Source organism: Enterococcus sp. LJL128 (assembly GCF_056924295.1).
The window spans coordinates 56801-114098 of record NZ_JBXPBP010000012.1; the positions used below are offsets into that span (position 1 = coordinate 56801).

A 57298-nucleotide genomic window follows, 5' to 3' on the forward strand; every position below is an offset into this window, starting at 1 on the left:
AATTAACTAAAAATCTGGATATGGATAAGCCGACAATTTCAGGAATTATTAACCGGCTAATCAAAAAAGGTATTATTCTTAGACAAGCCAATCCATCCGACAGTAGATCCTATTTATTGCTATTAACTAAAGATGGACGTGGGTATTTAGAAAAAGGAGAAGAAATAAGCAATCGACTGCTAACTGACTATCTGAGCAAGTTGTCTTTAGTAGAGCAGGATCAGCTAAATAAGATTCTCACAAAGCTTAATAAGGCGGACACTATATCCTCAGAAAAAGGAGTACAATGATGGAACATATATTAGTAGTAGGCGGCACAGGCAACATAGGATTTCCGCTAGTAGAGACATTGTCCATGCATGAAAATATTGCTGTAACAGCAGGTGTTCACAATGTTGAAAAAGCAAAAAAAATGCTGGGGGTCTTTGAAAATGTAACGATTTGTCCCTTTGACTTTTTAGATTCAGCTACTTTTCCAAAAGCATTCGAGCAGGTAAGTAAGGTATTTTTTGTCCGCCCGCCTCAACTATCAAAGCCCAAGGAAGACATGCTGCCGTTTCTTCAGTTTGCCAAGCAGCAAAACATCAGCCAAATTGTTTTTGTATCATTAATAGGAGTTGAAAAAAATCCAGTCACACCTCATCATAAAATCGAAAAAATGATTCGTGAACTAGAGCTGCCATTTACTTTTATTCGACCAAGCTTTTTCATGCAGAATTTGAACACGACTCATAGAGAAGATATTCAAAAGCATCACGATTTGTTTATCCCAGCAGGACATGCTAAAACAAGTTTCATTGATACTCGAGATATAGGTGAAATTGCTGCTATTAGTCTAATGGATCATAGCTATATAAATCAGACATTAGATATTACTGGTCCGGAAGCATTGACCTATGATGAGATTTCTCAGAAAATGACTCGCATTCTGGAGATGCCTATCACGTATAGTAAACCCGGGCTTTTAAAGTTTCGACGCACAATGCTCAAACGGGGCATTCCTAAAGATTATGCAAATGTGATGGTGATGCTTTATCTCATTACACAGCTTGGAAATGCTAAAGCTGTAACAACGACAGCAGAGAAAGTCTTGAACAAACCTCCAAGGACAATAGAGAGATACATTGAAGACTACAAGAAATATTTTATTCGATAGGTTATCAACAAATTATCTAGTATTCCATTTTTTGAAGTTTAAGATACAGCTGTAAAAGAATAATCAATGTCAATGCAGTCAATAAAGAGGAGATGTAGGGAAGCTCATTGATTGGTGAATTCCAAATAAAATGCAAAATTATTGGAAAGAAAAAATAGAAGTAGCTAGAACGGCTGCGCAATTGCTTAGAAAGAACGCCGGCCGCTCCCAAAGTAAAAAGTCCGGTATAAGACCAATGAGAACTGATAGAGCCTGTGATTCGATTCACTGCCTCTGGAATAATCTGAGAAAAATCAGCTGCAGCTTTTTCAGTGATGTAGGAAACATCCTCCATAATCTGAAATCCTAGACCAACAGCAATTCCAATGAGCAACGCGCTTTTAATATCTTTCTTGCCTACCAATAACCATAACATAACTGCACAAAAACCTTTTATTCCTTCTTCAATGATTGGAGCAGTCAATGCGTCTAGCCAGGAGCTAAGTGTTTCAGATGAGCTGAATAGCTGCTTTAATCCATTTCCCAAAAACTCATTACCATACGCAGCTGGCTGTCCGGTAACAAAAGCACCTATCAACAGGCAAATCAGAAAATAGAAAACTGACAGATTCCACCTGACTGAAAGAAATAGTGCAGAGACAGTAATCGGGATGACGTAGGATAACAATAAACAAAATGACAAGAATAACACTAAATATTGATTATTTGATATACTTAATTCCGAAATACCTGTAAGCTCATAGTCTACTCCTTGAGCAAACAAAAAAAATAAAAGAAACCAGCTAATCCATACTGCTTTTTGATATTTTTCCATGATTTATTCCTCCTAGCCAGTCTTGTTATCCCTAGTATAGCACGAGCGATTGCTTTCTATCTAAATGGACAATCTTAAATTGAAAATACCCCAAAAGGAAGGAAAATCACTCTTTTTAAGGCATTTCTATGAGTTAAGAAAGGTTCAATATATTAAGCTAGCAGGGCATTGGAAAGCTGATTATAAGTGAAAACTAAATTAAAACACTATAAATCAACTGCTGTATAATCAAAACCTGTTTCTTTTACAAATGTTAAAACAGCACAGGTATCTAAAAATATAGTTTTTGTATTCATATTTGGATGAAAGCTCATTCTTTTTTCAGAAAGAATTGCCTGATCAAAGAAGACTTGAATGTTTTTTTGTTTATTATTGAGTAAACCAAATATGGAAACCGAGCCGGGAGACAGCTGCATTTGCTCCATTAAGCTTTCTGAAGAAGCCATTTTAATACGAGTTTCTCCAACCATTTCTTTGAATTTATTCATATCTACACGCTTTGAATCATCCATAATCAGTAAATAATACGCGGTTTTTTTCTTATTTGTTAAAAACATGGATTTTGTTCGAACACCTGGAATCCCAACAATGTAGCTATCTGCTTCCTCTGTTGTAAAAACAGGCGGGTGTTCAACAATTTCAAAGGCAATATTCATATCCTTTAATACTGATGCAACTTTTCGATATTGATCCATAAGCTGGCGCCTCCTAATATAATCGATAATTAATTATATCAGAAATAGGCTTTCCGCCAACATTGGAAGACAAAACAATGTTTATCTTTTCTTTGTAAACCTTAACTGTTTCAAATAACAAAAAAGCTATTTCTATACTTGATTATAAATCAAAATAGAGTGCTCCACTTAATATCTTTTCGCGAGTTTTTTTGTCGTCTATTGCAATAAGATTGTCGTTATTTGTCATTCTTTTTCAAATGTGTTTTCTTTATACTTTAGTCAATCAAGTTGGATTGGAGAGAAGAAGAATGAAAAGAAAAGTAGTATTGATTACTGGAGCCAGTAGTGGGATTGGCTATAAAACAGCTGAATTATTAGCTCAAAAAGGCTACAAAGTATATGGGGCAGCTAGAAGGATAGAAAAGATAGAGCCTTTACGTTCTTTAGGGGTGGAAGCAGTTTTTTTAGATATCACAAATGAAGAGTCAATGACTAATGCAATTTTCCAGATTATAAGTAAGGAAAACAGAATTGATATCTTAATCAATAATGCTGGATATGGTTCCTATGGTGCAATTGAAGATGTTTCTATTCAAGAAGCTAAAAATCAGTTTGAAGTAAATCTATTTGGTTTAGCTCGGCTTACTCAACTAGTGCTGCCGCACATGAGAAAACAGCACTTTGGCAGAATTATCAATGTTTCTTCAATGGGCGGTCGATTGACCACATACTTTGGTGCATGGTATCACGCTACAAAATATGCTCTTGAAGCTTTTAGTGATGCTTTAAGGCTAGAAGTGAAACCATTTGGTATTGATGTATCGATTATCGAACCTGGGGGAATTAAAACGGACTGGGGGATAATCGCAGCAAACAAGCTGAAGGAGTCTTCCCGAGGAGGAGTCTATGAAGAAGTTGCTTTTAAAGTTGCTGAAGGGATGAAAAAACAGTATTCTTCCAACTTATTTTCTGACCCAATGATTATCGCAAAAACTGTTGGCAAGGCGATAAGTAAGCGCAAGCCCAAAACACGATATCTGATAGGCTTTGGAGCTAAACCTTTGGTTTTTTTCAAAACAATTCTACCTGATCGATTATTTGATATAATTGTTAAAAATGTAAGTTAACGTTTTAAGAAAGGATTCCTGATTATGAAATTGATAATTTCCAAACAATTTCAAGAATTTATCCGCGGACTGGATTTACCTTTGGATGATTTATTGAAGCGTGCAAGTATTCCCAATTTACTTTGGAAAGAGCAGCTAGAGTTGTCTTCAACTGATTATTACAAGCTGCTCCAAGAATTTGATCGAATAGTAACAGATTCCCAGCTTTTGGCTTTTAGCCAAATCGAATCGATTCATACTTTTTTACCTCCTTTTTATGCAGCATTATCTTCTAAAAATGGGAGAGAAGCAATTCAGCGTTTTGCTGCGTATAAAAGACTAGTTGGTCCTGTTAAGGTAGAAATACAGCAATCTGTTCAACAACAAGTAATTCGTTTTTCTTATCTCGAGGAAAACAACGTATTGCCTAGGTTCGCATTACTAAATGAGCAGCTGCTGTTAATTAGCTTATTAAGGACTGGAACAAAAGATCCAACGATTATGCCAACTGAGATAAAAGGACCTTACAGGTATGGCGAATCACTCAATTTTATGACTGGTTCAAATGTTCGATTGAGTAAAAAAAATGAATTGTGTTTTTCTCAAAAAGATTTGGAAAAACCATTTTACACTCAAAATAACACTATGCTTGATTTTTTAGAACCTGAACTTAAGAGAAGGATGGAAGAGCTTTCGACAGTTGATTCCTTTTCAGATTACGTTCAAAAAGAGTTGTTCTCGGCAATACCCAGCGGACAGTTTACCTTGGAAAATATCAGCAATACTTTAGGGCTGAGTCCACGCAGCCTCCAAAGAAAATTAAAGGCTGAGCAAACCACATTCAATACCCAATTGAAAATAGCTCAAGAGCATTTAGCAACTCATTATTTGAAAAAAACTTCTTTGCCAACGATAGATATTGCTTATTTAGTAGGCTACACAGAAATCAGCTCCTTTGCTAGAGCTTTTAAAAATTGGACAGGAAAAACAATTGCTGAAGTAAAGAATAGCTCTGACAGTTAATTATGTGGAATTAGCTGTTTTAGAAGCTTCGAAAATCAATTAGAGAAAAAACTGGTTATCAAGTAGAATTTTGGAAAAGTTGTTAGGGATGATCTTTATAATCGTTGTATTCCACAACTCCTACATGTCAGAATAAAATGCAACACTCAGCATACTCTTGTTGGGTGTTTTTGTTATATTTTATAGAATAATATATACAAGCATGAGATAATTAAAATTGGCAAAGGGAGGGAAACATTCATGATTTCATTTTCAAATTGGTTAGATAAACAAGACGTCTCTGTTCAATACACCTATGACAAATTACTATGTGGGATAATCGATCAGGAGAAACAGTCTCGAATACCTTTAGAAGGATATGGCAAATATTTACTAAGTAAACAAAATGAAAATGGACACTGGGGAACTTATTACTATCAACCAAAATGGACATCGACTCATTACACATTACTTCAGCTAAAGGAAATTGGTCTTCCATTCGATTACCCAGCATGTCAAGAAATGGTGGTAAAAATGTTTAAAGATTGTCAACTTCCTGAAGGTGGATTAAATCTAGCAAAATCCAATATTCCAAGTGATATTTGTGTAGACGGAATGATTCTAAATTACTCTAGCTATTTTCTGCCACAACTAAACAACCTAAAAAAATTAGTTCTTTCAATTTTATCCAAACAAAAAAAAGACGGAGGATTTACTTGGTACGATCAAAGTAATGGTGATCCCCACTCAACTATTTGTGTTTTAGAAGGCTTAATTTCTTTCCGAGAGAACACTGCTTCTTCAGATTTAATTAAAGAAACTGATAATGCGATTGACAAGATTCTCGACTTTTTTTTTAAAAACAGTTTATTTTTATCAGAGAATCAGTATCAAAAGTTTGCTTATCCCTTTAGATACTTTTACAGTATTTTTCGATTTCTTTTAGTCGCTACAAAACTTAAACTCCCAAAAAATAATTCATTAAATATGGCTCTTAAGTGGCTATCAGAAAAGGAACCCACACAATTTATAAAGTTAGAAAAAGAATATAAAGGGCAACATTTTCTCACTTTTTCAGCTATTGGTGAGGTCAATCCATTTTTAAGTGTTTACGGAGAATACATTCGAAATTTCTATATGTAGAAAATGTAGAAGTTCACAATTAGGAGTGAAAAATGTCATACAATCATCTTACAGCCGAAGAACGTGGAAAAATTGAAGCATATTTAGACGAAGGCTTATCACAAGCTGAAATAGCTCGACGTTTAGATCAGCATCGCTCAACAATTTCCCGAGAAATCCGGAGAAACAGTGAAGAGAGAAAAGCAAACAGCCTGGCAGCATTGCGCTACCAGGCTTCAAGTGCCGGTAATTTGGCCGGCATGAGAAAAAGAAACTGCGGAACCACTACTAAAGCAACAGTACATAATACAAAAACCATTTTGAAATACCTGAAGAAAAAATACTCTCCGGAGCAAATCGCTCATGGCGTGCGCAGTATCAATGTGTCTACAAATACCATCTATAACTGGATTTACTCCGGTTTGATCAAGTTTCCAATAAAGAAGCTGCGACTGAAAGGGAAGAGGTATCGGAGAAAATATAGCGGTAGATTACTGAAGAAAACCCCATCACCGCAATTCTACGAGAATCGTCTGGTCACTGACCGGCCTGAAGCAACTATTTTAAGAACTGATTTTGGTCACTGGGAAGCTGATACAGTGCTTTCTAAGCGTGGTGTAGAGACTTGTCTAGCTACATTCGTAGAACGCAAATCACGCCACTATGTGGCAATTAAAATGACTCGAAAAGACAGTACTTGTATGTTGGCTGCTATGGAACGTTTGGTTGAAATGTATCCAACTGGAGTGAAATCAATCACTTGTGATCGTGGAACTGAATTTGTGAACTTCAGTAATGTGAAACACATGGAGAATACCTATGGTATTAAAACGTATTATGCGCATCCATATGCGCCACACGAACGTGGGTCAAATGAATATCACAACGGACTGCTCAGAGAGTATTTTCCAAAGCCTACAGACTTCAACAAGGTATCTCAGATAAAGATCGATCAATCCACAAATGAAATCAATGATCGGCCGAGAAAGCTATTCAAATGGAAGTCAGCGAATCATAAATTCCATTTGGAATACGCTAAAACATGAAAACAATGTTATTCAATAAAAAGCATTTCCAAACAAACCGTTGAAAAAAGAGGAACAAAATTGTATAATGAAAACTATTAAGAATTTTATTAAGATTTACTTAAGATGTTGTATTTAATCTTGACAAACGCCTTCATTCCACAACTTTGTATAATGTATATTATGTAAACTAGTAAATTAATGAAATACTGACACTATAGGCTTTATGTGTCACCTACGGTGTCAGCAATCAAAGTTAACCGAAGCTTTCTAGATAATCACGTTCATTAAATGCTTCACGTATCCTGTTTTTTTGATCTAGCTTGTCATTTTCAATAAAATCAAGTTTTCCCTGTTCATTTACTCTAAAGCTCTTTATCATTTGTTTGTGCTGTTTAGTCATTCTTTTTCGCCCGTCCTCAGCAATATTAGTTACGAACTGACTACCAAAACAATCCTCTAAAATTGCCATTGATACCGAGACTTGACTTTCAACCCAGCTTCTAGTGCGATAGACTGATTTTTCCAGCGGTTGCATTGTCAAACGTACGCCTTTAACTTCGCCTAAGAAGTTAGACCAAAAATCACACACTTTCCAGCGACTTTTATTTGAATCACTTTTATTTGGAATTAAGAACGCTAAGTATTCCGCCATAATCGATTTAGCTAGCTCACCTATTTCTAAGTTACCAGCAGCAACCATATTCATGACCACTTGCGCCCGTTCTTGTCTTAACTGGATTTCATAACGATTCCAGAAATCAATACTTTTGTCTAAATCAACACCCTGAGAATTTACGAGTTGTGCGAGTTTATCATAAAAACGAAATTCAACGTCACCTTTACCGATATACAAAGTTTGTCCTGAAATTTCAGATTTATGTTGCATATCTCCGTTTTCAATGTATCTCCATGAACGAGTGCCAGCACTGCTTCTGAAATGTTTTTGTCGCATTTTACGATGTAATGTGTTAATATTTAAACAATTCACATAATCGTCAATGGCTACGTCTAAACGTGTTATGTGATGAATTGTGAAAGCTGATTTGATTAGATTAAAGAAATCAATCCAAGTTAGACCTTTCCAATTATTCTCTAAAAACCGACAGCCCTGTCCTTTCACGTCCAAGTGTGTCAGGGCTTTTTTTGTGCCTTGCGGATTGTCATTTCTAATCATAACCGTTATAAAGTTCTCGAATTTATACATATATTCATATTCGTTAGAATCAGCAAGTTTTTTACATTCGAAATCGTCAACAGACAGGTGAAGCATATCGCATAAACCATTCGAAAAAATATTTCCCTTAAAAGTCACAGAAAACCAGTCAACGCAAGCCTCAAGAGGGTTCCTAGATGTAGAGTGTAGGGGGGTGTTACTAGACCCCCCACTTGCGAAAATTTCCTCGTAATTTTTCATTTTGTCCGCCCTTCCTATCTCCGTTTTAGTCGTCAAGCGCAACCGCTTTGACGAGGCAACAGCCCGACAAATTCGGAAGTCCCTTCCCAATTCGCCTGACCGTTGATTATTCATATAAATCGACAGCAATTATTTTCGTTTCTGCTCGTTTGTTTTTTCCCCGGTGAAAAAGGTCAACAGTCAAAACTAACTTTGCATTTTTCTTCAGTTCGGGCAGTTCGATTTTATGATTAAGAATGAAGCTCAATTTCATACTTGTTTTAGGTAGCCTAACGTGCAATATGCGGGCTTGTCTACCTTCCGAGTATCCACGTTCATTTCTCAACGCCTCATAGCTGTAAAGCCGTTCAAAATACACGAAATCATAAGGCGTAATCATGAATCTATCAACAACAAGACTTCATTATCGTCAATGAGTTTGCGTACTTTCACAGCTTCCTCAAAACGTTCCTCAATCGGCTGTTCCTGATGCCGAGATAAGTTGTCAATCACCGCATAGGAATCATACAACTCTCTCATATCGTCCGTTTGAATATAGTTATATTTTGACTTGACAGGTAGCTTCGAATCTTTATTCGCATTCGCTATATAATACTCATATTCCACAGGGTCATACCATTTCTGAAAGACCCAGCGCCCCAGTAATGTACGACATTGAACGACCTCAAAAGTCTGTTCCCTGATAGGCTTAGCAACTCTAGTGAATACCTGACTTGTCGCCAATATTTTAATTGCTTGTTTTCGCTGTTGAGTAATTGTTCGCAATATCGTTACTGGAAAAGTACGCACTGTATTGTCAAAATCATTTTGAATCTCGTCCCAGCCGATTACCAACCCGTTGTAGCCCTGTTCCCTGACCAGCTTCGGCAAGTCAACTAAATCGTCCAGCGTGCTTAAACTCATATCTTCGTATCGATAACCGAAATTCGTCGCTATGAAGATATCTTTATATTGCGCTCTATAACGTTCCAGCTGCTCGACCATACTAGACGTTTTCCCGCTCCCTTGACAGCCTGAGTACAAACGCAAGCCGTATTCCTGAAACGGTTTAATGCCTGCACGCATTAACTTGATTCGTTTAGCAGAATCGACAGCTTTATATTTTATGAATTGAAATATTTTCAAGGTCAATTTCTCCTTTCCTAAATTTTCTTATTCGTTAAAAATTCATTGTGAGTAAAGGGATTCGCAAGCGAATCTCTTTACTTCACAAATGGAATTTTTCTAACGACAGCAAAGAAAATATTTTTGATTAACGTGAAGTTGTCTCTTAGAATATATAAGCCCAATATCGATAAAATTAATGAAACACTGACCGCATTATCTAAGAAAGCGAACAGGTCACGAAGCGGGTTCAACATGCCCATATCTATGCCAAAATCAAACGCAGGAATTAAAGAGATAACAATATCAACTAAACCAAAAATCAGCTTAAAAACTAATTCTAAAAGCATTATTCAACCACCGCGTTTCTTTCATGTATCCAGCGATACATGTCAATTAAAAACCATAATAATATCCCACCGTTGGCGAATGGCTTCACAACTGCAAGGAATTTATTCAAGTGGCTCATTGGCAATTTAACTGTCCCTATCGCAATCGTGTTACCAGCAAGCTGACTAGAGCCGAAATCGACGTCTAAGTCTTCAAATGACTTTTGAGAGCCTGAGAAAAGATTTTTAATACTTGAAACTGAATCAAAAATGAAACTGAATTTCAGTTGAATCTTATCAGAAACACCCGTCCACTCATGGTCAAGGAAATCAAGATTTTCGGGAACTATTAGAGCTATGATTTTATCTAATAAATTGTTTAGAAAATCAAGAATATCCTTAAGCGAAGAGCCTAATGTCCCTATCAATTCTTTAAGAAAATCCCAGATATTCGAACCAGCTTCATTAACGATATTTCCAAAACTCAATTTTGATAACAATACTTCTAATCTGTCAAAATCAAACGTTTTATTCATGAGCTTTACGAGATACTGAAGAATTAGATCCAGACGACCTTTTAGCAAATCGACCAGCTTAGTTAGTGTTTCAGCGTAATCGATTAAAACATTTATTCCCCGCATAGTTGAAATTAACGCTTGAAAAATATCCAACAACATATCTAAACTTTCGCCGAATCCTTCAACAATTGAGTACCTAATGCCGTACAACAACGTATCAAGAAATTCTGAAAAAATTCCAGTTCCCTTTCCGTCCTCAGCAGAAAAGTAATCATTAATAATAGCTCTTATGTCATTGACTGTGTAAATCCTCAGCGACTTCAACAAATCTTTTAAGCCTTCAAACTGTCCTTTAAGGAGTTTCATAAATACCCCGTCCTCCTCAAAATACATTTTGAACTTGTCGATAGAATCCTTAACAGCGAGCAAAGCAGCAATTATACCAACGTCCGACCAGCTCGTGCCACCTCCGTTTGTCTTAATCGCGTCTATTTGACTTTGAAGGTCACTATCTTTAGCGGATGAGATAACACTCAACGCATTAATATTGTTCTGCAAATTCGTTACAGAGCTGTGAATAAAAGAATCAATATTATCCATTCGTTGACTATTCGCACTAATGTTCTTTTGTAAATTCGTTACGGAGCTATGCATATAACTATCCATATTTTCGATTCTTTCACTGTTTGCGCTAATATTTTTCTGCAAGTTCGTTACAGAGCTATGCATGAAACTGTCCATATTATCCATTCGCTCGGAGGTCTTCGTATTTAAGGCATTAATATTATTCTGCAAGCTCGTTACGGAGCTATGCATAAATTTATCCATATTATCCATTCGCTCGGAGGTCTTCGTATTCAATGCATTAATGTTATTCTGTAAACTAGTTACAGAGCTATGCATGAATGTATCCATGTTTCCAATCCGTGTACTATTTGCGTTAATATTGTTCTGCAAGTTCTTAACTGCTGTTTGCCAGCCCGAATCGATATTATCCATGCGGTCAGAGGTCTTCTTATTTAACGCATTGATATTATTCTGTAAGCTCGTTACGGAACTATGCAAGTAACTATCAATATTATCCATTCGGCTAGTCGCTTTTGAATTCACGTTATTAATATTTGTCTGTAAATTTTTTACTGCATTATTCCAGCCCGCGTCTATATTATTCATTCGACTAGTCGTCGAGTTTTTCACGTCGTCAATCCTAGCATTAGTAGCCCAAACACTATTCCTAGTCGCACGCAATATCAAATCAAAGTTTATACTCAACGCATTTGGCAAATGCCAAGCGTAGATATTCCAGCCGTCAAAAGCGCCGTTAATCGTAGCAACATTGGCGGGACCGCCTCGAGCAGTGGCGAAAAATGTATTAGTCCAAGTCGCACGTGCTAAACGTTGTCTAACAGATGGAACATTTATGATACTTCCGTCCTCCACTTTCGCTAAATCGTCAGCGCCTTGAAAGAGGGCAGAATCCGCTAACCATGGCGGACTTATCGGGACGATTTCGGGAGCATATTCTTGATACTCTTCATACTCTTCGGCAGTGGGTTCTTGCCCTTGAATACCCACATCAGAAGTATCCAGCACACTTTCAGAGCCACCGCTATCAGCGTTATATAAATCACTACCCACATCATTTCCAGACCGTACATTGTCAGCAAGGACAACAGGGGAAGAAATGAAAACGCAATGACAGACAGTAACAAGAATAAAAAAACTATACCTATCCACTTACCTATTTTTTTTAAATCAATCATGTTTTTTCTCCTTTCATAAAATAGAAAAGGGCTAGGCTTTCGCCTAGCCTCAAATGAGTACATTAACCTTTAATCGCAGATTTACCGAAGCGCTTAGCGATTTTAGGAGCCGCAAAAAGGGCTGCAATAACCAAACCAGCAGTAATGATAACAATTGCATTATCCGTAAAGATTGAAGAAGCAAAATCAACAACCCACTGAACAGGCTCAGACAAATCGACCTTGGGAGCTGTCGGCATAGTAATAGCACCAATTAAACCAAACATACGATTAACCTCCTTTTAATATAAAATTATTGAAATTACTTTACTGGCAATATAAGAACCGAGCTTATAAAGGGCGTAACCTGAAACGGCAATTAGCCCAATTACCAGTAAAGAAGATAGCAACCAATCTTGATTGACATTTGTTTGTGCTTGTTCTTCCTGATACGCTATTAAGGTCTCGAGATTTTCATTGAGTTTATTCAATGATTCGTCAGAAGCTGAACTGTCCGCGCTTTCTATTTTGCTTAGAGCTTCTAACACAGAAGCACGAAACGACTGTTCTTGTTCTTTCTCCGTTACCTTCTCCGTATTAGATATTTCAGACTGTTTAGAATCCTCAGTAGCTTGTGTAGTACGTTCAGAACTTTCACGTTGAAGCTCCTTTTCGTATAATTCTTTGAGTGCCTTCAAATCGTTTTCGAGTGCCTGGAGGTCTTCTTTTTTCAGTTCGCTCATAATTAAGCACTCATAGCACTAAGGCAAGTAAACGACATATTATAACCACGTTTTTCGCACTTAAGTTCGACCGTGCAAGGGTCTTCTACTTTCACAGTAGCAACAAATGAGTCGTCACAGAAAAATTCTAAAATCTGATAAGAAACTGGGTCAGCAAATCTTGCGATTTTATACGGATTCCCTGTTTTACTTGTTTTTTCCTCGACGCCTCGATAAATTAATTTTGATGTATTTTTAAACATAAGCATTCCCCTTTCTTAATTGATATATATATTAAACACTTAAAAGTGTGTAATAGACTGTCAAAAAACTCCCAGAAAACTTTTATGAGAAAGGAACAATATAAAAGCCGATACAATGCTCTTTATTCTGATGAAGCGATACAAGTTTTTTTCTAAATTCAATACATTTTTCAAATGAAAGCCCCTCAATACCAGTCCAGCAATTATCACGCATGCAGAAAACAACATTATACTTTTTCATTTTGTCATATCCTTTCTATAAAACTCTTAAGAGTTGACGATATATCGTGTTACAAATAAATTTTACACTATATATAAACAAATGTCAACGATTAATCGTATACTCTCTGTTTGATATATCGTTAATAAAATACTAAAATATCGTTAAAGAGGTGAAAGAAATGTCTGAATATAAACACAATGAATTAATCGCCGAACGAATCCAATTGATAGCTACTGAAAAAAACTTGACTATAAATAGAATAGCCACACTTGCAGGACTAACGACCAGTACAGTAAATTCTGTATTTACAGGTAAAAGTAAGAATCCAACTATCAGCACTATAAAAAACGTTTGTGAAGCCCTTGATATTTCTGTTAGTGATTTTTTTGACTTTGAACCATACAACACGACAATGAGTAAAGAAGAAACACCCGAAGAAATTTTGAATCAGCTGAAATCCTTATCTTCCGAAGTTGAACGACTAGAGGAAAAATTCAAAGAACAGTTAGGTACACAATAAAAAAAGACAGCCTGAGCTGTCTAAAATTTAATCACTGCATATTGAACTATATTAAACCAAACAAAAATTATAAGGAATATCAGTATAACCAGAACTATAACTATAAGGGGCTTTGAAGCTCCTTTTCTTTTTTCCCAGCTATAAGTACCCTTTTTTCCTCCGACACCTAACAGAGCAGATAATAAAAGTACGATTGATAAAACCAGCAGGCAAACAACAACAAAGCCAGTCTGTTGTAGTGTATTGTTCGTAAATGTAAATCCTAACATAGTACACCTCCGTTTTTAGTTCATTATATCATACATAACGAGTGTGCAATGTATATTATGTAAACTAGATAAAATATAATTAACGAATAATTCAAAACACAACCTCTCACTCTCTCCAAATTTTTAATTCAATCAAAATAAGCAGCACATATAAAGGAAGCTTCTTGTATGTGCTGCTCTACTTATGAATAAAAAACGATATTTTGTTTAAAGGTTGCTAATCAAGAAAAGAAAAATTTAAATCAATAATCATTCTTTCTAATAGCGTCTCTATTTCCACATGAATTTTATTTGTATATGTCTCTAACTCATCAAATGGATTATAGTTAAACCTATGGTTTTCTAAATAGAGCCATATTTCATCTTAATTCTTTTTGAGAACTAACTTTTTTGACAGTTTAATGTTGAACGGGTTTATTCAATGTTTGACATAGGCATCAAAAGATAACTTCTTTTTGTAAATTTTTGATATATCAGATATCTTTAACTCTCTTAGGTTATTTATACTAATTTTCTCATTTATATCTCCCAAAATATTATATGGTTTTACTTTTTCTATGTCATCATTTTTTGCTAGTAATTCAAAAAGCTTATCTCCAAAATCATTTTGAATGTTAACCACTTCTAAATTAGTACGAGCACCGTTCCGCACTTTATCATGTAAACTATTCAATTCTTCTTCCAACCCTTGATTCTTAAACGTTAATAAGTCAACCAATTTATTATTAATCTGAGGTTGAAAGCTAGATTCTTTGGCAATCAAGGTATTCCTAACAATACGTTTATTATGTTGCTCTTTGCCTAATTTATAGTGAAAATAATTCAAACAAGGATCATCTAATACTTGTGGAAGATTGTTTTTATCGAATTCTTGTCTTTCATCTACTATAAATACTAAATCACAGTAAAAATAATTTCCAACATAGGTTCCTTTTATGTTCTTGGGTCTTGGTTCAGGAATCACATAAAAAATAATGTCATTTGTATTTGCTTTCATCAAATGACTTTCTTTACAATTTGTAGCCCTGAATCGTTTGCTCCAAATATAAGGACACCAATTGCTTTTTTCATCTAGTTTATCTGAAACAATTGTTTTTTCATCAAAAACGTAAGCCTCTCTTTGACTTGCTTTATGAAAAAAAATCCAATAATTCATCATATTTCCTCCATATATTTATCAATATTATCCTTTTGAGAAATTCCAAATTTAAATTTTTTAGACCAAACCTTTACTTTTATAATAGTTGTACTTCATAACTCCTTGTTCCACTGTTATGATTGGCGATAAATCGACTGTAATCGTATCAAAATTAATCAATTTTGCTAAAAATGCTTTATGACTCCCTCCTGAAGTTATGTAATATTTATCTGAGTTTATATCATAACTAGCAATAGGAGTTTCTGTAGCTGGGTTTTTAAGTAGTTTAACGAAACCTTCGGAATCGTTTATATATAGATTAACTAACTTATCGAGTTTCTCTTCCACTTTCAGTGTCGGAGTAGTCTTTCCATCAAGGAAATCCAGAAAAATATCCCCCCAATTATTGTAGCCTTTAAACCTATTGATCCCCACTATTCTCTTTACAGGTATTTCCTTTCTCTCTACATCAAAAACATCAGTTGTATATTTTCTGACCTCCATAACTTCAACAGGTATTGTCATTAATTCATCCACTGAAAGCGAATTGAAATCCCCAAGCATTTGTTTCAAACGAATAACACGCTGTTCATTTTCTATAATTAGAGCTTCCCATGCTTTAAAAGAGGTTTGTTTCTGTTTTCCGTCTAAAAAAGGAGCTCTCTTTAGTTTAATATCATTTTCCAGATTTCTTTTAAACCTTTTTTTATTCAGTAGCCTAACAATATAATTGCGATATTCATAACTAATAATATCGTCGATTACCTTACTTTTATCCCCCAAAAATAGTCATCCTGGTATTTCCAAGCTTTCAATTTTCCCCCTCATTTCTTATAATGTTAATCTTCTTACCTAATACTTTGATTTCTGAACATGCAATCAATTTCTTTGAAACTCATTCCTCCACAGGTTCATTGTGCATTTCTAATCTAATTCATCAGCAGCTTCTTCCAACACTATCTGAGTTTCACTTAAACGGTTCCAGCTACTAATCGTTTTTGAGAACTAAATACCGGCTTTCTATAAATTATCAGCCAAGTCAGTTTTATTATATAAAACATCTTCTCGAAGAATACGACACATTTTTTCTGGTTCTTCAAAACAGGGGCTATGTGCCGAATTTTCAAAAGTATAAAATCCAACAACTGGAGCTTTAATGTTCTTTGCAAACTGCTTCGACAGACTGTAAGAAACTTGATAATCAAACTGACCATGTAGCACATAAATTGGAACTTCTAATCTAGGTACTTCCTTTTCAATATTCTTTTGTAGTATTATATCCCACAGGCAGTTCAATGCGAAAGAATTTCCCTTCATGAAACGAACTTTGTCCATTAATTTATAGCCTTTAAAACGAATAAGTATCCCTCCGATAGACATCACAGATCTACATTGTCGCATCAGTCCTATACCTAGTTTCATCATTGCAGCATTTCTAACAGATAAATAAGCAATCTCCACTTTAGCCCCTTGATTGATTGGTACTTTCTCAAGCTTCTTTATCATTTTTTTATCACCTCTAGTACGGAATTCATTTAACATATAATTATAGGCCAACCTTTCTGACTCTATTTGTTGATTCATTTGGCCTATCCCAATGTATGCCTGAAAAAGTTCAGGACTTTTTTGAACAGTTAATATTCCAAGTAAGGTTCCCCAAGAATGTCCCATAATGAAGATTTTCTCTTTAGAAAATCTTTCACGCAAGTAGCTGACCACAAAAAGTGTATCAGCTATCATTTGATTAATCGTCATTGTCTCTCTACTAACATTCTTTCGGTACGAAATACCACTACCTCGCTGTTCCCACCAACAGACCGTAAACAAATCTTCTAAGCCGGTAGGATATTCTTGAGTAAACATTATTTCAGGGGAACCAGGGCCACCATGTAAAAACAGTAATACTGGATTTCCAATATTTTTACTCTGTATAAACATCCCTTGTTTATTCCCATTTACTTCTATGAATATTTTTTCATTCAATTGTTTCACTCTTTTTGTCCTCATTTCTAACTTTTTTTTGACTCTCTTACCTGAATCATCAATTTCTATCGTTTTTGAGAATCCCAATTATTTTCTAAAGCCACTTTTATTGCTTCATTTTCTTACCTAAAATTTTAGATATATTGTTTGAGTGTTTCATAATCAACAGGCTCATTTGTAAAGTCAACATCCAAATGTTCTACATGTTCTTTTCCAGCCAGCGAGAGTAGCGGAACAAATCCATAGTCAGTTGAATTTGAAGACAGCTTTACTTCAACATCGCCAAGTTGAGGAACAAAAGGTGTATATTCTTCTTCTAATATCTATATCCCGCCGTTACGCTTTTACTTTAGCGTTGTTTTGGGCGGGGGGGTTCTGGTACAATGTTAATAATTTATTGGTTCGACTATTGCCGATAAGGTGAAGCGATTACATAGGATTATTTCGGAGGATAAAACATGAATTCAACAGTTACTTTCTATATTACTCGACATGGGGAAACATTACTTAACTATTTACATAAAGCACAAGGTTGGGCAGATTCCCCATTAACTGAAAGAGGAATCCAAACAGCCTCACAACTAGGACTGCAACTGAAAAATGTCCAATTTTCGGCTGCATTTTCCAGTGATACATCCAGAGCTTTACAGACTGGAAAAAACATATTAACTGCACAGGGGCAAAATGAACTGCAAGTTATTACTGATGAAAGGCTCCGTGAGTGGTGTTTGGGCTGCTGGGAAGCAGAAAATAATGATAAATTTATTTCCAGTATGATGAATGAATTACAGATACAAAATGATTTTGCAGAACTTAATTTCCGTCTGCCGGAAGTTCATGAGATTATTTATAAATCCGACACAACAGGTATGGTTGAACCGTTTCATATGATTACGGATAGATTGGAAAGTTTTCTCAAAGATACAGCTGATAATTTTATTCACTTGAATAATCCAAACGTCCTGATTGTTACTCATGCTTTTACTATTAAAACATTGATGTATTTGTTTTCAAAAGAAATGTTGCGAAAAAAACCTAAAATTAAAAATGTCGATATTATTACTATTAAGTGGGATGGCAAAAATTTTTCTATCCTTACATAATAAACATGATACACCTACTGCTAAGGAACACTATATACAAAAAATCTTTTCTAAATACTCATCTGGATATTTATTTATATACTCGCAGTGTCCATAACCATTAAAAAACTGGATATCTACATTTCCAGTTTTTTAATGGTACGGTTACTAAATCATGCGTTTTTTTACTTCCAAATAGAAAAGGTAATTTCCTACTTCCCTCTAACAATCGTTTTGTGAAAGACGGACTTTGCTTAAATTCGAAAAATCCAAATGATACCATCACAAGTCTTTAGCTTTCATCAAGTCAATTCTCTTTTGATTTTCTTTTTTAGAATTCAGATATCCTTTATACCACACACCAATAAATGCTATCGGAGCAACTAATACTGCTAACGAAAAATTAGTTGAATCAGCAAGATACATCCAACCAGATACTACTAGGAAAAGAATAGGTAAAAAAGAACCCACTATCTTTTTCTGATGTAAACCTAGTTGATATTGAACGGCAATCAATAAAAAAATAATAACAAAAACAACTAAAGTTCTCACACATTTTCCTCCTTGCTTTGCTTCTCATATTTTTCAATAATTATTTTTGCGATATTAAGGTCAATCTTTTCATCTACAGCTAATTCCTTAATAAAAGATCTGAATGGTTGCTCATCTCTCTTATCATTGATTTGAATTTTTTGGATCAGCCTATCTAACCTTAAACGAACGGTAGGGTATGATACATCATAGAATTTTGCTACCTCTTTGATATTGCCCGATTTTAAAATAAAGTTTTTCACAAATTCTGCATCTTCACTTTCTAAAGACGAGAACCAATTAGGTATATCTTCAATATTTATAATAATCACCTCAACAATGTATTTAATAATATTAATTATATCTTTAATATTATTAAAGTCAACAATAAAAAAGCCTTCTTAATTAGAGACAACCTTCCTACTTTTATTTAAAAAATAGACAACACCTCCGATTATTGTCATTTACCGTAGAAGCTATACTAAAATCAGATTCTTCATCAATACCAATGATAATGTATGCATCTCTGTCCTCTAGATTATTTGCCATGCACATAATATCATGTAGTAATGCCCCTTTATCATCATGCCATTTTTTTGAAATCCCAGTATGGCCCCTCTACTTTGGAATCTATTAAGTTCAAGATCTCGTGTTCAAACTTTTTAATAGTTTCCCCCTCCTCTTTTTAGTAACAACGATTTAGCTGGTTTACCTACTTTCTATTTTCAAAATCATGGCACTAAATCAGCTAATTACTGTCTATAATTCAAATAACTTCATTTTGATTGGTTCCAACTACTGATCCTTTTTGAGAATTTATTTCACTACTCAAAATCGTATAAACAAATTATGTAACACTAGTTATTATTTGTTATAATTGAAATGGGAGGTGATTTCATGACTAAGATTAGCCAAACAAAATTAGTTGAAGCTAGCAATGCAAAAGAGTATCAAGAGCAGCTTAAAATCGCTATTGACGAATTGCAGTCTTCCAATCTTGAAGTCGATATTCAGCATTCTATGAGTCGTGCTCAAAAAGGTGTTGGATATATGTATTCGGCAATTGTTATAGGAAGATTGGTTTAAAAATTTTATTTTGAACATGTGGTTTATCTGTTTCAATTTTATAGACAGATTGAGAGGACTTATTAGCATCTAAAATATTCTTTTCTCTTCATTTGATAATTATTTTTCATATTCAACTATTATTTACCCCTTTTTTAATAGAATAATGTTATACTATTTTTATCAAAAGAAAGAGGTGTATAGTGTGAAATTTAAAAAAATTTTGGGTATTGGTTTAGTTGCTGTTGGACTATTAGGATTGGCAAATTTGTCTAATGCAGATGAAAAGAAAGTGTATATTCCTAATTCATATGTAAGAGAATATCTACTGCAAGGTGCAGGTCTTCACCCTGAAGATGTTGAAAACCAACTACCAACAGTGTCTCAGCTTGAATCTATTCCAGATGAAATGCTACTCCTCATGATAGGATCTGAAGAAGGTGCAGTCAGTGAATCACTTGAAGGACTAGATTATGTGAAAAATGTAAATAAAATTCACTTAAATGGTGGCGGCGGGGTCATTGATTTTAGACCATTGCGTGGCGCAAAAAATAGTGTGGAAGAAATTGACCATTATAGTTCTGGTTCAGATGGGGTGGCACACAATAATGCTGTGGATTTGAGCTTTTTAGATGGCTTTACCAAGCTGAAGAAATTCCACATGGTTATGAATGTGACGGACCTATCGGTATTTGACTCTATTCCGACAATTGAGCGAATCATTCTAGATAATGAATCGGAGGACCGCACAGTAACCAGTGGTGTGCTTGGTGTTTCAAGAAATAATAGGGCACTGGTCATGGCAAACCCAATCATTTATTCTACTCACTTTGCAAATCAACCGAATGCCCAGTTGACAATCAAAACAGATACAGGTGCGGCAGTGACTACAGTTGTTAGAAATGACATGTTCTACATCACGAATATTCCGGCAGATGCGAAGACATTACTAATGACAATCGAGAAAGATACAGAATTCGAAATCGATTCAGAGGATATGGGGTATGCTCATCATAAAGTCACTTGTGAATACGAAATCAAGTGGTATTGATAAAACTAGTAGATGCTACCATAGCAAAAAGTATGGAGCCTTAACAGTAATAAACAGTAGTAAATAGAAACACAGACGAAGAATAACCGGCTTTATTAGTTGCTTTTCGTCTGTGTTTTATAATCGGTTGATAGTCAAATTTTTTTCAGTTAAGGTTTTTTCAAAATATTATTGTTTCCAACGGATAGAAATTTGGCCCTTTCCATCAAAATTATAGTTACCATTTCTCACACTAAATGAAAATGACAGAAATTATTCAGAGCCGTTAAGAGCTTCCCATTTCAACAAATCATTGCTTTAAAAACAATAAGAAGAATCCTCTAATTCTGAGTAATAAGATTCGAGCTTCCTTTGACTCTCACTATACGCTACAAACAGAAAATAGTGGGTAAGATATTCTACCCACTAATCTTAGTATGTTTCATATTAGAGTTAAGTAATCAACGGCTATATTTTTTGATTTTTGAAATAGTTACTTTTTCTTTTTACCGCTGAAATTTTTTCAGGATACTTCTTTTCGAGATACTTATATCCTCTTTTGGCAACCAAATAAGTTAAGCCAATAGCTCCTACAGTCCAAGACGCTTCTTGTCGTCCCTTCATTTTTCTTGTGTGATAGCCATGCCCCCATTGTTTTCCCATAAAGCACTCCCTTATTCGTATTATCTAAATAGATTTTTAAATTCAGTATATCACCATGTTATCTACTGTTAAATATGATATCCTCTTTCGTCAGGCTCAAAAATCTCCTTGTTTCTCTAAATCTTTCAAATGCTGCTCGAATCGTTCAATAGGATTATCCTTCATTGTTCCTCCTCCCATAAACACTCGTTTTTGAGACAAGATATTTTAAACTTAAAATTGACTTCCGGATCTCCTTCAGATCAGATATGAAGCAGCGGGAATAGAATTGCCTTAGATTCTGATTTTATACAAAACATCATAGCCCTGGCTTTTCACAAATAAGACGGAATCAAAGTACCCTAGTATCTATGTTTTAGCCAAAAAAACACACAGAGAAAAATTTCTGTGTGACTTGCGACTATTGAAACTAGCTATTTTAATATCCGAAACTAAACATATCTAAGGTTTAGATTTCCAGTTATTATCATTTTATCAGCATATAAATTACTAATCTGTCTTTACAGTGTAACCGTATCATTCCAACAACTTCCTTTGTTTTGAATACTCAGCATACTTATAAACCTTATTGATTTTTTTACTCTTTATTTCCATAATTTCTACTTCAGTAAGAGACTTTAAGATATTTTTATGCTGCAGTTCTTCAATCATTGCAGTTAATTGATAATACTCAGTTAAAATTTGGTCTTCATTTGTCTCGTCAGGTGTACTAGGCCGATAATCATCAAATCCAAACCGTAGAGCCTTTGATAGTGCCTGCTGTATCTCAGCACATTCCTCCATAGCGACCAAAACTAAATGTTCATTGATATTCACAAGTGCTCTCCCCTTTTTGCTTATCATATAGTCTGTTAAGTATACACTTCTCTTCTTTGCTGTTCAATTTTCTTTAAAAGAAAACAAAAACCTCACTGTTTATGAAGTGGAGCTTTGGCAATTCTTATTCAGCTATTTCAAGTAAATATCACTTACTTTTTTTATGCTTTTTTAACATGAAGGATCAGTAAACATCTGTAATCATAGGGTTTTCTTCTTCTAAAAAAATATTTTTCATCACAAATACTTTGACAATCAAAGTATTTTATTTAATAATAGATATACAGTCTTCAAATGATTGAAGAGACTTAGTTTAACTTTAGCAATTACATGATTGCTGATTAAGGAGCGTACAATTGAATGGGATTTTTAAATGGTAAAAAAATTGTAGTTATGGGTGTTGCGAATAAGCGCAGCATCGCTATGGGCTGTGCCTCAGCAATGATTGATCAAGGAGCAGAAATCATCTATACCTATCAAAATGAGCGGATGAAAAAATCACTAGAGCGCTTAGTTGACGGCTCCGCTCTACTAGTGGAATGCGATGTTTCAAATGACGATAGTCTAGCTGCTGCATTTCAGCTTATTGAAAAAGAAGCTGGAAAAATTGATGGCATTGTCCACTCAGTAGCTTACGCAAATAAAGAAGAGTTATCTGGAAACGTAACAGATATTAGCCGAGACGGTTATGCATTGGCACAGGACATAAGCAGTTACTCGCTGCTTGCAGTTGCTAAGTATGCCTTGCCTGTACTGAATGAAGGCAGCAGCATTGTCAGCTTGTCCTATCTAGGTGCGGTTCGCGCTATTCCTAATTACAATATGATGGGGATCGCTAAAGCAGCCCTGGAATCAGCTATCCGCTATTTAGCTGCTGAACTAGCAACTAAAGGCGTTCGTGTGAACGGGATTTCTGCTGGTGCTATTAAAACTTTGGCAGTGACTGGTGTCAAAGATTACCAAAAACTGATCCAGCTTTCTGATGATCGAACACCTGATAAGGTTGGCGTGACAATTGAAGAGGTGGGAAATACCTGTGCATTTTTAATTAGTCCTCTCTCCAGTGGTATTATTGGAGATATTGTTTATGTCGATAAAGGGGTTCATTTGACTTAAAACAAATTTTTAAATCCCTCTCAGTTGGCAGAAGTTCACTACTCTGCCAACTGAGAGGGATAATTTTTTCTAGTCAATCTTATTCGTTAGACTGGCCGATAGGATTCCAACAACCGGAAAGACTCGTCTTCTGTTTCATACTCATATTTCAAAATCAGGCAGTTTGGAACCCCCTTGTTCATTTCTTCAGTAATATCCTGCCAGACATCGAGAAAATAAACACAAGCGCCCGCATGAGAAACTGCAAGTACCGTTTGATGATCTTCATTTCTCATGATTTCTCGGCAAGTTCTAACCAGACGCTCCTGAACCATTGCCTTGGATTCCCCACCAAATTGAACAAAGAAATTCGCCTTCTCCTTATCCTCTGGGTTAAGCTCCTCACTTTCTCCTTCAAAAACGCCGAAATTCATTTCTTTTAGACCTTTTAATCGTTTATAAGGCATTTGATTTTTTGTAACAATTTCCAGAGTATCACTTGCTCTCTCAGCTGTTGAACTATATGCATGATCAAGTTCAATCGTTTCAAAGAATTTTCCTGCAATTTCAGCTTGTTGAATGCCGAGCTCAGTCAGCGGTGAATCACAAACCCCTTGTATTTTTCTTTTTAAATTAAATAGTGTCTGACCATGACGCATCATGTAAAAGGTCTTTTTCACTATATCCCCTCCCCTATTATTGTTCTTCTCCTATTAATTTTATACTGTCAAGTAAGGTACAGGTCAATGCTTTTTGAGAGATAATCAATATTTATCTGCAGAAAAAAGAGCTGCTTAACAACTTAATAGAGGAAAAGCAATATTTATCTTTTCCATAGTCTATTAAACCGCTGCAGTCTCTTAATAATTTTATATCATTTACCTAATTCATTTTCATTCCGGCGCTCTTTCATTTCTTTATTTAGTTTTTTATGCGCCTTTTTCGATCCTCTAACTAAATCTCGTTTATATTTTCGTTCTGCAAAGGCTTCAAACAAACTATCCAGATCATAATCCTGAGGATAAAGCTCTGCTGCCGTACTAATTAATGTCAGACGCTTAAGCAGGACATCTTCCATTTCCTTTTCTACATAAACCTTTCCGTAATAGTCATCCACTGGTTCATAGAACAAGCCGATTTTTCCAGTATCGTTATTTCGTACTCGGTCTCCTTTGGAAAAGTTTTGAATTGGAGCAGCTGTTGTCTGTTTCACTGGTTTAGCAGCAAGTTCAAATGTTGTTCTGCCAAAATCATAAGAACGATGGTTTAGATAAGCCTCAGCATTTTTCAATACCAGAGGACTAATACGCATTTTCTCAGCAATCCAGAAGGCGTGGCTTTCTCCCGTTTCCCCTAACAATAATTTATATTTCGGTGTTAATGTTTCAGCATCAAAGGCCATACCCGCAGTCATAAAGTCTTCATGCTGTAAGGCAAATTCTTTTATCTCTCCAAAGTGCGTTGTAGCAATCAGCAAACTGCCTTTTTTATACATCTCTTCCATAAGAGCAATCGCTAATGCCGCACCCTCATTTGGCTCTGTGCCGCTTCCAATCTCATCCAGCAGCACTAAGGTATGCCGATTTGCTTTTCTTAGAATCTCGGATAAATTCTGCATGTGTCCAGAGAACGTACTAAGGGAATTTTCAAGGCTTTGTTGATCTCCGATATCAATAAAAACGTTGTCAAAGACGGCAATGTCTGTACCAGGACCATTTGAGATTAAAAGACCAAACATCGTCATTAGCGACATCAATGCAACTGTTTTTAGCACAATCGTTTTACCGCCAGCGTTTGCTCCTGTAATTACAAGTGCCCGGTTATCAATTCCTAAATCCAGTGATAACGGAACAGGATCTTTCAGGAGTGGATGCTGAACCTTATTTAAAACAATCCGTTCTTCTTTATTTACTGAAGGCTTAGTACCCTTAATGGACCGGCTATATTTTCCTCTAGCAAAGATAACTTCGAGTTCAGTGATGACATCAATACAGTATGTGAGTTCAGTCATTTTTTCCCCAATTAGTCCAGTCAGATAGGCCAGAATTTGATAAACCTCTCCTGTTTCTGCTGCTTTTTCCATAATTAGTAAATCATTGTACTTTCTCACTGTATCCGGCTCAATGAAAACAGTCGTTCCTTTAGAAGACTGATCAATAATCGTTCCTGCAACCTTTTGCTTGAACTCAGTCTTAATAGGAACTGTGTAACGTTCATCTTTTATAAGGACGAGACGATCCTGAAGCTTTTGCTGATTTTGACTGTTTGACATAAATTTGCGTAAACGCTGATCGATTTCTTTTTCCAGCTTACTGATTTGATTTCTGATTCGTTTTAGTTCCTTAGAGCTTTCACTTTTTACCCTGCCCCCTTGAACAGAGTCATAAATTGCTTCTGAGATCTCGGAGAAGTCTGCCAAATCATTAGTATAAGAATAAAGAATCGGTGTTTGGTACTGATTTTTCTCAAATAGCTTAGCGATTAATCGAAAGCTTCTCAAGAAGTCCGCGTATTCAATCAATTCACCAGGTTCTAAAACAAGACCTTTAGTAATTTGATTGGTTAGCTGTTCAATTCGAGTCAGCCCCATAAATGGAACGTGCTGACCACTGGCAAGAATAATCGTTGCTTCTTCTGTTTCATCCAGCCATCTTTGAACAGTTGCCAATGAAGAAGAAGGTTCTCGTTTTTCTATATTTTGCTTAGCAAAGCTGCTAAAGGCATATTTTTTAATTTCATCTTTAATTAAGTTAAATTGTAATGCGTTATATATTTTTTTATCCATGATATCCATCCCTTTCAGAAAAGATACCTGACGAATGACGAATAAAATTGCTCAAAAAAAGACGGCAAAAATCCCACCGTCTGAATAATCTACGTATATATTTCGACAGGCATCTCATAAGCATAACAAATAAGCGTACTTACTTGTTTATTAAATTGCTAGATTAGATACCTAAAACACTCATCAATAGTCCTCATTTCATTTTTGAACAATTTCATTTACAGACACTATTATACCGAACTGATTCAAAAAAGCAATACATTTATTTTACATACGCCACCATCTTAGCGATATCCTCTGCTGTCATTGCTGCTTTGGATTTTTCAATCAAGATTTTTTTCCGGTCATAATATAGGCAGGAAACAGTCTAATCTTATCGTAGTAAAGCTCACTGTTTCGTAAGCGATATGTGGATGTTGCAGGAACTGCATTCTTCCCTGTTTGCTGCTTTGTAATCATGTTAAATGCTTTTTTAGCTATATCCCCTTGAAGGTTTGGAAACAAAGCAATTTCCTTCTCTAATAATGGGACAATTTCTTTAATCCGTGCTGTGCTAATCGTTGTTTCTTTTTTCGGAAGCTTTACAGCATTTGTGATATATATTCCTAAATCAAGAATATCATCGATGGTCTCCACCTCAATTCCCGCTTTTTTAAATAAAGGAATAGTCGTTGTCATGTAAAATGGCGTATCACTGCTTTTGCTGTAAAAATCATTCTCCGGAATATCTGCAGTCACCTCATTAATCATCAGAACCTTAATCTTATCTGCCTGAATAGACGAATCAGGATAATAAGATAGAATTTGTGCCTGTTCTTTTGGAAAAATTTCAGCTGCTGCTGCTTGTAATTCCTGTCTTATCTGTATTTATTACCTCCATTTTGCTATCATTATGCCTGAGAAATGCCATATATAAAAAACTAATCGCTGTTATGAAAGCTAACGGCGTCATTACCTGTCTTTCTTTGGAACTCTTTGAAGCCAGATTCATCAATACATTAAGTCCAAAATAAAAGCCGAACCCATAAGCCAAATATTTGGCTGCAATTTGGGGAAATCCAACAGAAAAAATCCCTCCTAATTGAAGCAAAACAAAAATACCAAGTAGCTGTATCAAAACAGAGACAGCACAGGTGATTCTCATTTTCTTTGGCATAATCTTATGGGCACCCCCCATTGCAAATTCTCCTAAAGGAGCACCTAATGCCAATAAAACATATAGAACGGCAACTCCTCCAAGCAAAATACTTCCAACAATTGCTAACATCTCATTCCCTCTTTCATCAATAACAGTATTTTATTATTTAAAGTAGTGTCCTCGATCGCTAAGTTTACACGAAATTGCTCAAATAGTAACTTTTGTAAAAACGAGCACATATGTTCCTTTTCTATTTTTTAACAACAAGAACAGATTGAAAAACTTTTCCCATTTTTCTTTAAATACGCCCATCTTTGTACTATAATGGCTAGATATGATGAATTGATTTGAAAGAAGGATAGCTATGATTGACTTAAAAATGTTGTTAATGATTTTTGTAATCAACTTTGCCTATATCACGCTGAATACGATTCGGTTCATGCTGACAATGAAGGGCTATCGTCTACTTGCTCCAATTGTCAGTATGGCTGAAATTACAATTTATGTTTTAGGACTGAGCATGGTGCTGAATCGACTTGATGATCCTTTAAATCTGCTTGTCTATGCTCTTGGCTATGCAGTTGGGATTAGTGTCGGCATAAAAATTGAGGATTATTTAGCTTTAGGCTATATCATGGTGACTGTAATCCTGCCTTCCACAACTAAACAGTTGAATCTTCCCGAACGGTTAAGAGAAAACGGTTATGGTGTTACGGAAAGTGTAGCAATGGGTAGAGATGGCGAACGAATCGTTTTGGAAATTCTTTCACCCAGAAAAAATGAACGCAAACTTTATCATTTGATTAATGAAATTGAACCAAGAGCTTTTATTATTTCCTATGAGCCAAAATACATTTCCGGCGGCTTTTGGACTAAAAAAATTAGAAAAAGAAATTAGAAGAAGAGTGGGACATTAATCAGAAAAAATCTGATCAATGCCCTACTTTTTTGTTTTAAGCAACCGAAATAGATAAATGCAAGTAAATAATAATTGGCGCTAAACTTAAGAAAATTGGTAAACTATATGTAGAGAAAGGTGTGCGGCATAGAAAAAATTAGACTAGTTTTCTGTTTAAGAATCCAGCATCTTTTCAAATCATCAATTATCTGTTAAACTAAATATGTAACGAGTTGGTGACAAGGATGGTGATTTTTATGTTTATATATGTAGGATGTGCAGGCGGAATGACCTCTAGTATGTTTTGCCAGCGAATTGTTCGAGCGATTGAGACTCTAAAATCCCCTTTGACAGCTGTTTTTGAGGATGTAGGGACAATCATTCGTAGAAAAAAAGAGTTTGAGGGGAATTATGACTTAGTCTTTGCTTATGGGGGAATCGACTTCATAAGTCCAGTGAATGCGTATGATTTTGGGACAACCTTTGACGTAGTCTTTGTTTCTCCTCAAGTAAGACATATGACTAAATACAAACGGGAAATTCTGGAGGATTATCCAACCATCGTTGAAGATATTGGAATGAAAACCTTTGGCACAATGAATGGTGAGGTTGCCTATGAAAATCTGTTGGAAGAGCTGATTGCTTTGGACTACCAGCGTTCTTCTACCTCAGGCAAACATCCTGAAACAAAAAATGGTGACAAAAATATCGAGCTGCTGGTTTTAGGTGCAGATAGAAATGATGCTTTTTTTAAGTCTTTCTTTTCAGTTTGGGAAGCTGCTGGTCTGCGTGTTTTAACAGGAAGTTATTCTTTAGAAGCACTCTTTGACTTTAAACCAGAAAAAGATTTTGATATCCGCGTTCTTTTTGGTAATACCAGTCAGCTTTCCAGCGATGAGTTTCCTAAGCTTTCTCGAAGAATTGATGGCGTCTTAGCCGTTCCTTTCGCTAACTCTTCTTTTGAGAAAATAAGACATTGGTTTGAAGACTATGCTATACCAGTCTATGTTTTTGACAGTAGCAATTTAGCAATAAAAAAAGGTGAGCCGGAAGCTCACCAGTATGCATCAATTTTTGATGAGATTGTCGCTAACTCAGAGTATACAAGAGAAATTAGTCCGCCGCAATGGGAAACCCCTCCGCCAAAAAAACAGCGGAAATCTACTTTGTTTGGTCTGGTGTCCTGGGAATAAATGATCGCTCTGCCAGTAATAGCCATTGCGACCACTCTTTTTTCGAGGAAAAGAGAAACAGTGTTATTTCTTTTCCAAAAAATCGTTCGAAAATTTGAAGCTGTCGTCCTTCTTTGAAGGCCGTTTCAGCTTCTTTTTCTATTTCAGAAAACTCAATCGAATCAGTTCCCTTGTGAAGGATAATGCTGTAAAGAATAGATTGCTCAAATTTAAGAGGAGGATTATCTTTTTGCTCCGGCAAAGGACCAAACACTCTGCTCATTGCCTCGTAAGTTGTCAGCCAAACCGTCCCGCTTTTTCGAATCTCATTTTCCTGAAAACGACCTCTGGAAACAGCTTGGCGCAGTGTATTACCGCTGGCTAACCCCCATCTTTCAGCAGCCTCGGTAAATGTCAGCACTTGATTCAAATCAATCATCCTACTTGCCCCCTCTCTCATTTATGTGTGAACAACAAACTAGTTTACATAATATAAATATCGTTAACTATATATAGAATATCTTAATTGTTGGCCAGTTTTTAAAAACCTAAGCAGACATTGCTGATAAAATACATGCTTCATAAATACACGTTCCTGCGCATCAGCCGCCTCTTGATAAACAGACAACTCCTCATAATGTACTGCTGGTTTTAGATTCTCCTTATTTAAAACTGGATAGCTCAGCTCCCATTGATTATCCTCCTGAGATAAATCTCCTGTTAAAAGCAGTGCTTCTAAAAAGATGTTGCGTTTATCTGCTATTCTTCTTTTTTTAATAACAGAACGAAAGACACGAAAGGCCTGGCTAGCAAAATAATGGCTATCTACATCACCGATAAGCTGTTGAAGCGGCTGATAGCTGTTCGGTATACCACCTGTACCTAATGCTGCAATTGCTGTAAAATAGCTTGGCAAATCAAAAGGATAGCTGTTTTTAGGATGAATGGAAACAAAGGATAACTGCTCATTTCCAGCAGTGTTTTTCTCAAAAAAAACTGGAGCTGCTGAAGAAGCCACACCAAAGAAATAATCCTGTTCTTCTGTGAAAAGGCTATCCCAAAGCATTTCACCATAAAAGTTTACTTTCTCTATTTCAGTATAGCCATTAATGCGTTTCTCTACTTCATTTATTTTTTCCTCTGAAACTTTTGAAAAATCTTCCGCTGAAAAAAAAGAAATAGTTAAAAAATATCTACGTTCTTGACGAGAAATTAATCTAAAATCAATCATTTCCTCTAAAAACTGCTCAAAGCTTTTATCAGAAAAAACCTTTTTTAAATCCCGCAGAATAATCTCCTCTTGTTGATGCTTCTGAAAATAAGCAACGACTTCATTGAATAATGAATTATTAACTAATTTATTTAGCTTTGCTTGTTTTTTATGCTGAAAATAATAAGTTATTTCTGTCAATCACTTCACACTCATTTCTACTACCATTTAGATACATTTTGAATCATTAGAATCAAACATGTTCATGACAGCTGGAGAAGCTTTCCTAGCCAACTCTCATTACCTATGTAATTTTTATGGAAGACAATAAAAAATTATCCTCTCTCTTAAATACGTACAGTAAACATTTTAACGGCTGAAGCAATCCGCTTCAGCCGTATATGTTGATTAACTAAATGCTTCTGTTAATTGAGGTACAATTTGCTTCTTACGGGAAACAACGCCCTTCAAGAATGCTCGGTTATTCTTCAGCTTAATATCAAAAGCTTTTTCAACTTCATTCATTGAATCGCCAACGATTAGAAGCTCTGAATCACTTGCAAGAATATCTGTAATAATCAATACAAAAAGATCGTAGTGATTTGCAGCGCGTTCAGCATTCATTGCCGCTTCCAACTCCACTTGACGATTTAGCACTTCGTTCAAATCAACAGTATTTACCTGAGCAATACGGACGCTTTTCGCTCCCATTGGAAAGCTCTTCGCATCAAGATCCAGCAATACTTCAGCAGGCTTACCACTAAGGTTTGTTCCTGCTTTCAGCATATCTAGTCCATAGCCTTCTAAACTGATTTCAGCGATGTCTGCTAAAGCATTAGCCGCCTGAATATCTTCCTCTGTACACGTAGGCGATTTAAACAGCAATGTATCAGAAATAACTGCAGAGACCATCATCCCAGCAATCTGCTTTGGAATGGTAACATTATTTTCCTTAAACATTTTATAGATAATTGTACTTGTACAACCAACGGGCTCCGCACGGTAGTACAATGGATCAGCCGTTTCAAAGTTAGCAATTCTGTGGTGGTCTACAACTGAAAGAATAGTTAAATCCTTAATATCAGCAACACTTTGCTGGAATTCATTATGATCGACCAGCATTACCTCTTGTGTTTCGTCACCAGCTTTTTCAATAATTCTCGGTGCATCTACATTAAAATAGTCCAGTGCGTATTGCGTTTCTTCGCTAGGTGTACCTAAAGCAACCGGCACTGTATTTTTACCTAATTCCTTTTGTAAGTATGCAAAGCTGATCGCAGCTCCAATTGCATCTGTATCGGGGTTTTGATGGCCAAAAACAAAAATTTCTGACATGGGTTTACTCACTCCTTCTATAATCATTCATTATTAATAATAACAAAAAATTGAAAAGAAACAACCGTTTTATCTATTCTTTATCATAAACTCCAGTTGCCTTCTCAAGACACGGAAAAATAACCAGCTGCATCCATATCAGCTGCAGCTGGTTAAGCTAGGCTATCAACGAGTGAGATAACCTTTGTAGTTAGTGACATGAAGAAGATTTTTAGCATTTGCTACCCGTTCCTCTGTTGGCGGGTTAATCCCATCCAATGGATAATCAAGCCCTAAATCATCCCACTTATATTTCCCCATAGTATGATAAGGTAAGATTTCGACCTTATCAACGTTGTTTAACTTCTGTATGTATTCGTCCAAGCGAATCAAATACTCATCGTAATCACTACGTTCTGGTACTAGAACATGGCGAATCCAAACTGGCTGATTAATCTCAGAAAGGTATTCTGCCATTTCCAAAATATTTTCATTTCCTAAGGAAGTCAGTTTTTTATGCTGTTCATTATCAATATGTTTGATATCGAACAAAATCAAGTCCGTATATTTCATTAATTCCTGGAATTGGCTGAAAAATGGTTCTTCCCTAGTAAATGGTTTACCGCAAGTATCTAATGTCGTATTGATTCCTTGTTCCTTGGCTTTTCTAAATAAATCAATTAGAAAATCCATTTGCAGCAAAGGTTCTCCTCCACTTACAGTAATTCCGCCCTTATCACCCCAGTACGAACGATATTTCAGTGCTTCCTGCAATACTTCATCTGTAGTAACAACTTTACCGCCGGAACCAATTTTCCATGTGTCCGGATTATGACAAAATTGGCATCTCATACGGCATCCTTGAGTAAAAACAATAAAACGGACACCAGGCCCGTCAACGGTACCAAAATTTTCTGTAGAATGGATTCTTCCTGTAACTGCTTCAGTCATATTTCTTCTCTCATTTCTTTAAAAAGTCGAAACCACACAAGCATTCTTAATAATGCCGGTCGATCCGCCAGTTCATTTTAAAAACCCGGAACAAAATTAATTATAAAATTGTCCCGGGCGATATCAATTAATTGTTTAAATTATAGTTTGTCATGTGAAGTTCTTGAAATAACATCTGCTTGTTGTTCAGGTGTCAAATCACGGAATTTCACGGCATATCCAGATACACGGATTGTAAGGTTAGGATATTTTTCTGGATTCTTTTGAGCATCCAATAATAGTTCGTTTGTGAATACGTTAACGTTCAAATGATATCCACCGTTGTCGAAGTATCCGTCCATTACGTTACGCAGGTTGTCAATTCTTGTAGAATCATCTTTACCTAGTCCGTTTGGATTGATTGTTTGTGTATTAGAGATTCCATCTAATGCACTTGTGTAGTCTAATCTTGCAGTTGAATTAAGAGAAGCTAACAAGCCATTTTTCTCACCTAGGAATTTACCGTCACGGTAGCTTGGGTTTGCTCCTGGAGCTAATGGTTTACCTGCACGGCGTCCATCAGGAGTATTACCAGTTGCTTTACCATAAACAACATTTGAAGTAATTGTTAACAATGAAGTTGTAGGTTTAGCATTGCGGTAAGTATGCTGACGCTTGATTTGAGTCATGAAGTACTCAAGAATCCAGTTTGCCATTGCATCTGCTTCTTCGTTGTCGTTACCGTAAGTTGGGAACTCATTTTGTGGAACATAATCCACAGCTAATCCATCTTCATCACGGATAACTTGAACATTACCATGTTTGATAGCCATTACTGAATCGGCAGCATGTGAGATTCCTGCGATACCTGTAGCAAAGGTACGTTGTAAATCACTTTCCATAAATGCCAATTGAGGTGCTTCATACGCATGTTTATCGTGCATGTAATGAATAACGTTCAATGTATTTACATATAATTCAGCTAACCAGTCCATGATATCTTTGAATTTATCCATGAAGTCATCAAATTCCAAAGTATCGCCAGTCATTGGACGGAATTTAGGAGCAACCTGCATTTTAGTCTTTTCATCTACCCCGCCGTTGATTGCGTAAAGAACTGCTTTTGCAAGGTTGGCACGTGCGCCAAAGAACTGCATATCTTTACCCATTACAGTTGCAGATACACAACATGCAATTGCGCAGTCATCAGAACCCCAGTTAGCACGTAGTAAATCATCATTTTCAAATTGGATTGAAGAACTTTGTTTTGCAATCTTAGATGCAAAGGTTCTGAATCCTTCTGGTAAATGAGAAGAATACAATACTGTTAAGTTTGGTTCTGGAGATGGTCCCATGTTTGTTAATGTATGCAGGATACGGAAATCACTCTTGGTAACTAATGAACGTCCGTCTAAGCCCATACCAGCAATCGATAATGTTGCCCAGATTGGGTATCCTGAGAATAATTGGTTGTATTCAGGTGTGCGAGCGAATTTAACCATACGCAATTTCATAATCAAATGATCAATCAATTCTTGTGCATCAAATTCAGTAATGACACCATTGTCTAAATCACGTTGAATATAAACATCAAGGAATGCAGAAACACGTCCGATAGACATAGCTGCACCATTTTGAGATTTAATAGCACCAAGATAACCAAAGTATAACCATTGGATTGCTTCTTGTGCATTTGCAGCTGGTTTAGAAATATCACAGCCGTAAGTAGCAGCCATTGTTTTCAAGTCAGCCATTGCTCTGATTTGTTCTGAAATTTCTTCTCTCAAACGGATAACATCGTCAGTCATAACTTTGTTACCAGTGTTGTTTAAGTCTTTTTTCTTTTCAGCAATCAGAAAATCCATACCATAAAGAGCGATACGACGGTAGTCGCCGATGATACGTCCGCGTCCATAAGCATCTGGAAGTCCAGTAATAATTTTATTTTTACGAGCAGCTCTCATTTCAGGAGTGTAAGCATCAAATACACCTTGGTTATGTGTTTTTCTCCACTCAGTAAAGATTTTTGTCATTTCATCATCAACTTCATAACCATTAGAAGTTAATGAATGATTAGCCATGTTGATCCCGCCGAAAGGCATGAATGCTTGTTTTAAAGGTACATCAGTTTGAAGACCAACGATTTTTTCTTCTTCTTCAATCAAGTAGCCTGGTGCATGTGACGTAATAGTTGCAGGAATATTGTTATCCATATCGTAAACGCCATTTTTCTCATGCTGTACTTCAAATAATTCCTGTAGTTTTGTCCACAATTTGTCAGTGCTCGGTGCGATTGGTTCTAAGAAACTGTCATCACCTGTATATTCTGTATAGTTTCTTTGGATAAAATCACGAGTGTCAACCGATGTTTTCCATTTTTCGCCTTTAAAGCCTTTCCATTGCTCCATGTTGTGCCTCCTTAGAATATGCTGTTAACAACTATAACAGCTTTATGTGACAAGTATAACACATCTCCTGATTTATGCAAGCCTTTACTTGTTATTATTTTATCTATTTATGGTATATTATAAAATAATTATGGATAACCCTTGATATATAAGGATTTTAATTTTGTGAACATTTTCACTTAATAGTTTTTTAATCATTTCTCATCTGTTTCTTTTGTTCTAAAAAACAGGCTCAACTGTACTAACACAGTCGAGCCTGTTTCTATTTTTTATAGAACAGTTTCATCTGGTATTTCCAGACTAACTAATTCATGAACTTCTATGATGCCTGTTTCCTCTTTTTCATTTATGAAAAATGAACCATTTGAAACACGGTCATTAATTGGAGCATCTGCAGAGTTAATCGTCAGACGGTTGCCTTTTTGAGTGAGAATCAACAGCTGCTGATTGGTCTCGGTTGTGCTTTCTCCCATATAAACTACTCTATGAGGATTGCTCTTCAACTCTCTAAGTACCATTAATCCACGTTTCGCACGACCTAGCTGATTTAATTCCTGTGCAAGCATCCGTTTCATACTGCCTCGCTGAGTTAAAATGGTGATAGGCGTATCTCCATTTTTATAAACAAGCAGGCCATTTACTACAAAATCATTTTCTTTCAGATTAATTGATTTCACTCCAGCAGCTTTTGCACCAACAACTGGTACTTCGGACAACGAGTAACGCAAACCAAAGCCGCGATGACTAACCAGGAAAACATCCCAGCCAGAGGGTTCAGCTACTTTGCAGACATTCACCAGCTCATCATCTTCTGACTTCAGTTTCATACAGGAAACCGGACGGCTGCGATACGTGCGCCAAGGTTCAAACTCAGTCATTTTAGTCTGCTTAATCATGCCTTCTTTAGTAATGAAAACAAATGCGGCGTTTTCATCTAGTGTTTTATACGGATAAACAGCAATGATGGATTCATCGATTGCCATTCCCCCAATCGTTTGAGAAATATGTTCGCCGATGTCTTTCCAGCGCAAATCAGATAACTCGTGAATCGGACGGTAAATGACGTTAGCCTTATTCGTAATCAGCAGAATATGATCCAGCGTGTTGACCTCGCCGACGAAGATTGGAAAATCGCCTTCCTTCATCCCCAGCTCTTCTGGTTTAGAAGCAGCATACGAGCGTAAACTACTGCGTTTGATATACCCTTCTTGAGTTACTGAAACAACGACATCTTCTTGTGCAATCAGAACTTCTGTCTCAATCTTAATTTCTTCGATTTCATCTTCAATCTTAGTCAGGCGGTTGGAAGTATATTGTTTTTTCACTTCTCTCAGCTCTTTTTTCATGACAGATAACAAGGTTTTTTCATTATTCAGAATTTCATTTAAGCTCTGAATTTCCTCGTTTAATTCCTTTGCTTCTGCTTCCAGCTGTGTAATATCTGTGTTTGTTAAGCGATACAGCTGTAAGGTGACAATTGCTTCAGCCTGAGCTTCAGAAAATGCATAGGTCTCTACTAGATTATCTTTTGCATTTTTCTTATCTTTACTTCCTCTAATTGTAGCAATTACCTTATCCAGAATAGAAAGGGCTTTTATTAGACCGTCAACAATATGCTGGCGTTTCTTAGCCTTCTCAAGCTCAAAACGGCTGCGATTGGTAATCACTTGCTTTCTATGTGTGATGTAGCTTTCTAAAATGCGCAGCAGACCTACCTGATGCGGCGTCATCTTATCGATTGCAACCATATTGAAGTTATAGTTAATCTGTAGCTCAGTATTTTTGAAAAGGTAGTTAAGAATTCCTTCTGCATTTGCATCTTTTTTTAATTCAACTACCATTTGCAGCCCTGTCCGGTCAGTCTCATCTCTCACTTCAGCAATTCCATCGATTTTTTTACTTAAACGGATTTCATCGATTTTTTTCACCAAAACAGCCTTATTTACCTCATAAGGAATCTCAGAGATGATAATTTGCTGTTTACCACCCTTTATATCTTCAATTCTGGTTTGTGAACGGAGAATTACTTTGCCCTTGCCCGTTTCGTAAGCCTTTTTAATTTCTTCTTTTCCCTGCAAAATTCCCCCAGTAGGAAAATCTGGACCAGGGATATATTCCATAATTTTTGCCAGTGAAGCATTGGGATGGTCAATAAGGTATATTGTTCCATCGATGACTTCCATTAAATTGTGAGGTGGAATCTCAGTTGCATATCCTGCAGAAATCCCAGTTGAACCATTCACAAGCAGATTGGGAAACTTCGCCGGTAAAACAGTTGGTTCCTTTTCTGTATCATCAAAATTCCAAACGAAATCTACGGTTTCTTTCTCAATATCCCGCAGCATTTCTCCACTAAGCTTCGATAAGCGGGCTTCTGTATAACGCATTGCAGCAGGTGGATCGCCATCCATGCTCCCGTTATTCCCATGCATTTCGATAAGAACTTCTCTTAACTTCCAATCCTGGCTCAGGCGCACCATGGCTTCATAAATACTGCTGTCGCCATGAGGATGATAGTTCCCCATAATATTTCCTACTGACTTCGCTGATTTTCTAAAGCCTTTATCAAACGTATTGCCGTCCTTATTCATCGAATACAGGATTCTTCTTTGTACGGGCTTTAGCCCATCTCGAATATCCGGCAATGCACGTTCCTGAATAATATATTTGGAATAGCGGCCAAATCGGTCGCCCATTACTTCTTCAAGAGTCAGTTCCTGAATTTCCTGACGTTCTTCCAAAACCGTCACTCCTTTGCAAGGTTTGAGACTTGGGCATCATTCCTGTCTCTTTCTTTGTTCTATTTTCAACTAAACCAAATGTCAAACTGGTTTTTTTGATGCTAAACATTTTTGGTTCAATTCATTTAATCTGCTGTTAGTTCTTCTTTTACTTCACAGAAGCCATTAAGACAACAGCTCTTCTATCGTCGCTGTAAGTACCCGTTTATCCTTATCTTTAAACAGAAAACCCATCGATTATAAATCTAGTGAAATTTCTTCAAAAACCGGTTCTTCTGATTTCGCTGCTGGCTCAGGCTGTGCTGCAATAGCTGTTTCATCCTCTTGCTTATCAAGGATGCTGCCTTCCTCCTCTAAGGTAAACTGAACATGTTTCTCAATCCACTCACGTCTTGGCGCTACTTTATCCCCCATCAGGGTAGTAACCCGACGTTCCGCTTTGTCATCTTCATCGATTTTCACTCGAATCAAGGTTCTTGTTTCAGGGTTCATCGTTGTTTCCCACAACTGGTCTGCATTCATTTCACCCAGCCCTTTATAACGCTGAAGCATATAACCTTTTCCGATTTTCTTTGTTGCCAATTCTAATTCTTCATCTGTCCAGGCATATTCCATTATTTCTTTTTTTCCAGAACCTTTTGATACTTTATACAATGGCGGTAATGCAATATATACTTTACCAGCTTTAATCAACTGCTTCATATAACGGTAGAAAAATGTTAACAGCAGCACTTGAATATGGGCTCCGTCCGTATCCGCATCGGTCATTATGATTACCTTATCATAGTTGCAGTCTTCAACTGAAAATTCTGCCCCCACACCTGCACCGATGGTGTAAATCATTGTATTAATTTCTTCATTTTTTAGAATATCCTGCATCTTGGCTTTTTCAGTATTTAATACTTTTCCGCGTAGCGGCAGGATCGCCTGAAACTTCCGGTCACGTCCCTGTTTAGCGGAGCCTCCAGCAGAATCTCCCTCCACTAGATACAATTCATTTCTTTTAGGATTGCGGGATTGAGCAGGCGTTAGCTTACCAGAAAGTAGTGATTCTTTTTTCTTTTTCTTACCGTTCCGGCTTTCTTCTCTGGCTTTCCGGGCAGCTTCACGAGCCTCCCGAGCTTTAATTGCCTTACGAATCAACATCTGACTTAGATCGTTGTTCTCCTGAAGATAGAAGACCATCTGCTCGCCTACTGCTGTATCTACGGCATTTCTTGCTAATGGTGTTCCCAGCTTTTCTTTTGTCTGACCTTCAAACTGAAGCAGATTTTCAGGAACTCTGATAGATAAAACAGCTGCTAGGCCTTCACGGAAATCACTACCTTCAAGATTTTTGTCCTTTTCTTTCAAAAGCCCCACCTTGCGGGCGTACTCGTTATACGCTTTCGTCATAGACGTCTTCATTCCCACCTCATGGGTTCCGCCGTCTTTTGTTCGAACATTATTTACAAAGGACAATACGTTCTCTGAAAAACCATCATTATATTGATATGCCAGCTCTACCTCAATACCATCTTTCTCTCCGGAAAAATAGACCACTGGAGTAAGGACATCCTTTTCTTCATTTAGATAGTCAACAAATTCCTTGATTCCTTCTTCATAATGAAAGACTTCTTCCTTTGTTTCCTCTTCTCTTAAATCCTTTAGAACGATTTTAACACCCTTCAAAAGAAACGCTGATTCCCGTAAGCGTCCAGCCAATGTTTCATAAGAGAACTTAATAGTCGAAAAAATCTTTTCATCTGGTAAAAATGTTACAGTCGTTCCATTCTTTTTTCGTGTTTTTCCAATTTTTTTCAAGGTGCCAACTGGCTTTCCGCCATTTTCAAAGCGTTCCATGTACTCGACACCGTCTCGAACAATACGAACCTCCAGCCATTTAGAAAGTGCATTAACCACACTTGCCCCTACGCCGTGAAGTCCGCCAGATGTTTTGTATCCTCCCTGGCCGAATTTTCCGCCGGCATGGAGCACTGTAAATATCACTTGAACAGTCGGGATACCAGATGCATGCATACCAACCGGCATACCACGTCCAGAATCTTCTACTGTCAAGCTATTATCTTTATTAATCGTTACTCTAATTTCATCACCATATCCGGATAATGCTTCATCTACCGCATTATCAACAATTTCATAGACTAAATGGTGTAGTCCTCTACTGTCAGTAGACCCGATGTACATTCCCGGGCGCTTACGAACAGCTTCCAGTCCTTCTAATACTTGGATGGAAGAATCGTTATATTCATTGTTTACTTTTTTCACCAAAGAAAAAACTCCTTATACTTGGATTTCTCGCAGCTTCAGCCACATCATTACAATGATACTCTAAAAGCTCTCAAAAAAAAAGAGCTTTCCTAGGTTGTGCTTAAAAATACCAGTGACGAATTTTTTTAGAAATTTTTCTGTCCCTCTGCTTCAGAAATACTCGCTTATTCCATTATAAGCTATGCTTTCTTTTTGGTTTTCACAAAAAATCTCAAAAATTCGGATTTCACTGTCTTTTTCAGCTACACCTAAATAGGCAGCTCTTTCTTAATAATATACGTAAAGTCATTAAGAAGACATTTTTGCTAGCTCTATTTTAATGCATCGATTCATGATAATATCATTTCGTCCAGCATTTTTCAATAGTTCAGCTGCTTCTTCACTTTCCAAGCCCAATTGTGCCCAGAAAACACCTGCATCTGTTTGCAGAAATTCTTCGGCGACCTCTGGCAGGAATTCACTTCTTCTGAAAACGTCTACGATATCAATTTTTCCCGGAACAGACTGTAAATCCTTATAAACCTTTTCGCCGAGAATCTCCTGCCCCTCAAGAACAGGATTAACTGGAACTACTGTGTACCCTTTATCCTGAAGCAGTTTTGCGATTTGATAACTGGTCCGCTCTTCTTTATTGCTCAAGCCGACAACGGCAATTCGCTTAGTTTCTCTTAAATAAGAGAAAATTTGTTCATCTGACGGATTCTGAAATGTCATGATTGATCCACCTTTCCATTACTTCATCTTTCTCTATTCTATCATTAAATATCAAAAAAATCTGTTTTATACGTTAGATTGACTATGCCGCTACAATCGTCAGTCCTTCCAGTTTTCTGAAAGCCATTAAGAATTCATGATTGTTTGGAAAAATCTTTCATGATAAAATGAAGTCTAGTTTGAATAAAAGAAAGGGGCGTACACATGAAGCTGGTACTATTACTGTTCATCGCCTATTTATTAGGATCTATTCCTTCCGGGGTATGGATCGGGAAATTATTTTTTAATAAAGACATTCGTGAATATGGTAGTGGAGGAACAGGAACAACCAATACCTTTAGGATTTTAGGAAAAAAAGCAGGAATCGTTGTTTTACTAATGGATATTTTAAAAGGAACACTAGCTACTAGTCTGCCAATGATATTTTCGATAGCTGTCAATCCATTAATATTTGGGGTAGCCGCTGTATTAGGACATACCTTTCCGATTTTTGCTAAATTTAAAGGAGGAAAAGCTGTTGCAACCAGTGCAGGGATGATACTAGCCTATAATCCTTTGTTTTTCCTTTATTCTGCAGCAATTTTCGTTATTTCTCTCTTCATTTCCAGTATGGTTAGCGTCACTAGTATGGTCAGTGCGGTATTGATTACCTTATCAACTATCTTTTTACCTTATATTTTTCCACAAATATTACCACAATTTGATTGGCTGCTGACAGCCATTGCTGCTGGCTTGACTATCTTCATTTTCATCCGCCATAAAGACAACATTGGCCGAATCAAGAATGGAACAGAAAACAGAGTGCCTTTCGGGCTTAACGCAAAAAAAGAAAAATAATTATAAAAAAAACCAGAGACAAGCTGCTAAAATAGCTTGTTTCTGGTTTTTTGATACATTCAGCTGCTTATGTCTTATTTTACTGGTTCTAGAATATTTTGTGTTGGTGGAAATTCCTAAAGGAAAACCCACCAGCACTTTTTTGAGTATTCAAACACAAAAACGGATAAAATGAAAGCGGCCAGAACCACAAATTGATGGTTTTACAGAAGGATTGAACAACAAAATGAAAGACATCCAGCGAGCAGCTTATGGGTATCGCAACTGCTATCATTTTCGTTCACGTATTTACCTTGTTCAAGGTCTTTTTTTCTCAAAATTAAAAGGAGATACGCAACCAATAGCTCTGCAGCTATAGAAGCAAAGCATAATGAACTTATAGGCTTAGCTGCACAAATCATTGGCAGCGGTCCTCCTAGTTCTAAAAAGGAACTTGAAACAAAACCAGAATACCTCTGATTTTGTTTCAAGCTCTACAAGTTTATTCGGTTTTTGTCCTACCAACACAATTGTCATGAAACCATTGTCATTGTACTCAGCTGCAAAGTTGCTTATTCAACGATTATTTTACACCAATCGTATAATCTGTTTTAAATAACTTGTTTGCTGCTAAACGATTGATGCCGAATTTATCAATTAGCTGTCCATTGCTTTCCACAGTATCTGCAATTCCGCACCATGGTTCAATACAGACAAACGGTGCTTCAGTAGCATACGGTGACCAAATCCCGACAAAAGGCATATTCGTATAGCTTAAAGAAATTCCTCGCTCGCCTTTGTCGCTTTGGATAATCACCTTGTTTGCTCCAGGTGTTTCAAAAATAAGCGCGTCGTTCACAAACAGTTCCCGACTTAAATCAAAAGCCGCACTTGTCTGTCCCAATGTTTTATTTTCTAAATCAAGATAAGGTCCAGAAAGCGGAATTTGAATACGGTCCTCATTTGGTTCCAAAGAAAAATAGTAGTCGGTTAAATCCAAATCCTTTTCTAAAGGCACATTAAATGCGGGATGTCCCCCGACAGAGAACAGCATTTCTTCTTTCCCCGTGTTCTCTACCTGATAAGAAACCTTGATGCCCTTATCTTCAAGCTCGTAAGTGATAACTAGTTCGAAATCAAATGGATAGACCTTTCTTGTCTCGTCATTGCTTTTTAACGAAAGAGAAACCAGACCATCGCCTTGTTCAAGGACTTCAAAGTCTTTATCTCTTGCAAAACCATGCTGGCCCATCGGATAGACCTTATTCTGATAGGTATACCGATCATCCTTAAGTCGCCCGACAAATGGGAAAAGAACTGGTGCGTGTCTACCCCAGAAGGCAGGATCAGCCTGCCAGATATATTCTGTATTGGTTTCTTTGCTTTGTAAACTCACTAGCTCAGCACCCGCTTCAGCAATTGTCGCTTTCAATTTCTCATTTTCAATGACGATTGTCATATCTCATCCCTACTTCCGCTTTTTATCTAATTCTTTAATGAATTGCTTATTCAAAATCTTTAGGTATGTTCCTTTCATTCCCAGGGAACGTGATTCAATAATACCTGCTGATTCCAGTTTTCTCAGCGCGTTCACAATCACAGAACGAGTAATACCGATTTCATCGGCAATGCTGGATGCCGTCAAGCGGCCTTCTTCTCCATCAAGAGCTTTAAATATTGCCTGGACAGCCTTCAATTCGCTGTAAGACAACGTATTCACTGCCATTTGAACCGCAGTTGCACTGCGAACCTCAGCCTCAATACTACGGGACTGCTGATACAAAATCTGCATACCAACAACCGTTCCGCTGTATTCTGCTAATACTAGATCCTCATCTGTAAAAGAACCTTCCATCTTCGCCAGGATGATTGTTCCCAGCCGCTCGCCGGCACCAAAAATAGGGATGATTGTTGTTAGGCCATTGGGATATTCTGCCCGCAACTCAATAGGAAAGGCCGTCAGATCACTATTGATTTGAATATTTGATTCTGTTTTCTGCAAGACACCTACAGCATCTGTATAGCTTTGAGGAAATTGTTTTTCTTCAAACATATGCTTCACTCGGGCATTGTTCACATCTAGTTTTTCATTGTAGCCCAGCAATTCACCATTGCTGCTGATAATATAGGCGTTACTCACTAAGATATCTCCGAGAATTGTTGCCATTTTACCATAAGGTAAATCAGCCTCCAAATCAAACGTATTCTTCTGTTGAAGCAAGCGGTTAATCTGACGTGTCCGTTCCAATAAAGTTTCCATAATTCTACCCCTTTTCCTGCTTATACTTATAAGATGTAACGACTTAAATCTTCATTTTGCGCAATGTCATTTAGTTTTTCGTTTACGTATGCTTCTGTAATGGTTATTTCCCCCATCTGCATATCAGGAGCTTCAAACAACAGCTCTTCCAGTAAACGTTCTAAAATCGTGTGGAGTCTTCTGGCACCGATATTATCTGTTTCCCGATTTACTGTAAACGCAATATGAGCAATTCGCTCAATCGCCTCCTTAGTAAAGGTTACAGTAACATTCTCTGTGCCAATCAATGCAATATACTGCTTGATTAAAGCGTTGTTCGGTTCCGTTAGGATACGTACAAAATCCTCTGCTGTTAAGTCTTCCAGCTCTACTCTAATAGGAAAACGCCCTTGAAGCTCTGGAATCAAGTCACTCGGCTTCGCCAAATGGAAAGCGCCAGAAGCGATGAATAAAATATGGTCGGTTTGAATGACTCCGTATTTTGTATTCACCTGAGAACCTTCAACTATTGGTAAAATATCTCTTTGAACGCCTTCTCGTGATACTTCACCAGAATTTTGCTGATTCTTTGTTGTGATTTTATCAAACTCATCGATAAAAATAATCCCGCTGGATTCTGCCAGCTTAATCGCTGCACTATGAATATCAGCATCGTTAACAATTTTGGCAGACTCTTCCTTAACTAGAAGCTCCTGTGCTTCCTTAACTGTAACAGTGCGGTCCACTTTTTTCCTCGGAGACAGTGCACCTAAAGTTTCACCCAAATCAATCCCCATCTGTTCCATTCCAGAATTCATCATCGGCATTGTTTTCTTTGGTTCATCAATTTCAATCGTTACTTCACGCTGATCCAGAAGTCCGCGTTCCAACTGATCCAAAACGGTTTTTCGATTGACCTTGATTTCTTCAGTAACCTCTTCCTGTGTTTCTTCAGGCTGTTGTCCCGCGCTAAACATTTTCATCATTTGATCAAACTGATTGCCGCTTGCCTGCTTTTGTTCTTTTTTGATTCCAGGAACCAGCGCTTTAACCAAACGCTCATTGGCTTTTCGCAAAGCTTGTGCGTATACGTTACTATACTGTTGTTTTTCAACAATTTTAATTGCATTTTCGACTAAATCACGAACCATTGATTCCACATCGCGGCCCACATAACCAACCTCAGTGAATTTCGTTGCCTCAACCTTAATAAACGGCGCATTGACAATCGTCGCCAGTCGTCTGGCTATCTCCGTCTTACCTACACCAGTCGGTCCAATCATCAGCAGATTTTTGGGTGTGACATCCTGCTGCATTTTTTCATCCAGCTGCAGCCGACGATAACGGTTTCTAAGAGCTACTGCCACTGATTTTTTAGCATTTGTCTGCCCAACGATATACTCATCCAGCTCTTTCACGATTTCTCTTGGTGTTTTATTTAATTCTTTCATACTATTTATCCCTCATTTATATTTCTTCTACAATAATATTGTGGTTCGTAAATACGCAGATATCCGCAGCAATATTCAGTGCATTTTCTGCAATTTCCTTAGCTGACATCTCTTTGTCTCCATAATGCTTCATTGCTCGAGCAGCAGACAGCGCAAAATTTCCGCCCGAACCGATAGCCAAAATCCCATCATCTGGAGTAATAACTTCTCCTGTTCCGGAAACCAGCAGCATCTCTTTTTTGTTCATTACAATCAGCATTGCCTCCAGCTTTTGCATAGACTGCTGCGTCCGCCATTCCTGAGCCAGCTCAACTGCGGCTCTAGTTAGATTGCCGTTGTATTCATTTAGTTTTCCTTCAAATTTTTCTTCTAAAGTAAAGGCATCCGCCACACTACCGGCAAAACCAACAACAACTTCATCGTTGTAGATTCTACGCACTTTCTTTGCCGTACCTTTCATAACGACAGATTCGCCCATCGTTACCTGACCATCTCCGGCCATCGCAAATTTTCCATCTTTTTCAACAGCACATATGGTTGTTGAATGAAATTGTGATTCTACCATGCTACATCCTCCTGGTTATCGTTACTCATTCATAGTTTTTGATGATTTTATAATTTAATGAATGCAAGATTCTATTTATTCTAATGTTGAAATTATCTGTCGCTCCAAGCTTTTCAAAGACAAATTATTCAGCTTGCTTATACTACAAAAATCAAGTATAACAACGTACATGTTATTTTTATGACAACAAACCTTACGAACGCTTCCTTAGTTACTCTCCGCCTAGTGAACGGCAAAGTATATTTTCATACAAAGAACATATACTATTAAGATTTGCTCTACGCCCGCGGATGAAAATTTCGGTAGTTTTTTTGAAGACTTTCTCTGGTGACATGAGCATAAATTTGTGTAGTCGATAAATTAACATGCCCTAAAAGCTCTTGAACCGTCCGCATGTCCGCTCCATTATTTAACAGATGAGTAGCAAAGGTATGCCGCAGCATATGCGGGTGAATATCCATATTCAGACTACTCTTTTTTATCAGCTGGTTTAAAACATACTCAATCCCTGTTGGTGTAATAGGGTCTCCCCGATGATTCACAAAGATATAGGCGTGCTCCTTACCATATTTCTCCATCAAAGGTTTTCGGCCATTCTCCAGATAAACAGTCAGAGCATCTGCAGCAAAAGAACCAAAAGGAACATATCTGTCCTTATCTCCTTTTCCGGTGATAAATAACGTGCTCATAGGAAAATCCACTCTTTCCAACGTGAGTGACGCACATTCACTAAGTCGAAGCCCAGTGCCATATAAAACTTCCAGCAATGCCAGATTTCTCAATTCCAGCGGTTTGTCTCCCTGTGCTGCTTCAAAAAGCTTGTCCATTTCCTTTTCATAAAAAAAACGAGGCAGCTTCTGCTGTTTTCTTTTCAAATGAACATAGGAAAACGGATTTTCAGTTATTTGTTCATTTTTCAGTAAAAATTGATAAAAGGTTCGTAGGCTGGCAACTTTACGCCCGACAGAATTTCTACTGTACTCTTCATCGTACAAAACACCTAAATAAGTACGTACATCCAAATGATCTATTGAAAGATAATCCTCATTTCCGGATTCCTTTAGAAATGCCAGAAAATGAGTTAAATCATTCTCATAAGCAATTTTTGTCTTATCAGAATATCCTTTCTCAACTAGTAAATAATTGAAAAATAATTCAATCCACTTCTTATCCATGAAACCCCCTCCAGCAATTACACTGTAACTTTAGCATAACCAAAATTAAAAAACAAATGAATTGTCAGAATTTAATCAATATTTCTAAATTTGTTCACAATTCATAATTTTTTCTAACGTTAGCAGGTTCTTCTTGCCAAAATAAAGAACCCCGAAACATTGTTCAGGGCTCTAAGGAAAGCTGTTTATTCATGATATTATAACAGCTATTCCTGATAGCTAATTTTTATTTGCCGTTTTTTTATGTCTTCAAGAAATTGCTCTCGATTAACGGTTAGACGATCAATAGTAACCATCTTTTTTCCATTAGATAAGAGACTAAGCTCATGTTTTAGTCCCATAGAAGCATAGTCAATATCTGCAAATGTCAGTCGGCGTTCCTTCTTTACAGAGTATCTTATCGTGATTTCTTCATTTTTCACATAGATGCGCCATCTTTTGGCTGCAAGCATACCAACAAAACCTATTAAGGCAAAAATTAAAAAGAAATACAGATGCCCATAGGTAGCACTTTGATTTCCAAATAGTTTAACTAGTAAGAAAAGGATAAAAAATCCTAATCCACAATAAATCATCATTTTCAATACAAGTATTAATCCATAAGGAATTGTCAATTCATAAGAACGCATGCTTTCACTCCAATTTTTATGGTTTTCGTTTATTTATTTACTACATCTTTTGTTCCATTAAAAAATAACTAAAAACTATCAAAATAACAATGCTTGTGATAGTTTCTGACTATTCATGCTTCAAAAGTGTCCCTCTTTTAAGATGAGGCAAATAAATAACTTTTAAATTATCTCCTTTTTCAATTGACTTAGCAGAATAAAATCTTAGTCGAATTGTTTGATTTGTTTGCTCGTCTTTGATTGTAACAATTTTTGGGAATTTTCTATCACTTGTTCCAGCAGAATTTAATGCGATACCCTCAACTATCTGGTATTTTCCAGTTAAAATATTAGGGAAATCAAAAATTCCAGGAATTATAAATTCTACAAACATCACAGTCATCCAAATAAGAAATAAAATCTTTATTATCATATTTGTTTTCTTTTCATATTTCTTCATGAACTTCTGCTTGGCAGGTATCGCATCCTTATAACTGATAAAGTATTCATTTTTAATTATTTTCATGCATCCTTTAACACTAATTATTATAAAAGTAACAATCAATCCATATATAATTAGTAAATAACCAATACTCATTCAATAACCCCTGTTTTATAAAATATTTTTTGCTCTACCTGTCTCAAGATGTGATAAACACGAATTAAATTACTCCCCATATTGTTGCTTGTAACTATCAGGCAAATCCTTCCAAAGCTCAGCTGGTATACGATTACTATCGATTATTTCATCAGCAAAGGTATGTTTGGTCCAACTATCTCCTTCATTCGTCCAATAAAAAAGACCTAAACCACCACTATATACCCAAACGATATCTTCATTATCTCCCCAAGAAAGAATAAAACGATCTCGCTTTCTAAAATAATCATTTGCTTCATAAGTCGTTGTATCTCCGCTCCCTTTTTCCCACACATTAAACGAATAACCAGGTACTTCAGCCTCATCTTCTGTATTTACTTGAAGCAGCTCATATTTCCCGGAAGGAGAACTATTGACAGAAAAGACTTCCTCACTTCTTGAATCTTGTGCAGGATTGAAAAGATACAAAACCACTAAAAAATAACCAGCTGTCAACAACCCAATAACACCTAAGGTCCCAAGAGCTATTTTAATTATAGTTTTCATTTGCGCTCCTTTTCCAGCTTCGATTTGCTTACTAATATCAATGTTAATATCGTTGAAGGAACGTCATCATCATAAAAATTGCTAAGAATATGGACATCTTCTACTCTATAATACATCTGAAATCAAAAGCTCAAATTGATAGTAGTTAATCAAAAACATTGTTTTCTAGTAAAAAGAAGAACAAACAATCTACTAATCTGTTCTTCTTTTAGTTCATCTTTACCTTTAGTCTTCAGAATTTTGATAAGCTCCTATATGAGAATTGGGATAATAATAGAGTTCTAAAAAATCCCCTTTATGAATTGTTTTATCTCCATAAAAGCTAACATGGATAATTTCTCCAGTTTTATCATCTTTAATTTTTATTGCACGTACTTTATTTGTCTCTTTTCCGGTGGATTGATTAACTGCTGGTCCTGAAATAGCGATGTATTTCTTTTCTAAAACATAAGGCAAATCCTTAATTAGATTCACACCACCAGAAAGAACAACTAAACATAAAACTAAAAAGACAAGATATACCCCTGTTGTCATTATTCGGCCATATTTACTGACAAAATCTTTCGTTGAAGAAACTGCCCTTTCAGGAGTAAATAACACCCCACCTCTAAAATATTTTACTGATAGAAAAATCAATACGATAAATGTTGCTATTGTAACCACAAAATTACGATAATATAGATAATTATTCATTATTTTTCCTTTTTTTATCCTAGGCACTTGATATATTCTTTTAATAGTTTGTATTTACCGAATATTTTTCGTATACCTTAGCAATCGAGAATTCTTATTCACTTTTTTTATGGGTTAATATTTTACCATAATAAGTATCTCCAGATTTTTGATAAGTAAGATGCTGAATTTTTACATAATCCCCCTTTTTCATGCGATTCGAATACAAAATAATCTTTATTTCCTCACCATTTACTGTTTTTACAACTATCTTCTTTCTTGAAGGAGAAGCACCATAATTTGCATCCTTTAATAGTCTGCCTTCTACTTCTGGCAAATTTCCTGTAACAATATTCGGAATATCTCGTGCTACAGGAATAATTAGCGTCCACCATATATATGGGGAAAGAAATAAAAGTGCTAATTTCAGAAAAATATTAAGTTTGTGCATATTCTTTTTCTGTTGTTCTGTTGCCTTTTTCGTTGGATATAGCAGTTCTTTTCTTTGAGCTATTTTAATGTATCCTGATATAAATAATATTGAGAAGAAAAGTGAACTTAGTACAGATAGAATTATCATTATTCTAGACACTCCTCACTTTGCTCGTTCATTCTTTTAATTATTGATTCCTTTAGGTATTCGTATATATCCCCTACTGCTGAGTTACTAATTTCTTCTTGTAAACCATCTATAAAGTTGCCCAGTAATCCTTTAAAAATTGTTTTCCAGCTCATTTTGTGTCCGTGGTTAATCATTCTTGTAATACCACTTTTAAAAACAGCTACCATACTATTTCTTCCTTTGTTTATGCCGCTAATTTCTAACAAATATTTACTAGGAATAATCTTATCAAAGACACCTCCGAGTATCCCACCTATTCCACCAGAAATAAGTGAACTCTCAAAAATATCAGAGGAGCTATAGTCTGTGCCTTCATATTTGTTAGATACTAGCATAGAAGTAGCATTACTAGATATACCACCTACAACACCAGCTGTAATAGCAGTTACTGTTGTACTTGCAGCAAATAATATAGGAGCAGCTACAGTGGTTGCCCCAGCAAGTGCTCCACCAGTAACTGCTCCTATATAAGCAGATGGTTTTGACCACTCTAGTTTTTCACCTTTAACAACATTGTCTACATTTTTCACTACATCTACTGCAAGTTGAGATACTCCTCCAACAACTCCTCCAACAAGTGCTCCTATTCCAACGGCAGCTAAGAATCCTAAATTTCCATCTCTATCCACATATTTCATTGGTTGGTTCCAAACATACACATATGGATTTAATGTTTGAGGGGTCTCTGCAAATCCCTTAATATTATCCTCACTAATAAACCGCCCTTGCTCTTGATTATAATACCTCGCCTGTGCATAGTTCAGTCCGCTGATTTCATCCTGCTGATAACCAGTAAAACCAAAGACACCCGCTTGGCTTTGCTGCGCTACCCCAAACTCGTCATAGGCAAACAGCTCTTGGCTGCCACCAGCTGTCAATTGACGTAACGGACTGCCTAGCTCATCCAGCAGAAACTGCTCTTCCCCATCCATTGCCAATAATTGATTATCCCATAAATAGCTTTCTGTGTCTTCATTGACTTTTCGTTCCAATAGATTGTTGTAAGGCTTTGTCAAATCCAACACATACTGAATTTGCTTCAACGGCTCATCTGCTTTTACAATTGTCTGTCCTACACGATTCCGCAGTCCATTATAGTCATACGTGGCTTCTCCAACCGTTGGTTGAATGACCTTCGTCATCATATTTGTTGCATCGAACTCAAAAGATTTATGCAGGTGGTTATCTAATAATTCTTCCACTAGATTTCCCCGCTTATCATAACGCATAGTGCGACTTTGATTTGGCTGTTCTTGGTGTATCAATTGATTTAACGCATTGTACGTATAGTGTGTCGTTTGGTCTTTTTCACTTTTAGCAATGCGGTTGCCAAAGGCATCATACGTATATCTTCTGAGAGAATCTCCGTCTTTTTGAACCTCTGTCAATCGCTGTAAGGGGTCATAGTGATACAGGAACTGACCACTTTCCTCTAACAGTCCTTTTCTCTGCTTCTCAATGTGAGTTTTATTCCCTGCTTCATTGTAGTGATACTGATAATGCTCTAATACCTCGCCATGCTGCTGATGAACCAGCTCGGTCAATTGATACGCTGCATCATACTGATAAGAAGACGTAAGCCCAGCCGGCTGCTGCTTCTCAATCAGCTGACCACGTTCATTGTACCGATACGTATATTCTTGCTGGTCACTGCGTAATCTTGTTAGCTTACTTGAAGAATCATAGGTATAGGCGGCTTCTTTGCCGTCCGGATAGATAAGCTTGGTTCGATTCCCTAATGCGTCCCATTCATAGCGAAGCTGTTGGTCATCCGGGGTGGTCAGTTGTAAAATTCGGCCTAACGCATCCAGTTCCATCGTTGTTTTGCCCAGCCAGTCCTGCACTGCTACTAACTGCCGCAATTCATTGTATTGAAGCTGCACCTCTTTGCCGTCATCATAACGAATGGCGTTCATGCGTCCTGTCTCTGTGTAGGAAAGACGTGTATGGAACCCGTCCTTGTCAATCTTTTCAATTAAATGATTCTCTTCATCATAACGATAGCTTTCTTCGTTGCCGAGCGCATCAATAACTTGTGTCACATTCCCTAGAAGATCATAGTGATACATAGTTCTGCGATTCAATTGTTGAGCTTCTGTATAGTCTTTATCAATAGTCGGCTGTTCCATCTGAATCAGATTTCCTACTTCATCATAAGAATAGCTGGTAACATTTCCTAATGCATCCCTAACCTGTGCTAGCTCTCCCGTAGGAAGATAATCGTACTCAGTAATGGCTCCTGTCTCATCCTGAAACAGAACAACTCTGCCAGCTTCATCATAGCTGAATTTCTTCGTATGCCCAAGCGGGTTTGTAATAGCTGTTATTTGATTGAGTCGATCATAGCTGTAGTGGGTTGGACCTTGCATTCCTACTTGTTTTTCTATGACATTTTCATTGTTGTCATAGGTATACTGAATCGTCTCTCCCGCCGGGTACTGAACGGTTTTCAGCTTCCCACCTGGATAATAGTCGTAGGTCGTCACTCCACCGTTCGGATCCTCGACGGCTGCCACTTTTCCTAATGCGGTATACGTAAACCGCGTCTTGTGTCCTAATGGGTTCACTTGTTCCACTAGCTGTCCTATAGCATCATAACGAAAAGCGGTTGTCTGCCCTTTACTATCCATAATTGACGCGATTTTCCCAGAACGATCATACGTGTAGCGTGTTTCATGACCCGATGCATCGACTACTTTAGTTGGGCGATTTAATGCATCATAACGAAAGCTTCTTGTAGATTGACTAGGTCCAACAATTTCCAACGGATTACCCACTGCATCATAAGTAACCATAGTACTATGCCCGAGAGCATTAGTTGTTTTCACCAGCTGATTCAGTTGATTATATTGAAAAAGTGTTTCAGCCCCATTGGGCTGTCTAATCTTAGAAATATTCCACATCAAATCATACTCAAGCTCCGTTATTCCGCCACGTGAGTTGACAACTTTTTCAATTTTTCCTAAATTATTATATTCCTGTATAGTGAGTGTACCGTCAAAATCTTTTATCTGTGTGATTTTGTTGATTTCATTATAGGTGTATTCTCTAGTGGCTCCAGCGGCATTGGTAATCGTTAACAGATTTCCTTGCTCATCATAGCTATACTGGCTGTCATTTCCGTTCGGATCAGTGGTTTGGATGACTTGATTGCGTTCATCGTACACATAATGTGCCAGACTGCCATTCGGTTGCCCAATAGTCTGGATATTCCCTCGTTCATCGTAGGTAAAGGTTAACTGACTGCCATCTGGCTGTCGTACTTCAATCGGTCGTTTCTGCTCATCGTAACGGATACTGGAGGTATGATTTAACGGATTTTTTACCTCGACCAGTTGGTTGTCTTCATAGCAGAAGCGGAATGTTCCGCCATTCGCTTGTCTGATTTGGATTGGATGGTTCTGTTCATCGTACGTAAGGGTGACCGTTTCGCCCAAAGCGTTGGTGATATTCGTTTGATTGCCTCGTTCGTCATAACTGTATTGCGTCTTGTTCCCCCGCTTATCCGTAAAGGCTACTAACTGATTCTGTCCGTTATAGACACTGACTTCTTCCCCATCTGCATAAACCGCTCGAGTGTTTCGATACTGCTTATCCCGATAATAGGTGACTTGGTTGCCGTTTTGTTCTGTCACAGTAATGGTTTTCTGTTCATCCTCATACGCATACGTCATCACGCCCCCGTCAGGAAAGACCTGTCGAGTGGTTCGTCCCAGATAATCGTACGTATTTTGAACCAAGTCAATTCCCCGCGGGTTCGTCAGCGTGAGCAACTCCTTCTTATCATTGTACTGATAACGCAGAGTCTCTTTCGTCACACCGGTTACTTTAATTAAACAGTTATTGGCATAGGAAAACTGAAGCTTCCGATTCGTTTGGTCCTTCACCATACTCAAATAGCCGTCTGGATGATAGCGAAAACGCAGATATCCTGACAAGCTGCTGACTTTTTTCAGTTGGTTTTGGCTGTTGTAGGATAGAAGGATTTTCTGACCATTCTCCATCTCTTTTTGAATCCATTGTCCTTGTAGGTTAAACGAATAGACCGTTTGGTCTTCTAACGTTAACTGATAGCCTGCCGCTGTCTTCACTAATTGATGGGCAGGAAACATGGGAGCGACGTAGTGATTTTCTTCCCGTTCCTCATAAAAGACCGCATTGCCATCTTCCATCATGACTTTGAGCTGACCTTCTTTTTTCTTCGGATACAGCTGTACTTCGAAGCTATGTACCCAATGTTCTCCTAACGCCCCACGATACTCATCCATAGCATTATACGTGCGCTTGAATACTAAGGGTACCTCGCCGTGAACAGTCAGGTCTTCTTTATCTGCACTGAAATTACCTGTGGTTAAGTTTACTGGATCTTTACTGTAATAAGCACTGACCACCGCCAACCCTTTCGATGTGTCTAATACGCGCTGCAGCGTCTTATCAATATCTGACATGCGCATGCCGTTTTGCATCCGCATTTTAGAGAGTGATTTTTTAAAAGAATTCACATCCTGAGCAGTAAAGCCGCCCTTGATAAAGGACTGGTATTCTTTAAATAGACTAGCCAGCTGATCTGCGGCACTTTGTAAATCATTCACATTAGCAGCTGCTGCCTGATCCAAAGCAGGCAGGTCATTCTGCAGTTTTTCTACATCACGCGTTAACTTATCCAGCAGCTCCTGAAATTCGTCCTTTTCCAATTTCAAACCGGAAATACTTCCAGAGAGCTGACTGCTTTTTGCCTCAGAAGGAACTTGGCCAAGTAAAGACTGAAGGCCTTTAGCCTTACTTTCTGCTTCTGTACTAAATTCTTTGGCCGCCTGAAACAATTGCTCATAGGCCGTTTTTAACTCTGCGATAGCAGATAATAAAAATACGCGATCTTTTCCAACACTCATACTTGATTCTCCTACTCTTTTTATTTTTCGTCCTTTTACGACACAATCTGATCTCTACTCCGTGATAGTTTCTGGTCTTGTTCCTCGTACACATCGACTGCATTCAACAAGGATTGACACACCTCATTAAAAAAAGCTTCAGAAGCGGTTACAATCGCTTCTTCAGATTGAAATTGCTGTTTTAAAGCATCTACAAAGGCTCCTTCAGATTCTTGTAATATGCCGTTCATTTGACTCATACTACTTTTAGCACTTTGTAAACTTCCACTTATCTGTGCCTGAATTCCTTGTATCTCACTTCTAGCCTGGCTATGGTTAATATTAATCTTACCCATTGATTGTTTGCCTCCTTTTAGCAGCTTGTATCTACATTGATAATTACGGTTTCATATTCTTGAATCACCGTTTTGGTTTGGGTAAATAGTTCCTTTAGTCGGGCAATCACATCCGAACTAACCCCTTCCATTAATCCATCAATTTTCGGGGTTAATGCATCTGTATTTAATGCTCCTGCACTCAAACTCTTGGTAAGCTCAATAATTTTTTCATAGGCGTCAAGCAACTCTTGATGGCTTCGTTCTAAATCGGCTGCCACCTGTGTGAATTCCTGATCAATTACGGCAATTTTTCCACTCATTTTTTTCTTCTCCTTTGTTCTATAAGCTGGCCAGCTGACTCATGATACCTGATAAAATACCCTCTTGCGTCTGTTGGTAATTGGAAAGTTTACTGATCTGATCACTAATTCCTTCGATAACCTTTTCAACCTTTTTAATATTTTCTTCTAAGGTAGTCACGCCTTCTGGTAGTCTAGAGGCCTGCATCTCAGCAATCACTCCCTCAAATACTTTGGAGACACGTACCTCTTTCGCAATTTGACTAGATAAAGCACTATTTTTTTTCGCTGTTATTTGAGTCACGTCACTGGTTAGCTCGCTTTGTTTTGCTTGAAAACTAGCTTTTAACTCAGATGCTTGATTAATTTTCTTACGTACTTTTACCGCCCGTTCATTCAACTCGCGCCGTTTTCGTTCCTTGGCAGCTCGTTTGGCTCTTTCCAACGCTTCCTTTTCTTTATCACTCATTTTCTGTGCTCCTTCCTCACTACAATATTTCTTTTTATACAATATAGTTTACCACAATAAACAAAAATTTTTTTCAATTTTTTCTTAAAACTAAACATTTTTTGGTAAAAGTAACAATAACATGCTATTTGATTCTTTAAATTAATAACGAAAAAAAGACAAAGAATGCTTTTTATAACATTCTTTGTCTCTCGCTCTATTTTCTGTTTATCGTTTTAACTCTTCAATCATTTCTTTTTGCACAGATAAGGCTCTTTGAGCAAGAGCTTCATAGCGTTCCTTTTTATCTTTAATACGTGCAGGCAGCTCTGGAAACAGACCAAAGTTGGCGTTCATCGGTTGAAAGTGTTTACCTTCTGCATGGGTGATGTAATATGCCATACTCCCCATCGCTGTTTCTCTTGGAAAAATAACCGGCTCAGCTTCTTTCGCTAGACGCGCAGCATTGATGCCGGCAAGAAGACCACTGGCCGCACTCTCTACATAACCTTCTACTCCAGTCATTTGTCCTGCAAAGAACAAATCAGAACGTTTCTTTGTTTGATAGGTTGGCTCTAGTAATTCAGGAGAATTCATAAAACTATTTCGATGCATCACACCATAACGGACAAATTCAGCATTTTCCAACCCTGGAATCATTTGGAAAACACGCTTTTGTTCGCCCCATTTTAGATGTGTCTGAAATCCAACGATATTATAAAGTGAAGCAGCTGCATTATCCTGTCTCAGCTGAATTACTGCATAAGGACGTTTCCCTGTTTTAGGATCTTCCAGCCCAACAGGCTTCATTGGACCAAAAAGCATCGTTTTAATCCCACGTTTAGCCATTACTTCAATTGGCATACAGCCTTCAAAAAACTTCTCTTTTTCAAAGGTTTTCAGCGGAACTACTTCTGCTTCAACTAATGCCTGATGAAACTGATTAAATTCTTCTTTAGTCATCGGACAATTTAAATAGGCTGCTTCTCCCTTGTCGTACCGGGATTTTAAATAGACCTTATCCATATCAATCGTTGACTGATCAATAATTGGCGCC

General features: G+C 37.0%; 61 protein-coding genes (1 of these 61 only partly in view). 15 read left to right on the forward strand and 46 right to left on the reverse strand.

Going from position 1 to position 57298, the window contains the following annotated elements:
- A protein-coding gene (locus tag AC1Z3K_RS13640; RefSeq protein WP_426084737.1) for a MarR family winged helix-turn-helix transcriptional regulator crosses the window boundary here: on the forward strand, window positions 1-290 show its 3' portion. 154 nt of this gene lie to the left of the window's left edge; the window shows 290 of its 444 coding nt (coding positions 155-444); the start codon falls outside the window, past its left edge; the stop codon is at window positions 288-290.
- Window positions 290-1156 carry an SDR family oxidoreductase gene (locus AC1Z3K_RS13645; protein WP_461733015.1) on the forward strand — a complete coding sequence of 289 codons (867 nt, stop codon included), beginning with the start codon at window positions 290-292 and terminating at the stop codon, window positions 1154-1156. The genes AC1Z3K_RS13640 and AC1Z3K_RS13645 overlap by 1 nt, the downstream gene beginning before the upstream one ends.
- 16 nt (window positions 1157-1172) lie before the next feature.
- On the opposite strand, the gene AC1Z3K_RS13650 is transcribed toward AC1Z3K_RS13645, so the two are convergent.
- Together AC1Z3K_RS13650 and AC1Z3K_RS13655 are read right to left on the reverse strand one after the other, a co-directional pair.
- Window positions 1173-1970, reverse strand: coding sequence for a PrsW family glutamic-type intramembrane protease (locus tag AC1Z3K_RS13650; RefSeq protein ID WP_461733016.1), 798 nt, complete (start codon window positions 1968-1970; stop codon window positions 1173-1175).
- 206 nt (window positions 1971-2176) lie between these two features.
- Window positions 2177-2665, reverse strand: coding sequence for a prolyl-tRNA synthetase associated domain-containing protein (locus AC1Z3K_RS13655; RefSeq protein WP_461733017.1), 489 nt, complete (start codon window positions 2663-2665; stop codon window positions 2177-2179).
- Window positions 2666-2955: 290 nt separating this feature from the next.
- Between AC1Z3K_RS13655 and AC1Z3K_RS13660 the strand changes: the two genes are divergently transcribed.
- The 4 genes from AC1Z3K_RS13660 (at window position 2956) to AC1Z3K_RS13675 (ending at window position 6923) form a co-directional block, all read left to right on the forward strand.
- Window positions 2956-3774 carry an oxidoreductase gene (locus AC1Z3K_RS13660; RefSeq protein ID WP_426084741.1) on the forward strand — a complete coding sequence of 273 codons (819 nt, stop codon included), beginning with the start codon at window positions 2956-2958 and terminating at the stop codon, window positions 3772-3774.
- Window positions 3775-3798: 24 nt separating this feature from the next.
- Window positions 3799-4776, forward strand: a complete 978-nt coding sequence (locus AC1Z3K_RS13665; RefSeq protein ID WP_426084742.1) for a helix-turn-helix transcriptional regulator — start codon at window positions 3799-3801, stop codon at window positions 4774-4776.
- Window positions 4777-5016: 240 nt separating this feature from the next.
- Window positions 5017-5898 (forward strand): prenyltransferase/squalene oxidase repeat-containing protein, encoded by an 882-nt coding sequence (locus AC1Z3K_RS13670; RefSeq protein ID WP_461733018.1) that lies wholly within the window; start codon window positions 5017-5019, stop codon window positions 5896-5898.
- Between the two features lie 32 nt (window positions 5899-5930).
- Window positions 5931-6923 carry an IS30 family transposase gene (locus AC1Z3K_RS13675; RefSeq protein ID WP_426084747.1) on the forward strand — a complete coding sequence of 331 codons (993 nt, stop codon included), beginning with the start codon at window positions 5931-5933 and terminating at the stop codon, window positions 6921-6923.
- 235 nt (window positions 6924-7158) lie between these two features.
- Here the strand turns inward: AC1Z3K_RS13675 and AC1Z3K_RS13680 are convergent, their stop codons facing one another.
- From AC1Z3K_RS13680 to AC1Z3K_RS13720, 9 genes are all read right to left on the reverse strand, one after another.
- On the reverse strand, window positions 7159-8319 hold the full coding sequence (locus AC1Z3K_RS13680; RefSeq protein WP_426081509.1) for a replication initiation factor domain-containing protein: 1161 nt from the start codon (window positions 8317-8319) through the stop codon (window positions 7159-7161).
- A gap of 106 nt (window positions 8320-8425) precedes the next feature.
- Window positions 8426-8698: a hypothetical protein gene (locus tag AC1Z3K_RS13685; RefSeq protein ID WP_461732974.1), complete on the reverse strand. Its 273-nt coding sequence runs from the start codon at window positions 8696-8698 to the stop codon at window positions 8426-8428.
- Entirely contained in the window at window positions 8695-9444 is a 750-nt protein-coding gene (locus AC1Z3K_RS13690) for an ATPase (RefSeq protein ID WP_426081506.1), read from the reverse strand. Before AC1Z3K_RS13690 ends, AC1Z3K_RS13685 begins: the two co-directional genes overlap by 4 nt.
- A gap of 77 nt (window positions 9445-9521) precedes the next feature.
- Window positions 9522-9773 (reverse strand): hypothetical protein, encoded by a 252-nt coding sequence (locus AC1Z3K_RS13695; RefSeq protein WP_461732973.1) that lies wholly within the window; start codon window positions 9771-9773, stop codon window positions 9522-9524.
- A complete protein-coding gene (locus AC1Z3K_RS13700; RefSeq protein ID WP_461732972.1) occupies window positions 9773-12007 on the reverse strand; it encodes a hypothetical protein in 2235 nt (744 codons plus the stop codon). The genes AC1Z3K_RS13695 and AC1Z3K_RS13700 overlap by 1 nt, the downstream gene beginning before the upstream one ends.
- 88 nt (window positions 12008-12095) lie before the next feature.
- Window positions 12096-12299, reverse strand: a complete 204-nt coding sequence (locus AC1Z3K_RS13705; protein ID WP_426081503.1) for a hypothetical protein — start codon at window positions 12297-12299, stop codon at window positions 12096-12098.
- A gap of 15 nt (window positions 12300-12314) precedes the next feature.
- The gene (locus tag AC1Z3K_RS13710; protein WP_461732971.1) at window positions 12315-12755 is read right to left on the reverse strand and encodes a hypothetical protein; all 441 of its coding nucleotides are present in this window, start codon (window positions 12753-12755) and stop codon (window positions 12315-12317) included.
- A 2-nt stretch (window positions 12756-12757) separates the two neighbouring features.
- Window positions 12758-12997, reverse strand: coding sequence for a hypothetical protein (locus AC1Z3K_RS13715; RefSeq protein ID WP_426081501.1), 240 nt, complete (start codon window positions 12995-12997; stop codon window positions 12758-12760).
- Between the two features lie 82 nt (window positions 12998-13079).
- Window positions 13080-13238: a hypothetical protein gene (locus tag AC1Z3K_RS13720; protein WP_461732970.1), complete on the reverse strand. Its 159-nt coding sequence runs from the start codon at window positions 13236-13238 to the stop codon at window positions 13080-13082.
- Window positions 13239-13398: 160 nt separating this feature from the next.
- Between AC1Z3K_RS13720 and AC1Z3K_RS13725 the strand changes: the two genes are divergently transcribed.
- Window positions 13399-13740: a helix-turn-helix domain-containing protein gene (locus AC1Z3K_RS13725; RefSeq protein WP_461732969.1), complete on the forward strand. Its 342-nt coding sequence runs from the start codon at window positions 13399-13401 to the stop codon at window positions 13738-13740.
- A gap of 20 nt (window positions 13741-13760) precedes the next feature.
- On the opposite strand, the gene AC1Z3K_RS13730 is transcribed toward AC1Z3K_RS13725, so the two are convergent.
- From AC1Z3K_RS13730 to AC1Z3K_RS13745, 4 genes are all read right to left on the reverse strand, one after another.
- Entirely contained in the window at window positions 13761-14009 is a 249-nt protein-coding gene (locus AC1Z3K_RS13730; RefSeq protein WP_461732968.1) for a hypothetical protein, read from the reverse strand.
- Window positions 14010-14427: 418 nt separating this feature from the next.
- Window positions 14428-15165, reverse strand: a complete 738-nt coding sequence (locus AC1Z3K_RS13735; protein ID WP_426081499.1) for a hypothetical protein — start codon at window positions 15163-15165, stop codon at window positions 14428-14430.
- 60 nt (window positions 15166-15225) lie between these two features.
- Window positions 15226-15930, reverse strand: a complete 705-nt coding sequence (locus AC1Z3K_RS13740) for a hypothetical protein (protein ID WP_461732967.1) — start codon at window positions 15928-15930, stop codon at window positions 15226-15228.
- Between the two features lie 237 nt (window positions 15931-16167).
- The gene (locus tag AC1Z3K_RS13745; protein ID WP_461732966.1) at window positions 16168-17139 is read right to left on the reverse strand and encodes an alpha/beta fold hydrolase; all 972 of its coding nucleotides are present in this window, start codon (window positions 17137-17139) and stop codon (window positions 16168-16170) included.
- 449 nt (window positions 17140-17588) lie between these two features.
- Between AC1Z3K_RS13745 and AC1Z3K_RS13750 the strand changes: the two genes are divergently transcribed.
- Window positions 17589-18233 (forward strand): histidine phosphatase family protein, encoded by a 645-nt coding sequence (locus AC1Z3K_RS13750; RefSeq protein ID WP_461732965.1) that lies wholly within the window; start codon window positions 17589-17591, stop codon window positions 18231-18233.
- A gap of 261 nt (window positions 18234-18494) precedes the next feature.
- Here the strand turns inward: AC1Z3K_RS13750 and AC1Z3K_RS13755 are convergent, their stop codons facing one another.
- Window positions 18495-18764 (reverse strand): hypothetical protein, encoded by a 270-nt coding sequence (locus AC1Z3K_RS13755; RefSeq protein WP_426081493.1) that lies wholly within the window; start codon window positions 18762-18764, stop codon window positions 18495-18497.
- Window positions 18761-19075, reverse strand: coding sequence for a DUF2089 family protein (locus AC1Z3K_RS13760; protein WP_461732964.1), 315 nt, complete (start codon window positions 19073-19075; stop codon window positions 18761-18763). The genes AC1Z3K_RS13755 and AC1Z3K_RS13760 overlap by 4 nt, the downstream gene beginning before the upstream one ends.
- A 565-nt stretch (window positions 19076-19640) precedes the next feature.
- Here AC1Z3K_RS13760 and AC1Z3K_RS13765 point away from each other — a divergent pair.
- Window positions 19641-19829: a hypothetical protein gene (locus AC1Z3K_RS13765; RefSeq protein ID WP_461732963.1), complete on the forward strand. Its 189-nt coding sequence runs from the start codon at window positions 19641-19643 to the stop codon at window positions 19827-19829.
- 184 nt (window positions 19830-20013) lie between these two features.
- Entirely contained in the window at window positions 20014-20859 is an 846-nt protein-coding gene (locus AC1Z3K_RS13770; RefSeq protein WP_461732962.1) for a hypothetical protein, read from the forward strand.
- Window positions 20860-21306: 447 nt separating this feature from the next.
- On the opposite strand, the gene AC1Z3K_RS13775 is transcribed toward AC1Z3K_RS13770, so the two are convergent.
- Window positions 21307-21501, reverse strand: coding sequence for a hypothetical protein (locus AC1Z3K_RS13775; RefSeq protein WP_461732961.1), 195 nt, complete (start codon window positions 21499-21501; stop codon window positions 21307-21309).
- 516 nt (window positions 21502-22017) lie between these two features.
- On the reverse strand, window positions 22018-22317 hold the full coding sequence (locus tag AC1Z3K_RS13780; RefSeq protein ID WP_461732960.1) for a hypothetical protein: 300 nt from the start codon (window positions 22315-22317) through the stop codon (window positions 22018-22020).
- A 360-nt stretch (window positions 22318-22677) separates the two neighbouring features.
- Here AC1Z3K_RS13780 and fabI point away from each other — a divergent pair, with 360 nt between their 5' ends.
- Window positions 22678-23433 carry an enoyl-ACP reductase FabI gene (fabI, locus tag AC1Z3K_RS13785; protein ID WP_426081474.1) on the forward strand — a complete coding sequence of 252 codons (756 nt, stop codon included), beginning with the start codon at window positions 22678-22680 and terminating at the stop codon, window positions 23431-23433.
- A gap of 86 nt (window positions 23434-23519) precedes the next feature.
- On the opposite strand, the gene AC1Z3K_RS13790 is transcribed toward fabI, so the two are convergent.
- From AC1Z3K_RS13790 to AC1Z3K_RS13805, 4 genes are all read right to left on the reverse strand, one after another.
- On the reverse strand, window positions 23520-24095 hold the full coding sequence (locus tag AC1Z3K_RS13790) for a histidine phosphatase family protein (protein ID WP_426081522.1): 576 nt from the start codon (window positions 24093-24095) through the stop codon (window positions 23520-23522).
- Window positions 24096-24286: 191 nt separating this feature from the next.
- Entirely contained in the window at window positions 24287-26197 is a 1911-nt protein-coding gene (locus tag AC1Z3K_RS13795; protein WP_461732959.1) for an endonuclease MutS2, read from the reverse strand.
- A gap of 327 nt (window positions 26198-26524) precedes the next feature.
- Window positions 26525-26947: a uracil-DNA glycosylase family protein gene (locus AC1Z3K_RS13800; RefSeq protein ID WP_461732958.1), complete on the reverse strand. Its 423-nt coding sequence runs from the start codon at window positions 26945-26947 to the stop codon at window positions 26525-26527.
- A 79-nt stretch (window positions 26948-27026) separates the two neighbouring features.
- On the reverse strand, window positions 27027-27464 hold the full coding sequence (locus AC1Z3K_RS13805; protein WP_461732957.1) for a hypothetical protein: 438 nt from the start codon (window positions 27462-27464) through the stop codon (window positions 27027-27029).
- Window positions 27465-27699: 235 nt separating this feature from the next.
- On the opposite strand from AC1Z3K_RS13805, the gene AC1Z3K_RS13810 reads away from it, so the two are divergent.
- Together AC1Z3K_RS13810 and AC1Z3K_RS13815 are read left to right on the forward strand one after the other, a co-directional pair.
- The gene (locus tag AC1Z3K_RS13810; RefSeq protein ID WP_426081470.1) at window positions 27700-28233 is read left to right on the forward strand and encodes a DUF2179 domain-containing protein; all 534 of its coding nucleotides are present in this window, start codon (window positions 27700-27702) and stop codon (window positions 28231-28233) included.
- A gap of 257 nt (window positions 28234-28490) precedes the next feature.
- Window positions 28491-29426: a PTS sugar transporter subunit IIB gene (locus AC1Z3K_RS13815; protein WP_461732956.1), complete on the forward strand. Its 936-nt coding sequence runs from the start codon at window positions 28491-28493 to the stop codon at window positions 29424-29426.
- Here AC1Z3K_RS13815 and AC1Z3K_RS13820 read toward each other — a convergent pair.
- From AC1Z3K_RS13820 to AC1Z3K_RS13855, 8 genes are all read right to left on the reverse strand, one after another.
- Window positions 29395-29844 carry a helix-turn-helix domain-containing protein gene (locus AC1Z3K_RS13820; protein ID WP_426081468.1) on the reverse strand — a complete coding sequence of 150 codons (450 nt, stop codon included), beginning with the start codon at window positions 29842-29844 and terminating at the stop codon, window positions 29395-29397. The genes AC1Z3K_RS13815 and AC1Z3K_RS13820 overlap by 32 nt on opposite strands.
- Window positions 29845-29907: 63 nt before the next feature.
- A complete protein-coding gene (locus tag AC1Z3K_RS13825) occupies window positions 29908-30816 on the reverse strand; it encodes a DUF1803 domain-containing protein (protein WP_461732955.1) in 909 nt (302 codons plus the stop codon).
- Between the two features lie 207 nt (window positions 30817-31023).
- Entirely contained in the window at window positions 31024-31950 is a 927-nt protein-coding gene (locus AC1Z3K_RS13830) for a manganese-dependent inorganic pyrophosphatase (protein ID WP_461732954.1), read from the reverse strand.
- A 165-nt stretch (window positions 31951-32115) separates the two neighbouring features.
- A complete protein-coding gene (gene pflA, locus AC1Z3K_RS13835) occupies window positions 32116-32880 on the reverse strand; it encodes a pyruvate formate-lyase-activating protein (RefSeq protein WP_461732953.1) in 765 nt (254 codons plus the stop codon).
- 140 nt (window positions 32881-33020) lie between these two features.
- On the reverse strand, window positions 33021-35267 hold the full coding sequence (gene pflB, locus AC1Z3K_RS13840) for a formate C-acetyltransferase (protein WP_426081464.1): 2247 nt from the start codon (window positions 35265-35267) through the stop codon (window positions 33021-33023).
- Between the two features lie 269 nt (window positions 35268-35536).
- A complete protein-coding gene (gene parC / locus AC1Z3K_RS13845; RefSeq protein WP_461732952.1) occupies window positions 35537-38008 on the reverse strand; it encodes a DNA topoisomerase IV subunit A in 2472 nt (823 codons plus the stop codon).
- 237 nt (window positions 38009-38245) lie between these two features.
- A complete protein-coding gene (parE, locus tag AC1Z3K_RS13850; RefSeq protein ID WP_426081462.1) occupies window positions 38246-40279 on the reverse strand; it encodes a DNA topoisomerase IV subunit B in 2034 nt (677 codons plus the stop codon).
- A 288-nt stretch (window positions 40280-40567) separates the two neighbouring features.
- The gene (locus tag AC1Z3K_RS13855) at window positions 40568-40993 is read right to left on the reverse strand and encodes a CoA-binding protein (RefSeq protein WP_461732951.1); all 426 of its coding nucleotides are present in this window, start codon (window positions 40991-40993) and stop codon (window positions 40568-40570) included.
- 204 nt (window positions 40994-41197) lie between these two features.
- On the opposite strand from AC1Z3K_RS13855, the gene plsY reads away from it, so the two are divergent.
- Complete coding sequence (gene plsY, locus AC1Z3K_RS13860) at window positions 41198-41830, forward strand: glycerol-3-phosphate 1-O-acyltransferase PlsY (RefSeq protein ID WP_461732950.1); 633 nt, start codon at window positions 41198-41200, stop codon at window positions 41828-41830.
- 193 nt (window positions 41831-42023) lie between these two features.
- Window positions 42024-42188 (forward strand): transposase, encoded by a 165-nt coding sequence (locus tag AC1Z3K_RS13865; protein ID WP_461732976.1) that lies wholly within the window; start codon window positions 42024-42026, stop codon window positions 42186-42188.
- A gap of 204 nt (window positions 42189-42392) precedes the next feature.
- Here AC1Z3K_RS13865 and AC1Z3K_RS13870 read toward each other — a convergent pair whose 3' ends face one another.
- The 15 genes from AC1Z3K_RS13870 to trmFO all read right to left on the reverse strand — a co-directional run.
- A complete protein-coding gene (locus tag AC1Z3K_RS13870; protein WP_426081458.1) occupies window positions 42393-43268 on the reverse strand; it encodes an aldose 1-epimerase family protein in 876 nt (291 codons plus the stop codon).
- Window positions 43269-43277: 9 nt separating this feature from the next.
- On the reverse strand, window positions 43278-44069 hold the full coding sequence (gene codY / locus AC1Z3K_RS13875; protein WP_426081456.1) for a GTP-sensing pleiotropic transcriptional regulator CodY: 792 nt from the start codon (window positions 44067-44069) through the stop codon (window positions 43278-43280).
- 26 nt (window positions 44070-44095) lie between these two features.
- The gene (gene hslU, locus AC1Z3K_RS13880; protein WP_426081454.1) at window positions 44096-45499 is read right to left on the reverse strand and encodes an ATP-dependent protease ATPase subunit HslU; all 1404 of its coding nucleotides are present in this window, start codon (window positions 45497-45499) and stop codon (window positions 44096-44098) included.
- 16 nt (window positions 45500-45515) lie between these two features.
- Window positions 45516-46064 carry an HslVU peptidase proteolytic subunit gene (hslV, locus tag AC1Z3K_RS13885; RefSeq protein ID WP_426081453.1) on the reverse strand — a complete coding sequence of 183 codons (549 nt, stop codon included), beginning with the start codon at window positions 46062-46064 and terminating at the stop codon, window positions 45516-45518.
- A 278-nt stretch (window positions 46065-46342) separates the two neighbouring features.
- Window positions 46343-47239 (reverse strand): tyrosine recombinase XerC, encoded by an 897-nt coding sequence (gene xerC / locus AC1Z3K_RS13890; protein ID WP_461732949.1) that lies wholly within the window; start codon window positions 47237-47239, stop codon window positions 46343-46345.
- 206 nt (window positions 47240-47445) lie between these two features.
- Window positions 47446-47868, reverse strand: a complete 423-nt coding sequence (locus AC1Z3K_RS13895; RefSeq protein ID WP_461732948.1) for a DUF6560 family protein — start codon at window positions 47866-47868, stop codon at window positions 47446-47448.
- Between the two features lie 109 nt (window positions 47869-47977).
- Window positions 47978-48445 (reverse strand): hypothetical protein, encoded by a 468-nt coding sequence (locus tag AC1Z3K_RS13900; RefSeq protein ID WP_461732947.1) that lies wholly within the window; start codon window positions 48443-48445, stop codon window positions 47978-47980.
- A gap of 69 nt (window positions 48446-48514) precedes the next feature.
- Window positions 48515-48991, reverse strand: coding sequence for a hypothetical protein (locus tag AC1Z3K_RS13905; protein ID WP_461732946.1), 477 nt, complete (start codon window positions 48989-48991; stop codon window positions 48515-48517).
- Between the two features lie 225 nt (window positions 48992-49216).
- The gene (locus AC1Z3K_RS13910) at window positions 49217-49684 is read right to left on the reverse strand and encodes a hypothetical protein (RefSeq protein WP_426081449.1); all 468 of its coding nucleotides are present in this window, start codon (window positions 49682-49684) and stop codon (window positions 49217-49219) included.
- Between the two features lie 94 nt (window positions 49685-49778).
- Window positions 49779-50243: a hypothetical protein gene (locus tag AC1Z3K_RS13915; protein WP_426081447.1), complete on the reverse strand. Its 465-nt coding sequence runs from the start codon at window positions 50241-50243 to the stop codon at window positions 49779-49781.
- On the reverse strand, window positions 50243-55177 hold the full coding sequence (locus AC1Z3K_RS13920) for a DUF6531 domain-containing protein (protein ID WP_461732945.1): 4935 nt from the start codon (window positions 55175-55177) through the stop codon (window positions 50243-50245). The genes AC1Z3K_RS13915 and AC1Z3K_RS13920 overlap by 1 nt, the downstream gene beginning before the upstream one ends.
- Before the next feature lie 35 nt (window positions 55178-55212).
- Window positions 55213-55512, reverse strand: coding sequence for a hypothetical protein (locus AC1Z3K_RS13925; protein WP_461732944.1), 300 nt, complete (start codon window positions 55510-55512; stop codon window positions 55213-55215).
- Between the two features lie 17 nt (window positions 55513-55529).
- Window positions 55530-55814, reverse strand: coding sequence for a hypothetical protein (locus AC1Z3K_RS13930; protein WP_426081438.1), 285 nt, complete (start codon window positions 55812-55814; stop codon window positions 55530-55532).
- 19 nt (window positions 55815-55833) lie between these two features.
- Window positions 55834-56262 carry a hypothetical protein gene (locus tag AC1Z3K_RS13935; protein ID WP_461732943.1) on the reverse strand — a complete coding sequence of 143 codons (429 nt, stop codon included), beginning with the start codon at window positions 56260-56262 and terminating at the stop codon, window positions 55834-55836.
- Between the two features lie 207 nt (window positions 56263-56469).
- The coding region (gene trmFO / locus AC1Z3K_RS13940; RefSeq protein ID WP_461733019.1) for an FADH(2)-oxidizing methylenetetrahydrofolate--tRNA-(uracil(54)-C(5))-methyltransferase TrmFO at window positions 56470-57298 on the reverse strand (829 nt) is incomplete at its 5' end.

Excerpts from the sequence above, each read along its gene's own strand:
- AC1Z3K_RS13645 (WP_461733015.1), top strand. The coding sequence starts at position 290 with ATGGAACATATATTAGTAGTAGGCGGCACAGGCAACATAGGATTTCCG.
- AC1Z3K_RS13650 (WP_461733016.1), bottom strand. The coding sequence starts at position 1,970 with ATGGAAAAATATCAAAAAGCAGTATGGATTAGCTGGTTTCTTTTATTT.
- AC1Z3K_RS13655 (WP_461733017.1), bottom strand. The coding sequence starts at position 2,665 with ATGGATCAATATCGAAAAGTTGCATCAGTATTAAAGGATATGAATATT.
- AC1Z3K_RS13660 (WP_426084741.1), top strand. The coding sequence starts at position 2,956 with ATGAAAAGAAAAGTAGTATTGATTACTGGAGCCAGTAGTGGGATTGGC.
- AC1Z3K_RS13665 (WP_426084742.1), top strand. The coding sequence starts at position 3,799 with ATGAAATTGATAATTTCCAAACAATTTCAAGAATTTATCCGCGGACTG.
- AC1Z3K_RS13670 (WP_461733018.1), top strand. The coding sequence starts at position 5,017 with ATGATTTCATTTTCAAATTGGTTAGATAAACAAGACGTCTCTGTTCAA.
- AC1Z3K_RS13675 (WP_426084747.1), top strand. The coding sequence starts at position 5,931 with ATGTCATACAATCATCTTACAGCCGAAGAACGTGGAAAAATTGAAGCA.
- AC1Z3K_RS13680 (WP_426081509.1), bottom strand. The coding sequence starts at position 8,319 with ATGAAAAATTACGAGGAAATTTTCGCAAGTGGGGGGTCTAGTAACACC.
- AC1Z3K_RS13685 (WP_461732974.1), bottom strand. The coding sequence starts at position 8,698 with ATGATTACGCCTTATGATTTCGTGTATTTTGAACGGCTTTACAGCTAT.
- AC1Z3K_RS13695 (WP_461732973.1), bottom strand. The coding sequence starts at position 9,773 with ATGCTTTTAGAATTAGTTTTTAAGCTGATTTTTGGTTTAGTTGATATT.
- AC1Z3K_RS13705 (WP_426081503.1), bottom strand. The coding sequence starts at position 12,299 with ATGTTTGGTTTAATTGGTGCTATTACTATGCCGACAGCTCCCAAGGTC.
- AC1Z3K_RS13710 (WP_461732971.1), bottom strand. The coding sequence starts at position 12,755 with ATGAGCGAACTGAAAAAAGAAGACCTCCAGGCACTCGAAAACGATTTG.
- AC1Z3K_RS13715 (WP_426081501.1), bottom strand. The coding sequence starts at position 12,997 with ATGTTTAAAAATACATCAAAATTAATTTATCGAGGCGTCGAGGAAAAA.
- AC1Z3K_RS13720 (WP_461732970.1), bottom strand. The coding sequence starts at position 13,238 with ATGAAAAAGTATAATGTTGTTTTCTGCATGCGTGATAATTGCTGGACT.
- AC1Z3K_RS13725 (WP_461732969.1), top strand. The coding sequence starts at position 13,399 with ATGTCTGAATATAAACACAATGAATTAATCGCCGAACGAATCCAATTG.
- AC1Z3K_RS13730 (WP_461732968.1), bottom strand. The coding sequence starts at position 14,009 with ATGTTAGGATTTACATTTACGAACAATACACTACAACAGACTGGCTTT.
- AC1Z3K_RS13735 (WP_426081499.1), bottom strand. The coding sequence starts at position 15,165 with ATGAATTATTGGATTTTTTTTCATAAAGCAAGTCAAAGAGAGGCTTAC.
- AC1Z3K_RS13750 (WP_461732965.1), top strand. The coding sequence starts at position 17,589 with ATGAATTCAACAGTTACTTTCTATATTACTCGACATGGGGAAACATTA.
- AC1Z3K_RS13765 (WP_461732963.1), top strand. The coding sequence starts at position 19,641 with ATGACTAAGATTAGCCAAACAAAATTAGTTGAAGCTAGCAATGCAAAA.
- AC1Z3K_RS13775 (WP_461732961.1), bottom strand. The coding sequence starts at position 21,501 with ATGGGAAAACAATGGGGGCATGGCTATCACACAAGAAAAATGAAGGGA.
- fabI (WP_426081474.1), top strand. The coding sequence starts at position 22,678 with ATGGGATTTTTAAATGGTAAAAAAATTGTAGTTATGGGTGTTGCGAAT.
- AC1Z3K_RS13795 (WP_461732959.1), bottom strand. The coding sequence starts at position 26,197 with ATGGATAAAAAAATATATAACGCATTACAATTTAACTTAATTAAAGAT.
- AC1Z3K_RS13800 (WP_461732958.1), bottom strand. The coding sequence starts at position 26,947 with ATGATTAATGAGGTGACTGCAGATATTCCGGAGAATGATTTTTACAGC.
- AC1Z3K_RS13805 (WP_461732957.1), bottom strand. The coding sequence starts at position 27,464 with ATGTTAGCAATTGTTGGAAGTATTTTGCTTGGAGGAGTTGCCGTTCTA.
- AC1Z3K_RS13810 (WP_426081470.1), top strand. The coding sequence starts at position 27,700 with ATGATTGACTTAAAAATGTTGTTAATGATTTTTGTAATCAACTTTGCC.
- AC1Z3K_RS13815 (WP_461732956.1), top strand. The coding sequence starts at position 28,491 with ATGTTTATATATGTAGGATGTGCAGGCGGAATGACCTCTAGTATGTTT.
- AC1Z3K_RS13820 (WP_426081468.1), bottom strand. The coding sequence starts at position 29,844 with ATGATTGATTTGAATCAAGTGCTGACATTTACCGAGGCTGCTGAAAGA.
- AC1Z3K_RS13830 (WP_461732954.1), bottom strand. The coding sequence starts at position 31,950 with ATGTCAGAAATTTTTGTTTTTGGCCATCAAAACCCCGATACAGATGCA.
- pflA (WP_461732953.1), bottom strand. The coding sequence starts at position 32,880 with ATGACTGAAGCAGTTACAGGAAGAATCCATTCTACAGAAAATTTTGGT.
- pflB (WP_426081464.1), bottom strand. The coding sequence starts at position 35,267 with ATGGAGCAATGGAAAGGCTTTAAAGGCGAAAAATGGAAAACATCGGTT.
- AC1Z3K_RS13855 (WP_461732951.1), bottom strand. The coding sequence starts at position 40,993 with ATGACATTTCAGAATCCGTCAGATGAACAAATTTTCTCTTATTTAAGA.
- plsY (WP_461732950.1), top strand. The coding sequence starts at position 41,198 with ATGAAGCTGGTACTATTACTGTTCATCGCCTATTTATTAGGATCTATT.
- AC1Z3K_RS13870 (WP_426081458.1), bottom strand. The coding sequence starts at position 43,268 with ATGACAATCGTCATTGAAAATGAGAAATTGAAAGCGACAATTGCTGAA.
- codY (WP_426081456.1), bottom strand. The coding sequence starts at position 44,069 with ATGGAAACTTTATTGGAACGGACACGTCAGATTAACCGCTTGCTTCAA.
- hslU (WP_426081454.1), bottom strand. The coding sequence starts at position 45,499 with ATGAAAGAATTAAATAAAACACCAAGAGAAATCGTGAAAGAGCTGGAT.
- hslV (WP_426081453.1), bottom strand. The coding sequence starts at position 46,064 with ATGGTAGAATCACAATTTCATTCAACAACCATATGTGCTGTTGAAAAA.
- xerC (WP_461732949.1), bottom strand. The coding sequence starts at position 47,239 with ATGGATAAGAAGTGGATTGAATTATTTTTCAATTATTTACTAGTTGAG.
- AC1Z3K_RS13895 (WP_461732948.1), bottom strand. The coding sequence starts at position 47,868 with ATGCGTTCTTATGAATTGACAATTCCTTATGGATTAATACTTGTATTG.
- AC1Z3K_RS13900 (WP_461732947.1), bottom strand. The coding sequence starts at position 48,445 with ATGAGTATTGGTTATTTACTAATTATATATGGATTGATTGTTACTTTT.
- AC1Z3K_RS13905 (WP_461732946.1), bottom strand. The coding sequence starts at position 48,991 with ATGAAAACTATAATTAAAATAGCTCTTGGGACCTTAGGTGTTATTGGG.
- AC1Z3K_RS13910 (WP_426081449.1), bottom strand. The coding sequence starts at position 49,684 with ATGAATAATTATCTATATTATCGTAATTTTGTGGTTACAATAGCAACA.
- AC1Z3K_RS13915 (WP_426081447.1), bottom strand. The coding sequence starts at position 50,243 with ATGATAATTCTATCTGTACTAAGTTCACTTTTCTTCTCAATATTATTT.
- AC1Z3K_RS13920 (WP_461732945.1), bottom strand. The coding sequence starts at position 55,177 with ATGAGTGTTGGAAAAGATCGCGTATTTTTATTATCTGCTATCGCAGAG.
- AC1Z3K_RS13925 (WP_461732944.1), bottom strand. The coding sequence starts at position 55,512 with ATGGGTAAGATTAATATTAACCATAGCCAGGCTAGAAGTGAGATACAA.
- AC1Z3K_RS13930 (WP_426081438.1), bottom strand. The coding sequence starts at position 55,814 with ATGAGTGGAAAAATTGCCGTAATTGATCAGGAATTCACACAGGTGGCA.
- AC1Z3K_RS13935 (WP_461732943.1), bottom strand. The coding sequence starts at position 56,262 with ATGAGTGATAAAGAAAAGGAAGCGTTGGAAAGAGCCAAACGAGCTGCC.